At 34.2% G+C, this 57,671-nt stretch carries 53 protein-coding genes (1 of these 53 running past the window's edge); 23 read left to right on the top strand and 30 right to left on the bottom strand.

The features are described from left to right. Window positions 1-233, top strand: partial view of a dimethylarginine dimethylaminohydrolase family protein gene (locus IEV10_RS12955; protein ID WP_188375167.1) — the end only. It extends 679 nt beyond the left edge of the window; only the last 233 of its 912 coding nucleotides appear in the window; its start codon lies off the left edge, out of view; it ends in the stop codon at window positions 231-233. Here the strand turns inward: IEV10_RS12955 and IEV10_RS12950 are convergent. The 7 genes from IEV10_RS12950 to rsfS all read right to left on the bottom strand — a co-directional run bounded on the left by IEV10_RS12950 (window position 223) and on the right by rsfS (window position 5,402). Then, window positions 223-609, bottom strand: a complete 387-nt coding sequence (locus IEV10_RS12950; RefSeq protein WP_188375166.1) for a hypothetical protein — start codon at window positions 607-609, stop codon at window positions 223-225. The two genes, IEV10_RS12955 and IEV10_RS12950, sit on opposite strands and share 11 nt — an antisense overlap. A gap of 23 nt (window positions 610-632) precedes the next feature. After that, window positions 633-899 carry an acyl-CoA-binding protein gene (locus tag IEV10_RS12945; RefSeq protein ID WP_188375165.1) on the bottom strand — a complete coding sequence of 89 codons (267 nt, stop codon included), beginning with the start codon at window positions 897-899 and terminating at the stop codon, window positions 633-635. Beyond that, the gene (locus IEV10_RS12940) at window positions 896-1,549 is read right to left on the bottom strand and encodes a phosphatidylserine decarboxylase family protein (RefSeq protein WP_188375164.1); all 654 of its coding nucleotides are present in this window, start codon (window positions 1,547-1,549) and stop codon (window positions 896-898) included. Before IEV10_RS12940 ends, IEV10_RS12945 begins: the two co-directional genes overlap by 4 nt. After that, complete coding sequence (locus IEV10_RS12935) at window positions 1,539-2,363, bottom strand: phosphatidate cytidylyltransferase (protein WP_188375163.1); 825 nt, start codon at window positions 2,361-2,363, stop codon at window positions 1,539-1,541. Before IEV10_RS12935 ends, IEV10_RS12940 begins: the two co-directional genes overlap by 11 nt. Further along, window positions 2,364-2,972, bottom strand: a complete 609-nt coding sequence (locus IEV10_RS12930; RefSeq protein WP_188375162.1) for an LUD domain-containing protein — start codon at window positions 2,970-2,972, stop codon at window positions 2,364-2,366. A 104-nt stretch (window positions 2,973-3,076) separates the two neighbouring features. After that, on the bottom strand, window positions 3,077-5,014 hold the full coding sequence (gene ftsH, locus IEV10_RS12925; protein ID WP_188375161.1) for an ATP-dependent zinc metalloprotease FtsH: 1,938 nt from the start codon (window positions 5,012-5,014) through the stop codon (window positions 3,077-3,079). Between the two features lie 16 nt (window positions 5,015-5,030). Next, the gene (rsfS, locus tag IEV10_RS12920; protein ID WP_188375160.1) at window positions 5,031-5,402 is read right to left on the bottom strand and encodes a ribosome silencing factor; all 372 of its coding nucleotides are present in this window, start codon (window positions 5,400-5,402) and stop codon (window positions 5,031-5,033) included. A gap of 94 nt (window positions 5,403-5,496) precedes the next feature. On the opposite strand from rsfS, the gene IEV10_RS12915 reads away from it, so the two are divergent. Then, the gene (locus IEV10_RS12915; protein ID WP_188375159.1) at window positions 5,497-6,228 is read left to right on the top strand and encodes a biotin--[acetyl-CoA-carboxylase] ligase; all 732 of its coding nucleotides are present in this window, start codon (window positions 5,497-5,499) and stop codon (window positions 6,226-6,228) included. On the opposite strand, the gene IEV10_RS12910 is transcribed toward IEV10_RS12915, so the two are convergent. Both IEV10_RS12910 and pyrE read right to left on the bottom strand, forming a co-directional pair. After that, complete coding sequence (locus IEV10_RS12910) at window positions 6,225-6,620, bottom strand: SRPBCC family protein (RefSeq protein WP_188375158.1); 396 nt, start codon at window positions 6,618-6,620, stop codon at window positions 6,225-6,227. The genes IEV10_RS12915 and IEV10_RS12910 overlap by 4 nt on opposite strands. 56 nt (window positions 6,621-6,676) lie before the next feature. Further along, on the bottom strand, window positions 6,677-7,321 hold the full coding sequence (pyrE, locus tag IEV10_RS12905) for an orotate phosphoribosyltransferase (protein WP_188375157.1): 645 nt from the start codon (window positions 7,319-7,321) through the stop codon (window positions 6,677-6,679). A 118-nt stretch (window positions 7,322-7,439) separates the two neighbouring features. Here pyrE and IEV10_RS12900 point away from each other — a divergent pair, with 118 nt between their 5' ends. After that, window positions 7,440-8,021, top strand: a complete 582-nt coding sequence (locus IEV10_RS12900; RefSeq protein WP_188375156.1) for an NUDIX hydrolase — start codon at window positions 7,440-7,442, stop codon at window positions 8,019-8,021. A gap of 9 nt (window positions 8,022-8,030) precedes the next feature. Here IEV10_RS12900 and IEV10_RS12895 read toward each other — a convergent pair whose 3' ends face one another. After that, window positions 8,031-9,767 carry a M14 family metallopeptidase gene (locus IEV10_RS12895; RefSeq protein WP_188375155.1) on the bottom strand — a complete coding sequence of 579 codons (1,737 nt, stop codon included), beginning with the start codon at window positions 9,765-9,767 and terminating at the stop codon, window positions 8,031-8,033. Between the two features lie 112 nt (window positions 9,768-9,879). Between IEV10_RS12895 and ctlX the strand changes: the two genes are divergently transcribed. Beyond that, window positions 9,880-10,812, top strand: a complete 933-nt coding sequence (gene ctlX / locus IEV10_RS12890) for a citrulline utilization hydrolase CtlX (protein WP_188375154.1) — start codon at window positions 9,880-9,882, stop codon at window positions 10,810-10,812. Here the strand turns inward: ctlX and IEV10_RS12885 are convergent. Next, window positions 10,809-11,450: a chromophore lyase CpcT/CpeT gene (locus IEV10_RS12885; RefSeq protein ID WP_188375153.1), complete on the bottom strand. Its 642-nt coding sequence runs from the start codon at window positions 11,448-11,450 to the stop codon at window positions 10,809-10,811. The two genes, ctlX and IEV10_RS12885, sit on opposite strands and share 4 nt — an antisense overlap. A 40-nt stretch (window positions 11,451-11,490) precedes the next feature. Beyond that, window positions 11,491-13,533 carry an ATP-binding protein gene (locus IEV10_RS12880; protein WP_188375152.1) on the bottom strand — a complete coding sequence of 681 codons (2,043 nt, stop codon included), beginning with the start codon at window positions 13,531-13,533 and terminating at the stop codon, window positions 11,491-11,493. Between the two features lie 458 nt (window positions 13,534-13,991). Here IEV10_RS12880 and argS point away from each other — a divergent pair, with 458 nt between their 5' ends. After that, a complete protein-coding gene (gene argS, locus IEV10_RS12875) occupies window positions 13,992-15,764 on the top strand; it encodes an arginine--tRNA ligase (protein ID WP_188375151.1) in 1,773 nt (590 codons plus the stop codon). Window positions 15,765-15,768: 4 nt separating this feature from the next. Here the strand turns inward: argS and IEV10_RS12870 are convergent, their stop codons facing one another. The 4 genes from IEV10_RS12870 to IEV10_RS12855 form a co-directional block, all read right to left on the bottom strand. Continuing rightward, window positions 15,769-16,311, bottom strand: a complete 543-nt coding sequence (locus IEV10_RS12870) for a YfiT family bacillithiol transferase (RefSeq protein WP_188375150.1) — start codon at window positions 16,309-16,311, stop codon at window positions 15,769-15,771. Between the two features lie 159 nt (window positions 16,312-16,470). Continuing rightward, a complete protein-coding gene (locus IEV10_RS12865; protein WP_229719718.1) occupies window positions 16,471-18,771 on the bottom strand; it encodes a TonB-dependent receptor plug domain-containing protein in 2,301 nt (766 codons plus the stop codon). Then, window positions 18,764-19,651 (bottom strand): FecR family protein, encoded by an 888-nt coding sequence (locus tag IEV10_RS12860; RefSeq protein WP_188375148.1) that lies wholly within the window; start codon window positions 19,649-19,651, stop codon window positions 18,764-18,766. Before IEV10_RS12860 ends, IEV10_RS12865 begins: the two co-directional genes overlap by 8 nt. A 51-nt stretch (window positions 19,652-19,702) precedes the next feature. Then, complete coding sequence (locus IEV10_RS12855; protein ID WP_188375147.1) at window positions 19,703-20,218, bottom strand: RNA polymerase sigma factor; 516 nt, start codon at window positions 20,216-20,218, stop codon at window positions 19,703-19,705. A gap of 98 nt (window positions 20,219-20,316) precedes the next feature. Between IEV10_RS12855 and IEV10_RS12850 the strand changes: the two genes are divergently transcribed. From IEV10_RS12850 to IEV10_RS12835, 4 genes are all read left to right on the top strand, one after another. Continuing rightward, a complete protein-coding gene (locus tag IEV10_RS12850) occupies window positions 20,317-22,593 on the top strand; it encodes an FIDD domain-containing protein (RefSeq protein ID WP_188375146.1) in 2,277 nt (758 codons plus the stop codon). 210 nt (window positions 22,594-22,803) lie between these two features. Further along, window positions 22,804-24,135, top strand: a complete 1,332-nt coding sequence (ffh, locus tag IEV10_RS12845; RefSeq protein WP_188375145.1) for a signal recognition particle protein — start codon at window positions 22,804-22,806, stop codon at window positions 24,133-24,135. Between the two features lie 26 nt (window positions 24,136-24,161). Then, a complete protein-coding gene (locus IEV10_RS12840) occupies window positions 24,162-25,037 on the top strand; it encodes a bifunctional 5,10-methylenetetrahydrofolate dehydrogenase/5,10-methenyltetrahydrofolate cyclohydrolase (protein ID WP_188375144.1) in 876 nt (291 codons plus the stop codon). A gap of 5 nt (window positions 25,038-25,042) precedes the next feature. After that, a complete protein-coding gene (locus IEV10_RS12835; RefSeq protein ID WP_188375143.1) occupies window positions 25,043-25,465 on the top strand; it encodes a hypothetical protein in 423 nt (140 codons plus the stop codon). Between the two features lie 10 nt (window positions 25,466-25,475). On the opposite strand, the gene IEV10_RS12830 is transcribed toward IEV10_RS12835, so the two are convergent. The 8 genes from IEV10_RS12830 to IEV10_RS12795 form a co-directional block, all read right to left on the bottom strand. Then, window positions 25,476-25,898 (bottom strand): VOC family protein, encoded by a 423-nt coding sequence (locus IEV10_RS12830; protein WP_188375142.1) that lies wholly within the window; start codon window positions 25,896-25,898, stop codon window positions 25,476-25,478. An 82-nt stretch (window positions 25,899-25,980) separates the two neighbouring features. Then, complete coding sequence (locus tag IEV10_RS12825; protein WP_188375141.1) at window positions 25,981-26,556, bottom strand: hypothetical protein; 576 nt, start codon at window positions 26,554-26,556, stop codon at window positions 25,981-25,983. A 104-nt stretch (window positions 26,557-26,660) separates the two neighbouring features. Continuing rightward, window positions 26,661-27,539, bottom strand: coding sequence for a LytR/AlgR family response regulator transcription factor (locus IEV10_RS12820; protein ID WP_188375140.1), 879 nt, complete (start codon window positions 27,537-27,539; stop codon window positions 26,661-26,663). A 2-nt stretch (window positions 27,540-27,541) separates the two neighbouring features. Further along, window positions 27,542-28,309: a 23S rRNA pseudouridine(2604) synthase RluF gene (gene rluF, locus IEV10_RS12815; protein ID WP_188375139.1), complete on the bottom strand. Its 768-nt coding sequence runs from the start codon at window positions 28,307-28,309 to the stop codon at window positions 27,542-27,544. A 21-nt stretch (window positions 28,310-28,330) separates the two neighbouring features. Further along, complete coding sequence (locus tag IEV10_RS12810; RefSeq protein WP_188375138.1) at window positions 28,331-29,158, bottom strand: alpha/beta fold hydrolase; 828 nt, start codon at window positions 29,156-29,158, stop codon at window positions 28,331-28,333. 1 nt (window position 29,159) lies between these two features. After that, window positions 29,160-29,528: a cupin domain-containing protein gene (locus IEV10_RS12805; RefSeq protein ID WP_188375137.1), complete on the bottom strand. Its 369-nt coding sequence runs from the start codon at window positions 29,526-29,528 to the stop codon at window positions 29,160-29,162. Between the two features lie 10 nt (window positions 29,529-29,538). Then, window positions 29,539-30,096, bottom strand: coding sequence for a hypothetical protein (locus IEV10_RS12800; RefSeq protein ID WP_188375136.1), 558 nt, complete (start codon window positions 30,094-30,096; stop codon window positions 29,539-29,541). Window positions 30,097-30,122: 26 nt separating this feature from the next. Continuing rightward, window positions 30,123-31,658: a helicase HerA-like domain-containing protein gene (locus tag IEV10_RS12795; protein ID WP_188375135.1), complete on the bottom strand. Its 1,536-nt coding sequence runs from the start codon at window positions 31,656-31,658 to the stop codon at window positions 30,123-30,125. Between the two features lie 57 nt (window positions 31,659-31,715). Between IEV10_RS12795 and IEV10_RS12790 the strand changes: the two genes are divergently transcribed. Beyond that, on the top strand, window positions 31,716-32,162 hold the full coding sequence (locus IEV10_RS12790; protein WP_188375134.1) for a Rid family detoxifying hydrolase: 447 nt from the start codon (window positions 31,716-31,718) through the stop codon (window positions 32,160-32,162). Between the two features lie 50 nt (window positions 32,163-32,212). Then, window positions 32,213-32,845 carry a 7-carboxy-7-deazaguanine synthase QueE gene (locus tag IEV10_RS12785; protein ID WP_188375133.1) on the top strand — a complete coding sequence of 211 codons (633 nt, stop codon included), beginning with the start codon at window positions 32,213-32,215 and terminating at the stop codon, window positions 32,843-32,845. Window positions 32,846-32,897: 52 nt separating this feature from the next. Here the strand turns inward: IEV10_RS12785 and IEV10_RS12780 are convergent, their stop codons facing one another. Beyond that, window positions 32,898-33,437: a DUF2911 domain-containing protein gene (locus IEV10_RS12780; RefSeq protein WP_188375132.1), complete on the bottom strand. Its 540-nt coding sequence runs from the start codon at window positions 33,435-33,437 to the stop codon at window positions 32,898-32,900. Window positions 33,438-33,675: 238 nt separating this feature from the next. On the opposite strand from IEV10_RS12780, the gene asnB reads away from it, so the two are divergent. The 9 genes from asnB (at window position 33,676) to secDF (ending at window position 46,342) form a co-directional block, all read left to right on the top strand. Beyond that, window positions 33,676-35,337, top strand: a complete 1,662-nt coding sequence (gene asnB, locus IEV10_RS12775) for an asparagine synthase B (protein WP_188375131.1) — start codon at window positions 33,676-33,678, stop codon at window positions 35,335-35,337. A gap of 159 nt (window positions 35,338-35,496) precedes the next feature. Next, a complete protein-coding gene (locus tag IEV10_RS12770) occupies window positions 35,497-36,909 on the top strand; it encodes an amidohydrolase family protein (protein WP_188375130.1) in 1,413 nt (470 codons plus the stop codon). Window positions 36,910-37,025: 116 nt separating this feature from the next. Then, complete coding sequence (locus IEV10_RS12765) at window positions 37,026-37,592, top strand: helix-turn-helix domain-containing protein (protein ID WP_188375129.1); 567 nt, start codon at window positions 37,026-37,028, stop codon at window positions 37,590-37,592. 69 nt (window positions 37,593-37,661) lie between these two features. Next, window positions 37,662-38,489 (top strand): CPBP family intramembrane glutamic endopeptidase, encoded by an 828-nt coding sequence (locus IEV10_RS12760; protein ID WP_188375128.1) that lies wholly within the window; start codon window positions 37,662-37,664, stop codon window positions 38,487-38,489. A gap of 293 nt (window positions 38,490-38,782) precedes the next feature. Beyond that, window positions 38,783-40,720: a DNA topoisomerase (ATP-hydrolyzing) subunit B gene (gene gyrB / locus IEV10_RS12755; RefSeq protein ID WP_188375127.1), complete on the top strand. Its 1,938-nt coding sequence runs from the start codon at window positions 38,783-38,785 to the stop codon at window positions 40,718-40,720. Between the two features lie 135 nt (window positions 40,721-40,855). Then, window positions 40,856-41,782: a malate dehydrogenase gene (locus IEV10_RS12750; RefSeq protein ID WP_188375126.1), complete on the top strand. Its 927-nt coding sequence runs from the start codon at window positions 40,856-40,858 to the stop codon at window positions 41,780-41,782. A 73-nt stretch (window positions 41,783-41,855) separates the two neighbouring features. Next, window positions 41,856-42,506 carry a hypothetical protein gene (locus tag IEV10_RS12745; protein WP_188375125.1) on the top strand — a complete coding sequence of 217 codons (651 nt, stop codon included), beginning with the start codon at window positions 41,856-41,858 and terminating at the stop codon, window positions 42,504-42,506. 69 nt (window positions 42,507-42,575) lie between these two features. Next, a complete protein-coding gene (locus IEV10_RS12740) occupies window positions 42,576-43,172 on the top strand; it encodes a hypothetical protein (protein WP_188375124.1) in 597 nt (198 codons plus the stop codon). 152 nt (window positions 43,173-43,324) lie between these two features. Further along, window positions 43,325-46,342: a protein translocase subunit SecDF gene (gene secDF / locus IEV10_RS12735; RefSeq protein WP_188375123.1), complete on the top strand. Its 3,018-nt coding sequence runs from the start codon at window positions 43,325-43,327 to the stop codon at window positions 46,340-46,342. A 67-nt stretch (window positions 46,343-46,409) separates the two neighbouring features. On the opposite strand, the gene IEV10_RS12730 is transcribed toward secDF, so the two are convergent. From IEV10_RS12730 to folE, 5 genes are all read right to left on the bottom strand, one after another. Next, window positions 46,410-46,895: a DUF192 domain-containing protein gene (locus tag IEV10_RS12730; RefSeq protein ID WP_188375122.1), complete on the bottom strand. Its 486-nt coding sequence runs from the start codon at window positions 46,893-46,895 to the stop codon at window positions 46,410-46,412. Next, a complete protein-coding gene (gene lgt / locus IEV10_RS12725) occupies window positions 46,895-47,719 on the bottom strand; it encodes a prolipoprotein diacylglyceryl transferase (protein WP_188375121.1) in 825 nt (274 codons plus the stop codon). The genes IEV10_RS12730 and lgt overlap by 1 nt, the downstream gene beginning before the upstream one ends. Window positions 47,720-47,787: 68 nt before the next feature. After that, window positions 47,788-48,021, bottom strand: coding sequence for a membrane protein insertion efficiency factor YidD (gene yidD / locus IEV10_RS12720; protein ID WP_188375264.1), 234 nt, complete (start codon window positions 48,019-48,021; stop codon window positions 47,788-47,790). Window positions 48,022-48,027: 6 nt separating this feature from the next. Next, complete coding sequence (gene cysS, locus IEV10_RS12715) at window positions 48,028-49,509, bottom strand: cysteine--tRNA ligase (protein WP_188375120.1); 1,482 nt, start codon at window positions 49,507-49,509, stop codon at window positions 48,028-48,030. Window positions 49,510-49,547: 38 nt separating this feature from the next. Next, on the bottom strand, window positions 49,548-50,222 hold the full coding sequence (gene folE, locus IEV10_RS12710; RefSeq protein WP_188375119.1) for a GTP cyclohydrolase I FolE: 675 nt from the start codon (window positions 50,220-50,222) through the stop codon (window positions 49,548-49,550). 182 nt (window positions 50,223-50,404) lie between these two features. Between folE and IEV10_RS12705 the strand changes: the two genes are divergently transcribed. The 3 genes from IEV10_RS12705 to IEV10_RS12695 form a co-directional block, all read left to right on the top strand. After that, window positions 50,405-54,748, top strand: coding sequence for an FIDD domain-containing protein (locus IEV10_RS12705; protein WP_188375118.1), 4,344 nt, complete (start codon window positions 50,405-50,407; stop codon window positions 54,746-54,748). A 193-nt stretch (window positions 54,749-54,941) separates the two neighbouring features. After that, window positions 54,942-55,394, top strand: coding sequence for a hypothetical protein (locus IEV10_RS12700; protein WP_188375117.1), 453 nt, complete (start codon window positions 54,942-54,944; stop codon window positions 55,392-55,394). A gap of 13 nt (window positions 55,395-55,407) precedes the next feature. Next, window positions 55,408-57,671, top strand: a 2,264-nt coding sequence (locus IEV10_RS12695; RefSeq protein ID WP_188375116.1) for an NIDO-like domain-containing protein, incomplete at its 3' end; no start/stop codon positions are given.

Below are 57,671 nucleotides of genomic sequence, written 5' to 3'. Positions count from 1 at the left end.
TCGATTATTTTGGTAAGGACAATGTGTTTGAAATTACCAAAGACGAGATGTATGATATGAACAGTAATATCTTCTCCATTTCTGAAGAGGTGATTATCTCTGAGCAAAACTTTACGCGTTTAAATACCTGGTTACGTGAGCAAGGGTTTACCGTTGAAGAAGTCCCTTATGCCGAAATTGCCAAACAAGAAGGCTTGCTACGTTGTAGCACCATGCCTTTGATTAGGGAGTAGTTTTTTTAAAGTTTTTCAATAACGAATCTCGGATTAAATATTCATCTTTTAAAAATCGTGTATTAAAACGATACATTTGTATAGTATCCATATTTTTATTGAAAATGTAAATTGTTTCGGATTCCTTATAATATTTCCATTTAGCAATTTTTCTTTTAGGAATGTCTGTTACTCCAGGTACGGAATAACTAAAATTCCCATCATTGTAGAAGTAAACTTTTCGGCTGTACCAACCCTGTTCTTGCTCTTTTCTTTCTGAATTGCATGGGCTATAAACTATGCTTTTTTCAAAATTATGTTCGGCATTCACTATTACTTTCCAACATCCGTAAATTTGTTCTTCATTTTGAGAAAAACTATTTAGACAGTAAAACAATAAGACTATCGATATTATAATTCTCATTTCCCGTACAAAAAGTAGTGATTTACCAAATCTATATAATGTTGTTTGGCTTCCTCTTCTGAGATGTCCTGCACTTGAAAGAGCGCATTGGTTTTAAATGCGTTGATGATTTGCTTTCGGCTGCTTGGTCTGCCGTAATCGTTAGTGGCTTTTTTGTAGTAAGCGTAGAGGCGTAATAAAAAATCTGCAGGAAATGGGTCCGTATGGTCGTTAACCCGTTTTACGGCGGTTTCAAATTCTATATCTAACTCGCTTTGGCTCATTTCATTTCTGCAATCACAGACTCACCACCTTTTACTTTTTGGTTGAGGGCTACTTTAATATCTGCATCTAAAGGTAAAAATAAATCAACTCTTGAGCCAAATTTTATAAACCCAGAATCAGCACCTTGCTGTGCGGTATCATCGACCTTAGCATAGTTGACAATACGTTTTGCCAATGCACCTGCAATTTGTCTGTATAATACTTTTCCGAAGCTTTCATTTTCTACAACAACCGTCGTACGCTCGTTTTCTTCACTGGCTTTTGGATGCCAAGCCACTAAATATTTACCAGGATGGTATTTGCTAAAACTCACCTTACCAGCTATAGGGTAACGCGTGACATGTACATTAAGCGGTGACATAAATACAGAGACTTGTATGCGCTTGTCGTTAAAGACTTCTTTTTCAAACACTTCTTCTATCACGACCACTTTACCATCTACAGGAGACAAGGCCTGTTTCTCGTTAGCGTGTGTGTGACGCTTAGGATTTCTAAAAAATTGCAGTATCAATACAAAAAATACCAAAACCACTAGCATTAAGACTTTGCGTAACCATTCTATAGAGACAAAGGCATCAATTGCAAATATGGCTGCAACCACTATAAATAGGGTAATGAGTATAATTTTATGACCTTCTTTATGAAACATAACTTAAAATTCTTAAGAATAAATATATAAATGGTGCTGCAAAGATAATACTATCTAAGCGGTCTAGCAGTCCGCCATGACCAGGCATGATAACACCACTATCTTTTACTTCGGCCTGACGTTTAAATTTAGATTCTATTAAATCACCCAAAGTACCAAACACACTCACAATGATAGCTAAAATTAACCAGCTTGTAAAACCTAATGTTCCGGTATAGGTTGCAATAAAATAACTAGACACACAGGCAAAGAAGAGGCCGCCTAAAAAGCCTTCAACCGTTTTCTTTGGAGACACACTTGGAAATAATTTTTGACGCCCAAAATTTTTACCAACCAAATAGGCAAAGCTATCATTCACCCAAACCAGAATAAAACTACCTAATAATAAAAAAGGTGTAAACGAATTTAAATAATTGGCAATAAGCAGCATAAAAACAAAACCACTAGAGAGATAGAAGGTCGTCGCGATATAGCGCTTGGACTCAAACAAGGGCATCTTCTTTTCGGTAAATAAGTCTTTGATTAAAAATAGATTTACAAAACTGGTAATGACCAAAAGTATCTGTATGGCTTCGTTAGTCCCTGTTGATGAGGTGTGTATCATGCACCAGTACCAAAATCCAAAGTATAAAACGGTAAAGATGGACGCTGTGATTAAAAAGGCATTGAGCTTTATCAGTTTGTTAAACTCGGCGAGAGAGACCAAACCAAAAATATAAAGTACAGCGAGTAAGGCGTTTTCCCAATACATGGAGCCAATAAGTAAAGCGACATAGAGAAGTCCAGAAATGGCACGCGTTAAAAGTTCCTTCATTTATAAGTCTTCTAAGAGCAGTAGGTATAGGTTTTTAGCACTGCTTCCATAGCTTAAGAAGTTTTTGTCTTCTGTGGTTTTAAAGTGCTTTATCGTGGTAATATTTGTTGGGATCTTGGATTGGTTTTTGTTTTTAATGCCTTTAAGCCCTTCGCCTATATTTTCGACCAATTGACTCGTTGTGGCATATACCACAAAATTTGTAGGCAATTCTTTAAGCTTTTTTTCTGCAATTTGATTTGATGAAATCAGCAACGAGCCATCATCAGAAATTAAATACTCACAGGTCGTGAAAAAATAAGTGCTTTCAGAAGTCTTTTTAGTGCCATCCAATTCAAAGCCTTTGAATAAGTCTTGTAGCCTGTCGTCTAACAAAAATACTTTTTTGTCACTCCAATTGTTTTCTGATATAATGTTTTCTAAGCTATTGTAGACTTCTTCAATATTTTCGCAGTATAAGAATTTACCGCCATTAGCCTTAAAATTTATTGTAAAACGCTCATCTACAGGGAGTTTAATATCGGGCATGTATTTGCTGCGTTCTTCATTAGGAACTTTTTCTTCGGAACCAGGGGATTTTCCTCCAAAAATTTTTCTGAATAAACTCATTTAGAGATCTCGATTAAGGCGCTTTTTTAGTCAATTACCCAAATATAAAAAAACTTAAACTAACTCTGGGTTAATTTAAGTTTTTTCGTCAAGTGGAGCCCTTTTTATTCCTCTTCTTCAGAGATTACTTCATCTTTGTCATAAGGACGTTTACCAAAAATCTTTTCGAGATTATCTTTAAAGATGACTTCTTTTTCTAAAAGTACATCCGCAAGCTCCGTTAATTTATCCTTATTATCTTCTAAGATTTTAATAGCACGTTGGTACTGTTCTTCTATGATTGTAGAGATTTCTTTATCAATTAATACTGCTGTTTCTTCACTATATGGCTTCGTAAAACCACTTTGTTGACCAGAAGAGTCGTAATAGGTTAAATTACCAACCTTATCACTTAAGCCATAAACAGTAACCATACCTCTAGCTTGCTTTGTTACTTTTTCTAAGTCACTTAAAGCACCAGTAGATATTTTATTGAAAATCACTTTCTCAGCAGCACGACCACCCATGGTTGCACACATCTCGTCCAACATTTGTTCTGGTCTTACGATTAGTCGTTCCTCTGGTAAATACCAAGCCGCACCTAGAGATTGCCCTCTAGGAACAATAGTCACTTTTACCAATGGCGCTGCATGCTCAAGCATCCAACTCACGGTTGCATGACCAGCTTCGTGAATAGCAATCGCTTTCTTTTCTTCTGGTGTTATGATTTTGTTTTTCTTCTCTAGACCACCAACGATACGGTCAACGGCATCTAAAAAGTCTTGTTTGTTTACTGCTTTTTTGCCTTTACGTGCTGCAATAAGTGCAGATTCATTGCATACATTGGCAATATCTGCACCAGAGAAACCTGGTGTTTGCTTGGCCAAGAAATCGATATCTAAGGTCTCTTCTTTTTTTAGAGGACGCAAGTGGACTTCAAAAATTTCTTTACGCTCACGAACGTCTGGTAAGTCTACATAAATCTGTCTGTCAAAACGTCCAGCACGCATTAATGCGCTATCTAAAACATCTGCACGGTTGGTAGCAGCTAATACAATAACGTTTGTATTTGTACCAAAACCATCCATTTCAGTCAATAACTGATTTAGCGTATTCTCACGCTCGTCATTAGAACCAGAGAAGTTGTTTTTTCCTCTTGCACGTCCAATAGCATCAATCTCATCAATAAATATAATTGAAGGCGATTTTTCTTTAGCTTGTTTAAATAGGTCTCTTACACGAGATGCACCAACACCTACAAACATCTCCACAAAATCAGAACCTGATAATGAGAAGAATGGCACTTTGGCTTCACCCGCAACAGCTTTGGCTAATAAGGTTTTACCAGTACCTGGAGGTCCTACAAGTAAAGCACCTTTTGGTATTTTACCACCAAGAGAGGTGTATTTTTCAGGGAACTTTAAAAAGTCTACAATTTCTTGTACTTCTTCTTTGGCACCTTCAAGACCAGCCACATCTTTAAATGATGTTTTGGTATCTGTTTTTTCGTCAAAAAGCTTGGCTTTGGATTTTCCGATATTAAATATCTGACCACCAGCACCGCCACCGCCACCAGCAGACATACGTCTCATGATAAAAATCCAAACACCAATAATTAAAATAAAAGGCAATAAGGAGATTAAGAAATCTCCAAAGGCATTACTTTCTATATCTGCATTTCTTGATGTGGGAAGATTATTCTTAGTGATAATATCGTCTATACGATCTTCAAAATTTCCAAGATCTCCAAATTTTAAAGTATAATTTGGGACATTGCCCGTTGGCATAAAGCCTTTAGAACGTGCTTTTTCGTGTACGCTCTTTTTTAGGGCATCTTCAGTCAGAAAAACTTTAGCTGTTTTTGTGTTACTTATGATTACAACCTCTTTAACATCACCATCTTCCAGATATTTGATAAACTCAGACGTTTTTATCTCTTTAGAATTCTGAAAAGCGCTACCGCCAAACAACTGTAACCCTAGAAAAACTGCAATAATAATTCCGTAAATCCAATACGGGCTTACTTTAGGTTTTTTGTTTAAATTTTTATTTTCTTTTGCCATTCTTAGCTTTTCTTTTTTAAATACTTGTTTCTATTTGCGTAGTTACTGCATCGCCCCATAAGCTCTCAATATCATAATATTCTCTGATGTGCTTTTGGAAAACATGCACAACAACATTAACATAGTCCATTAACACCCACTCGGCATTTTCAGAACCTTCAACGTGCCAAGGCTTGTCTTTAGTGTTTTTACTAACTTGTTTTTGTATGGAATTTACAATGGCGTTGACTTGGGTGTTTGAAGTACCTTCGCAAATGATAAAGTAATCGCAAACTGTATTTTCTATTTCTCTTAAATCTAAAAGTGTAATCTCTTTTCCTTTAACCTCTTCGATTCCGCTTATTATCGTAGTAATGAGTTGGTCGGCATTGCTATTTCTTTCCGTCATTAAAATGTTTTAAATTTATACAAAGTTATTATTTTTTTAGTTCTTGATAACCCAAATTGTCATAAGAAATCTATAAAATAACCTGCTAGTTACAATGTATATAATCAAACTTGATGCCATCGACTCTACCAACACGTATCTAAAGACCTTAAGTCTTAAAAAGATGCCTAAGGATTTTACAGTTGTCATTGCTGATGAGCAGACCAATGGACGAGGTCAAATGGGTACCACATGGCAAGGTGAAGCCTCAAAAAACCTTACGTTTAGTGTCTTTAAAGACGTTTCGTTTTTAAAAGTATCAGAACAGTTTTATATAAGTATGGCGGTTGCTTTGGGTATCACTAAAGCATTAAATGAATTGCGAGTGCCTAAAATAAAGATCAAATGGCCTAACGACATTTTGTCAGAGAATAAGAAAATTGCAGGAATACTGATAGAAAATGTCATAAAAAACAACAAAATAGAAGGCTCTATAATTGGAGTTGGCTTAAATGTAAATCAGAAATTTTTTGATAACCTACCTCATGCATCATCCTTACATTTACTCACTGGAATAGTATATAGTAAAGACGAAATTTTTCACCGTTTGTTAAAACATATAGAACGTCAGCTTGAACTTTTAGAAACAGGGGATTTGGATGCACTTAAAAAGGAATACGAAGCCATATTATTTCGCATAAAAAAACCATCAACTTTTAAAACTCCTGATAACCAGACGTTTTCTGGTTTTATTGAAGGTGTAACAGATGATGGTAAATTAAAATTACTTCTAGAAGATAATATACGCGAAGCCTACGACCTTAAAGAAGTGCAATTGCTATACTAAAAAGCAGATGACATATTTGTAGATAAAGTTTCAATAAACTTACTTATTGGGCCTTTAATCATCATGGCCATCATAGCGTTAAATTCGCCAGCAAATGTTAGTTTTACATCACTTTTTGTAGCGTCTACTTCTGTGATATCTGCTGTAAGAGAAAAATCTAATTTTCCGCCCGCTGCACCAAGTACAATTTTACTATTTGGTATAGCTTCTTTCTTTTTTAATACAATTTCTGGCATGCCTTTTAAAGCAAACAAAAATTTATCAGCATCTAAAACTTCAAATTTGCTAATGTTTTCTGGCATTAGTTTTTCAAAATTCTTTACATCAGATAAAAAATTAAAAGTGTCTTCTGCAGATTTATCTAGAGTTACTTTTGGAGATTCTAAGTTCATTTTTATTGTTTTGAGTATTCTTTATTGAATAACATTATAATTTGTTATTGAATATATCAATTAGCGTTCCAATTGCTCGGATTAGCATTCCAGAGTGCTAAAATGTCTTGTTGTTCTTTAGTTATGTATTTTGTTTCTAGGGCTTGTTCTAGTAAGTTTTCATAGTTGCCTAGTGTATGCAATTCTATGTTAGCTTCAGAGAAGTTTTGAGTTGCAATATCAAAGTCATAAGAAAAAATAGCAACCATACCTTTGACCTTCACTTCAGCAGCATTTAGGGCTTTCACTGCATTAAGGCTACTTTTTCCTGTGCTTATTAAATCTTCTACAACGACTACGGTTTGCCCTTTTTCTATATAGCCTTCAACTTGGTTTTGCCTGCCGTGTTTTTTTGCTTCAGGTCTTACGTACACAAAAGGAAGGTTTAGGTATTCTGCAACTAAGGCACCAATGCCAATAGCTCCGGTAGCTACACCAGCTATAACATCTGGCTTACCATAAAGCGCTTCGATTTGGTTAGCCATAGTTTCTCTAATATAATTTCTAATCGGAGGAAAAGATAGCACAATACGATTGTCACAATAAATCGGAGATTTCCATCCAGAAGCCCATGTAAAAGGGTCATTAGGCTGCAATTTTATAGCATTAATTTGAAGTAATACTTCTGCAGTTTTTTTGGCGATGTCTTTGTTAAAAATCATGTCGCAAAATTAATGAATTTTGATACGATGAAAATTTTAAATTAAAATAATTTTTAATTCAAATTCTGTATTGTAAAAAAGAATACATTTACGAAACAAAATATAAGTTATCTGATTGATGCATACTATTTATGTAGGTGACAAACCCATTTACTTAACCACAAAGGTTGATAAGGAAACGGACTTTAAAGTTTTTTTACTCAAGTCAGTAGATTTAGCGAAAGTCATAAGAATGCTAAATCGTACAAATTTACAAGCGGTCTACCTTGTTGGTAAAAAGGAAGAAAAATTACTAAAACAGTTTTTAAAGAAATTACCTAACGTTATTGCTGGCGGTGGTAAAGTCTATAATGATGAGGGTAAAGTCTTATTTATTTACAGGAATGATAAATGGGATTTACCAAAAGGAAAAGTAGAAGGTAAGGAGTCTATCGAAGAAACATCAATCCGTGAAGTTGAAGAAGAAACTGGTGTTGATGGGTTGAAAATTACCAAAGCATTACAAACCACATATCATATATTTAAACGCCGTGGTCGCTATAGAATAAAAATTACCTATTGGTTTGAGATGAAGACTAACTACTCTGGAGAATTAATTCCGCAAGAAAAAGAAGGCATCACAAAAGTAAAGTGGTTAGGTAAGAAAAAGATAAAAAAAGCCATGACAAATAGCTATGCCAATATTAAGCTGTTGGTTTAGATTTAAAGATTATCGTAATCGATAAATTGGGTATTGCATATGTGCTTTTTCGTAATGCTCAGATTGCTTGTGCAGCCAGTCTAATTGTGCGAACCAGTTATTAGCAAATCCTGTGATATCTTTTTTTCTATGTTCAAATTGTAATTTTAATACACTGTCGTTCTCAAGTATTTTTTGTGCTTTATCTTCCCATACGTATGGTGAGAAGCCTTCTTTTTGTTGTAAAATAGTATCGAAGAAATTCCAGTTAAAAAATGAGTCAGGTGCTTCTGGCTCAAGTGTTTCTAATACATAACGCATGCCTTTTTGATTGGTCTCTACCAAATAATCTCCGGCAGTAAAACTCAACGCTTCTTCAGTAGCACTAATAGTAGTGTTGTAATGTAAATAATGACCTTCATAAGGTGATTGACGTGTTTTGTAATCCTTAATTTTATAGGATTGAACTTTGATTATAGTATCTTTTGTTAGCTGAGTCATCTCAATATTGTTAAGTTTTAATCGCTCAATAATTGGGTGCATGCCTTGAGGGATAATATAGGCTTTTGGGATACTAATTTCCTTAGTAGGCTTAAAATAGTTCTGATATTTTACATCTTTAGTAAATGGCTTTGAAGCATCATATTTTAAGCGTTTAGCACCAGTTAGTTGGCTTTCAATTCTATGGCCTTCAAACCCTTTAAATTGTAGTGTAGAAAACTTAGACGTATCAATCTGCCAAGCAATTGGATATTGGTCTCCAGTAGACCAAGTTTTGTCTTGAGCATTCCGTAATTCTGAAATTTTATGCCCATCATTTTCTGTAATTTCAATCATGCTTTTCATAAGTTCGTAGGTGCCTTCTACACGTTGTTTGTATGGTTTAAGCATATGGGTTTCTACCATCATACCTAATGTATTGAATAAGGTTGTGTAACCCGTTGAATATCTTGGTGAGTCTTTAAATTGTGAAAAACCAGACTCTGGTGTACGGTTAAACACATTGACATAAGGTGTGATATCCCAATCTTTGGCTTCTAGTTTTTCTTCAAGTTGTGGCATCATTTCAGTATGTAAATAGCTGCCTAATTCTCCACCTAGTTTGTTGTGTTGCGTAAATAAGTGAGTCAGTGTATATTGGTAATCAGCACCATTACTCACATGATTGTCTATAAAAACATCTGGCTGAACTCTATGAAAGATTTGAGCAAATGTTTTTGCATTTTTAGTATCTGTTTTTATGAAATCACGATTCAAATCATAGTTTCTAGCATTACCTCTAAACCCATAAGCTTTTGGACCATTCTGATTTGTTCTAGTTCCAGTATTTCTATTAAGGCTTCCTCCAACATTATAAATAGGAATAGTAACTAAAACCGTATTTTTTGGAGCCTCTATCTTGCCATTGACCAAATCTCTAAAGAGCATCATGGTGGCATCAATACCATCAGATTCTCCAGGATGGATGCCATTGTTTATAAGAATAATTCTGTTTTCTTTTCTAAGTGTTTCATAATCACTTCCCGAAGCATTTGGGTTAAGCGTAACCATATGTAATGGTTTGCCTGAGTCAGTTTGTCCAATAGCTTCAATCGAAATTTCAGAATATGTGTTAGCTAATTCTGTGTAATAGGCAATAGTTTCCTGATATGTTGCCGTTTCAAGGCCTTCACTTTTTTCAAAAACTGTAGTAAAATCAAAGTCCGATGTATTAGAATTCTCTTTACAAGAGACGATTATAAGTAGAAGAAGTAGAAGTTTTTTCATAGTGTAAATTATTGACAGTCAAACTTAGGCATTTTAATGCAGAAAAATAGTTCTGCTACTAAATATCAGATTATAAAAATGACTAATTTTGCATCACTTTATACATCTAGATATGCAGCAAACTACAGATACTATAGTAATGATTCGTCCAGTAAATTTTAGGATGAATGAGCAAACAGCCGTGAACAATTACTTTCAGGAAGAATTAGACATAAAAAACACTGAAATTAATAGCAAAGCGCAGCAAGAGTTTGATGTATTTGTAGAAAAGTTGAGAGCTGTTGGTATTCATGTTATTGTTATTGATGATATCGTTTCACAAGATACACCAGACTCAATATTTCCTAATAATTGGGTGAGTTTTCATAAAAGTGGCGATGTAGCGCTATACCCAATGTTTGCTGAAAATAGAAGACGAGAACGACGAGAAGATGTTCTTTTAAGGTTAGAAGAAGAGGGTTTTAATATTGAAAACATTGTTGATTATACATCTGCAGAAGACGAAGGTATATTTTTAGAAGGCACTGGAAGTTTGCTATTAGATAGAGTAAATAGTAAAGCCTATTGCGCACTATCTCCTCGTGCAGATGAAGACTTGTTTATAGAGTTTTGTGAAGATTTTGAATACACACCAGTTGTATTTACCGCCAACCAAACGGTTGATGGTAAGCGCTTAGAAATATACCATACCAATGTGATGATGTGTTTGGCAGAAAATTTTGCTGTCATTTGTTTAGATAGTATCGATGACAAAAAAGAGCGAAAAAATGTCGTGAAACATCTCAAGCAAGATGGTAAAGAAATTATTTCTATATCTGAAGCACAGATGCATCAATTTGCTGGAAATATGCTTCAGTTAAGAGGTCGTAATAATCAACGTTATTTGATTATGAGTCAAGCCGCTTACGATAGTCTTACTCCGCAACAGATAAAAGCCATAGAAAAGTATTGCCCAATTATATCAAGTTCTCTAGAAACTATTGAAACTTGTGGTGGTGGCAGTGCACGTTGTATGATGGCTGAGGTGTTTTTGCCTAAAGCTTAATCTAGCTTATTAAAAATATAACCCGCTTTTTCGGCACCCCAGACATAGTTTCCCTCAGCATCAAAACCGCGATCCCAAGAGATAATTTTATCCTCTAAAACCTCTACTTCACTTCGGGCAAATGATGCACCTCGCATTGTGCTTACACAAGTTGTATCACCAGTTTTTCCTTGATAATGATTTTTAGCTAGACGTTTTAAAACCACCTCACAGCCAGATTTTAAGCTAATATCTTCTGGCGATATCGCATCAAATGCTTTTGGGGTCTTCCATTTGCCAATCCATAGAGAGTCCGCAGTTGGTAAGGTGTAAATTTCTGAAGTATAGGTGCTATCTGTTAGTTTATTTAGTTTATAAATGCGTTGTCTGTACGGCTTGTTTTGCATACTATTTAGTGCTTGCTCTACATAGAGATAATGGCCTTTGCCTTCCCAAATTGGGTACATGTGTAATGAAATGTTATAGTATGTTGAGTCTACTTGCGCTTGTACTTCAGAATTATAAGAACCTTGCATTACAGCATATAATTCATCCAAATGATTTTCTGTAGTTACAGTAGTTTCAGTATGTGATTCGGACTTGTCTTTACAAGAGAAGTACAATGCAAAGACGCCTAAAAGTATGGTGATTTTTTTCATTTTAAGACTTAAGATAATTGGCCTTAAATATATAGAAAAATTATTCAGAAAGTGCGGCCTTTGGTAATTCGATAAAGAATTTGCTACCAATGTTTGGTGTACTCTCAACCCAAATACGACCGTTATTCAGCTCTACTAAATCTTTGCAAATGGTAAGGCCAAGACCAGTACCTTTCTCGTTTTCAGTGCCAATAGTGGTAAAGTTCTTTTTGGCATTAAATAGTTTTTTCTGATTTTCTTCAGAAATACCAATACCTGTATCTTCAACACAGATTAAAACTTTACCGTTATAATCCTGGTTAGATACTGTAATGACATCGCCTTTACCGGTAAACTTAACAGCATTGGTGATTAAGTTCTGGATAACAATTTCTAGCATGCTACGATCTGCATAAACAAACTCACGTCTAGATTCATCAATAAGAATGATGCCTTTATCATTTACCTTTTTCTCAATTAAAGACATCTTAATCTGAAAAACCTCCTGAATATTAAATAATTCTGGCTTAGGTTGGAGGTTTTGCATCTGTGATTTAGACCAATTCAGTAAATTGAATAAAAGTGAAGAGGCATTATTTGCATTTTCACTAAGCTCGGGAATGAGGTCATTAAACTCATCTTTACTAATCCCACCATCTTTGAGTAAATCTAAAAAGGCTTTAATGGAAGAGATGGAATCTTTTAAATCATGTGATACAATTGAAAACAGTTTGTCTTTAACTTGATTAACTTCTTCTAGTTGAAGGTTTTTAAGTGATAACTCTTTATTGCTTTTTGTAAGTGTTTTTGCGGCTTTGCTATCTTTTGAGCCTTTTAAATAACTAAAAATAAGTAATGCCGTAATAAAAACCAGACCAGCAATTAGACCATATACTAGAAGGATATCTTGCTTTTTCTCACTTGTTATAACTGCTTTTTCTGGCTCTTCAGTTTTAGTACTTTCAATAAGCGGAGGTGTTTCTATTTGTGCTTCCTCTGTAGAATTATCTGGTACAGGAATCGCAGCAAGCTTTTCTTTATCAAGCTTCTCTTTTAATTCGTAATACTGGTTTTGCCAGTTAAAAGCATCTTCATAAAAACCTCTTCTAGAATCTAAATCTCTATTAAGCTTAAGATTGTAAAGTAGCTCTTCATCGTTACCCAATCTTCTTGCAATTTTAAGCGCTTCGAGTAATTGGTTTTCGGCAAGTTTTAGGTTTCGATTTTTTGTGTTTAACTCACCAAAAGCATTTAGAGATTTTAAAATACCTAAATCATCTTTTTGCCTTCTGCTGTATCGCAAACCTTCTCTTAAATAGTCAGCAGCTTTGTCTGTGTCTTCAATAGCTAAGTAAGACTTTCCTAGACTTGGCATTATTTCGCCACGAATGTCTTGGTCTTCTTGAGGGTCGAGAAGCGTTAACATTCTTTCGTAATTGTCTATAGAGCGTCTGTAATCATTTTTTAGCGCATAAAGTAAGCCTAGATTTTTTAAGGAATATTTCATGCCTTCCAAATCATCTAGTTCTTCTCTGACACTGAGCGCTTTTTTGTTGTATTGTAAGGCTTTGTCTAATTTATTTGTGTTGTAATACGCTTCAGCTAGATTATTGTAGGCTTTGCTTAAGTCGTCTTTTAAGTCTTTTTCTTCAAAAATGGATATGGCCGATAGTGAATTTTGTAATCCCTTTTTGTAATTGCCTCTTTGTATTTCTATAACACCAAGATTGTTATTCACTTTTGCAATACCGAGGGTATCCTTAATTGCCATAAAATAGCTGCGTGCACTTTCAAAATTTGCAACAGCATTGTTTTGGTCATTTTGGTTATTAAAAATAAGTGCTTTTATATAATTAGTTTCTGCTAGGCCTTTTTCATAGTTAAGCGTTTTTGAAAGCTCAGAAGTCTGGTCTATAAATAGTAATGCTTTCGTATAATCTTCGATAGCATATAGTTCATTGATAAGCAACAACGAAGTCTCCACTTTTGTAGAGTCTTGATTTTGATACGCTAAACGCACAGTAAGGCTATCTATCTTTGCATTCTGAGCAAAGCTAGTAAAGGCACACAGGCAGATGGCGAATGTCATCAATAATTGCTTCATAAAGCATTAACTTTAGGGCACAGTTTTATATTGTGGTTTGCCAACTTTCTGAGAGGGATAGGAAAGATGTGTTATCACGCATTTTGCAATGCTTCTAACAATTCAATTAATAGCAGCCCAAAAATGGTCAAATGCAATTGGATTTGCTAATTTTTAAGTTTTACGACCAAAAAATCAGACAAAGTGAACGTTGAAATTTTCAAAAAAACAGACCAATCGATTAAAGGTAAAATTCTTGGTAGAACTACACTTTTATCGATGAAATGCACTTTTAATATAAATTACTGATTACCAAAATGTTAATTTAATAATTTGAAATTTGCAATCCTACTTCATTACTAAATTTAATTGCATTTCATTGGTTGTTTAAGTATAAAAATTAAACCGCACTTTGATTTATTATAAAATAATAAAAAGGTCTACCTTTGCTGGCGTTTAAAGAAGTAAAAAGCCATTTTATGAATCTTCAAGATACATTAGAATTAAATGTAAAAGCTGCTGTAAAATCTTTATTTGAAGCTGATTTGCAATCTGTTGAATTTCAAGCAACAAGGAAAGAGTTTGCTGGAGATATTACTGTTGTGGTTTTTCCGATGTTACGTGTCGTAAAAGGAAATCCTGCAATTATTGGTGAGCAAATAGGACAGTATTTAGTAGATAATGTGTCTTTAGTTAAAGCTTTTAATGTTGTAAAAGGATTTTTGAACATTGAAATTGAAGATGCCTATTATCTAGAATTCTTTAATTCTATAAAGCATAATGGTGATTATGGCATTTCTGAAGTCAAAGATGATAAAGCAGTGATGGTAGAGTATTCTTCACCAAACACAAACAAACCTTTGCATTTAGGTCATGTGCGTAACGTGCTTTTAGGTTATAGTGTTGCTGAGATTTTAAAAGCTTCAGGTAAAAAGGTTTATAAAACCCAAATTATCAACGATAGAGGCATACACATTTGCAAAAGTATGTTGGCTTGGCAACGTTTTGGTAATAATGAAACTCCCGAATCTACTGGTCTAAAAGGTGATAAGTTGGTGGGTAATTATTATGTGAAGTTTGATAAAGCCTATAAAGAAGACATAAAGACATTAATTGCAAGCGGTCAATCTGAAGAAGATGCTAAGAAGAATGCGCCTATTTTACTTGAAGCACAAGAGATGCTGCGTAAATGGGAAGCAGGAGATGAAGATGTTGTTGCACTTTGGAAGAAAATGAATGGATGGGTTTATGAAGGTTTTGATGCCACTTATAAAAACATAGGTGTAGACTTTGATAAGTATTATTATGAAAGTCAGACCTACTTATTAGGAAAAGAGTTTATTGCAGAAGGCTTAAAATCTGGTGTTTTTGAAAAGGATGAAGATGGTTCGGTTTGGTGTGACTTAACTGAAGATGGTTTGGATAGAAAGATTGTACTTCGTGCTGATGGCACAGCGGTTTACATGACGCAAGATATAGGAACGGCTATACAGCGTATCAAGGATTATCCAGATGTAGGTGGTATGGTGTATACTGTTGGTAATGAGCAAGATTATCATTTTAAAGTATTGTTTTTAATACTGAAAAAGCTTGGTTTTGATTGGGCCAAAAACCTATTTCATCTAAGCTACGGTATGGTAGATCTACCAAGTGGTAAAATGAAAAGTAGAGAAGGCACCGTTGTAGATGCCGATGATTTAATTGAAGAAATGGCAAACACAGCCGAGGAGATTTCTAAAGAATTAGGAAAGTTAGATGACTATTCTGAAGATGAAAAGAAATCGCTTTATAAAACCATTGGATTAGGAGCATTAAAATATTACATATTAAAGGTCGATCCTAAAAAGAGAATATTGTTTGATCCAAAAGAGTCTATCGATTTTCAAGGAAATACAGGGCCGTTTATACAATATACCTATGCTAGAATTCAGTCTATTTTAAGAAAATCCTCATCTGAAGATTTTAAAATATCAGATATATCTCTTCATGAAAAAGAAAAGCAGTTGTTAAAACAGTTGGAACAATTTCCTGAAGTCATTCAAAATGCTGCAGCACATCATAGCCCTGCTTTAATTGCAAATTATACTTACGATTTGGTGAAAGATTTTAATTCTTTCTATCAGAATGTATCTATACTTGGCGCTGATTCTGATAATGAAAAATCGTTTAGAGTGGCCTTATCTAGAAAAGTAGGAGAGACGATTAAGAGTGCATTTAATGTGCTTGGTATTGAAGTTCCTAATCGTATGTAAGGTATTAGAATTCTCCCTTGTATTTTAAGGCTTGTTTTATGTGTGCCAAATGATGGTTGCTATGCCATGCATACGTTCCAATGGTTTCTTCTAGAGTAAAACTTTTGCCATGTTCTGGATGAATAAATTTTAGTTTTAGGTCTTCATCAGACAAGCCTCTGAGCAATATACCTAACTTAGCGTGTATGCCCTTTAAAATGGATAATGCTGTTTTAATATCATGCTCGTAATCTACAAGTTCAGCCCAGTGATTTTCAAAATAGGGTCTTATGGTTGGTGTATCTTCTGTTAATGCTAATTTGAACCTTATAATGCTATTTATATGGCTGTCAGCACAATGATGTACCACTTGTTTAATGGTCCATCCATCTGGCCTATATCTGTAGTTTAACTCTGCATTAGATAGATTTTTGGTTGTGTCCTCTACTGAATCTGGAAAATTTTCGATATCCATTATCCATTTTTCTTTTTGACCTTTTGAGATAATTTCCGGTGGTTGAAATTTGCCAATAGGGTATTTTAATTTTTGCAATTCTGTAGGAAGCATAATAGTAGTGTTTGGATTAAAAATTCTATTATAAAAGTATGATTTTTAGTTGTAATTGTATACAAAATAAAAGACCGTCAATTGACGGTCTTTTATGACCTACTCAAAAATGAATTTTTAAAAGTTAATTATTTAAGAGAGTATTAAAAACCTCTATCATTAAAATTTTAATCTAAGGCTAAAATTAGGGGTTAACCCTAAAGCAAGTTCATTATTCTCAATAATCTGACTGTTAGAGTTTAAAGTGTAGAATCTATTGATAACATTTTCTCTGTCGAGCAAATTCAATACAGATGCACCCACTTCTCCGAACACATCATCAGCAACCTGAAAACTATAACGTGCTGAGACATCTGCTCTTAAATAGCTGGGTAAACGTTCAGCATTTGGGGTGTCGAATGCTATGGTATCTTTATTTGGTTGACTCATGGATGGCACCGTATAAGGCCTACCAGAATGCCAATTTACACCTGCCGAGAGTTTTAAATTTTCAATTTCGTATGTGGTAGAGAAATTAAGAATATGAGTTATGTCTAGATTATTAGGGAAGGCTTGGTTATTATTTAAAAATTCAAACTCGTAATCATTTTTACTATAGGAATAGCTTAGCCAAGCTCCAAAGTTTTTAAACTGTTTGTTAAATAAGATATCTATACCTTTTATACTATAATCTCCAATAGCTCTTGCCAATTGAAATTGATTTTGAAAACCCTGAGAGCGCGTACTTACACCATCAACATTTTTAATATAACCTTCAGCGCTAATCAACCAGCCTTTCTTTTTGTAATTTAATCCAACAGAAAATTGATTACTTTTTAAAATAGGAACATCACTGGTATTAGCTAATTGCCATCTACGTTTTTCAATACCGAAAAAATCTTGCTGTAAATCTATAATTTGATTGATAGATTGATTTTTTACTTCGCCTAGGAGCTCTAGTCTAAAATAATTCAAGAATTTTTGTGAGAAAACAAACCTAGGCTCAAATAAAACAGTACTAAACTTATCAAGATAATTACCTCTTAATCCAATTCTTCCATAAGTATTTTTTGAATTAGAAGTAAATTCTGCCTCAGTATATATGCCTTGAGTTCTTATGACTTCTTTTACAAAACTTCTAAAACGAGGATTGGAAACATCCTCGAGATTAGATACACCAACTTCATTAAACTGGTAACCAAAATTAAGATTAAGATTTTTATCAACGACACTTAAAAAATCTACGCGTGCGCCTACATCAACAACTTCATTTTCTTGGGTCAACTCTTGAGTTGTTAAAGCGTTTTCACCAAATAAACGGTAGTTAGAATAGCTTAATTGGGCAGACATATTTGTAGACTCTGACCACTTATAATTATAATTTATGTTACCGGCATAACTTCTTTGACTTAGCTGGCTTTCAGTTGTTACTAAACTATCATTAGGGGAAATAATGTCGTAGTCTAGACGATTAAAAATAGTGAGTAGGTTTGCTCTTATTGATGAGTTTTTATTAATATCATATAAAAATTTAAGACTTGCATCGTAAAAAAAGAAACGCTCATTTTGTTGTAAATCAGAACCTGGAGTTGCGTATAGATTCTCTAATTGAGTAGTATTAAAAATACGTTCTAAATACGTGTCATAAGTTGGTGTTAATAGGGCATCAGTATATGAGCGTCGAGCAGATAACTGCAATTCAGTTTTTTTTGATAGTTGAAATTTAGAGAAACCATCAACACTTAATAAGTTAAATCCAGCGCCGGATTCAGATTTATCTCCAATTTCGTTAGAGTTCTCTATGCTAATAGCACTTGACACCCCAGATCCGTATTTGGCTCTTGTGCCATTAATGGTGACATCAACCTTTTCGGTGAGATAAGGATTAAATGCCGAAATAAGGCCAAAAAAATGACCAGTCTGATACATTCTGATCCCTTCGTATAGGATAAGGTTTTGGTCGTTAGTGCCACCTCTAATATTAATATTAGATATGCGCTCATCAACGCTAATAATTCCTGGAAGCGTTTGTATAGTTTGTAGGATATCTGGCTCACTTAAGCCAGGAAGTATCCCAAATTTTTGCGGCGTGATTTCAATCTTACCATTAATAGTCTTTGCTAAACCTTTAGTAAGATAGTTTTGTATAAAGACTTCGTCGAGCTGCTGCAAATTGTTATGACTCGAATTGTAATTTGGCTTTCGCTGTTCTACAGAAATAAATCGACTATTTAGTCTATTGAATGTTAAGTCTGTTTTTTCTTCTAGGTATAGTAATGCCTCCTCTAAACTTAAATCATCATTAAACGATAGATTAATTGTCTTTACAGTTTCATCAGCATAAGAAAATCTGATGTCAAATTTGGCTTCAAGTTGTTTTAATATTTCTGAAAGGGGTTTCTTCTGGTTATCTGTTTGGGCATAACCATGCAAAGAGACTCCAAATAGAAGGATGAGTAAAAAACTTTTGAAATTATTCACCATTTAAAACAATAACAGAATTACTTTTAGTGTAAGTTATACCTAAAGGTAAGGTTATTGATTTTAATGCCAAATCTAAGTTATCATGAGTAAAGCTACCAGAAAACAACTGTTGGCCATCTAATTTACTTGCATCTACAGAAATATCATATTGTCTTTCTAATTCATCCAATACATATTTTAAAGGTGCACTTGCAAATGAAGTTTCATTAGATAACCAACTAGGTTGCGTTCTATTTTCTTTTTCATTTTTAATAATACCGTCAATAACTACAAAGCGATTTCCGGGGTTAAGCTTTAGCGATTTTGATTTGTAGTTAACAGCAACTAAACCTTCAAAGCATGTCACTTCAAAATAGTTTAGACGCTGTATAACATTAAATTGAGTACCTAAAACACTAATTTTTCCATCAGATGTAATAACATCAAATTTTGAACCTTCGGCGACACTAAAGAAGGCTTCCCCATCAAGAGAGACTTCACGTTTATCTGTCCATGAATTTTTATTATATACTATAGTAGATTGGGCATTGAGGTTAACGGTAGAAGCATCTGGTAAACTAATTGTTATATCTTCTGCTACGAGTGTTTTTACCTCGGTATCTAGAGTAGAGTTGTAATAGAAGATACTAAAGCTAATAAGCAATACTGCTGCAATTTTAAGTAATGGTCGTACCCAATTGTTAGAAGCCTTAGGTTTTAAGCGAGATTTAACATTGTCGTACTCATAATCTATACTATAATCAGGCGATTTAAAATCTTCTAGTGATTTAGAAAGCTTAAGTAAATCGGCATAATCATCTAACTCTTCAAAGGCTTTCTGTTCCTCAGAGTTAAGATTATGGTCAAGCCATTTTTTTATGAGTTCTTCTCTTTCCATTTTATCTTTTCTACTTATATAACATGCAAGTTTTAAAAATCCCTACCTACATTATAATTCTTTTATATCTTCTCTAAGTTTTTTTAGTGCACCATAAATTCGTTTTTCAACAGCTTTTACAGATATGTCTAGCAGTTCTGCAATTTCTTTAAAGCGTTTACCTTCAACACGATTCATCATAAAAGCCACGCGTTGAGCTTCAGTTAATTTTTCTAATGCATTTTGTAGTTTTTCGCTGTATTGCTTTTCTTCTAATACAAATTCTGGCGATTCGTTAGTACTACTTTTTTGAGGCTTTTGATGATGTTTTAGCACAACTTTTTGGTGTGCAACAGCATTAAGCATCAAATTGTTTGCTGTAGTAAATAAAAAACTCTTGGCCTTTTCTGGAGGGACTTTTGCACAATTATCCCATAATTTTATAAAGGCATCTTGCACTTTATCTTTAGGATTTAGATAAGAACCAAATTTGTAATATAAGAAGTCATGTAAATTTTTTGAGTGCTTTTTAAAGAGCGCAGAATAAATATGTTCTTCACAACTATTTTGGTGTAATGGTTTAGACATAGGGTTTTCTATTGCAGTAAATTTAAAAAAATTAAAACTTAAGGTAGGAATAAATAAGATTGACTTGTTTTATAAGAAATCATAAAAACCAATTTATCATGAAATCCTACTTTAAATCCTACGTTTTATTGTTCTTGATAGCACTCTTTTTTGCCTCATGTCAAGATGAATCTGTAGAAATAATTAATCCAGATGAACAAGAAGCTATAATACCAAATTCTACCTTGTCTAATCTTATGCTCAGAACTTCAGCAAATGCAGTTTCTGATGATAATGTTTTAGATAATTCAAGCTGTTTTTCGGTGGAATTGCCTGTTACAGTTATTGTTGGCAATATTACCATTACTATACAGAACGAAGAAGGGTTAGATGAATTAGAAGACTTGTTAGAAGAGCTAGAAGGCGAAATTCCTGAATTTGTTTTTCCTATAACAATTATTTCTGCAGATTATACTGAAACAGTCATCGAAAATCAAGATCAACTTGAAGCTTTATTAGAAGATTGTATTGAGGATAATGACGCTATAGAATGTGTGGATTTTGTTTATCCAATATCATTTTCTGTACTTAACTCAGATTTTGTTATTATTGATACAGTAACTATAGAAAGTAATGAAGCGCTTCATGACTTTTTAGAAGGCTTAGATGATGACCAAGCTAATCTTGTAGCCCTGAATTTCCCTGTCACGTTAGAGTATGCTGATGGCAATACGATTACTGTAAACACTAACGAAGAATTGTCTAACGCTATAGAAGCAGTTGGAGACGATTGCGATGATGACGATTATGAAAACTGTGATGTTGATGAAATTAAAGCTTCATTAAAAGAATGTAAATGGGTAATAGAAGCCTATTCTAGTTTTCCTGAGTTCGAAGATTTTGAGTTTGTGTTTAACGAGGATTTCACTTTCGATATCATCATAGATGATAATCAGGTGTCTTCTGAAGGCAATACTTGGGAAGTTGTTGAAGAAGGAGAGGAAGTTTATTTAGTATTAGCAACAGAGTTTGAAGATTTTGGAGGAGATTGGAAAATTGTAGAATGCGATAATGACGAGTTGTATCTTACAAAGAACGACCAAACTATGTTGATTGAGCAGTACTGCGAGACAGATTTAAACTGTTCAGCTGATGATTTATCTCAGGACTTAATAGAATGTTACTGGTTTGCAGGAAGTAATCTTGTCAATGACTTGGCTAATAAGTTTGTATTTACTGAAGACGGAACCGTAAAAGTTTATGTAAACAATGAGTTTGTTGAGGTTGGAACTTGGAATGTAGGTGTAGATTCTGATACATTGACTTTAGTGTTAAATCTCACAGGAAATTATGATGTGCTTTCTGGAGTATGGGAAGTTATCGAGTGTCATGAAGGGTTTTATGGTCTCTCTAATGGCGATAATATTCTTCATTTAGAACAAGAATGTTTTAATGACAATCCTTTTGAATGTTATCCAGAAGAAGGTGTAGAATTAGTAAAATGCGATGATGATAATGATGGATATGCGCAATTTAATATCTATGAAGCTGTACCAGCTTGTGATAATCCAGGAGCGTCAGTTGCAATTACATTCCATACCACTTTTGAAGGTGCAGAAAATAATTCAGATTTCTTAGAAGGCGCTACAGCATATACCAATGTCTCAAACCCTCAAACCGTATACGTAAAAGTGGCATTAGTAAACAATCCTGAACAAAAATTAATTTATCCGGTAGAGTTAATTGTCGAAGACTGTAATGCGCCAAATCCGTTTGAATGTTTTGCAAGTTTCGATGCTGTAATTGAGCTTTGTGATGAAGGTAATGATGGTTACGAAACCTTTGACTTAACCATTGCATATTCAAATTGTACACCATTTGTAGATGTCGTAACCTATCATACGTCATTAGCTGATGCCGATGCAGATACAAATCCTATTGCAGACCCAGAGTATTTTGTAAACACGAGTGCACCTCAAACAATTTATGTTAGAGTTGAGGTTGGAGATACTTATGAAGTTTTTGAATTGCAATTAAAGTTAGAAGATTGTACTAATCCTGGAGATTGTACAGAAGGTGATGTAGATGGTATCTTAATGAACTGTGAGTGGAAAGTCACAGAATTAAATGGAGATGATAATTTAATAGATTATAGATTAACGTTTTTAGATGCTCAAGAATTGTTGATTACAAATGTAACAACAAACGAAACGGTTACTGGAACTTGGTTAACTGAAACAAATAATAGTGGAGGAGTAGATGTTACTTTCGATGGGATTTCTGCACCAGATATTCAAGCTATTTCAGGTGTGTGGACTGTTGTTGAATGTACAGGAGAACAATTGATTTTCCATATGGGAGATAACCAAATGACATTAGATAAAATATGTGATTAAACTGATAAACATCCGCTTACGGTTTATTTAGTTAGTAGTTGAAAAGAGTCACTTTAAAAGTGACTCTTTTCTAGTTTTGATATCTTCTAGTTTTACCGTGTTATATATGATTTTTTTACTTTTTTTAAGTTGAAAAATTGTATCAGTAACAACTTCATTTATCGCTTGTAAATTCTTAAATTTGCCACTTGTTAAATACCAATAAAGATTATGTTCAATAATTTAAGTGATAAGTTAGATAAAGCGCTACATGTATTAAAAGGTCATGGTAGCATTACAGAAGTAAATGTTGCTGAGACGCTTAAAGAAGTAAGACGTGCGCTTTTAGATGCCGATGTTAACTTTAAAATAGCTAAACAATTCACCAATACTGTTAAGGAAAAAGCCTTAGGTCAAAATGTATTGACAACGCTTCAGCCAGGGCAATTAATGGTTAAAATTGTTAAGGACGAGCTAACTGAACTTATGGGTGGTGATGCAGAAGGTCTTAATCTTTCTGGTACTCCAAGCGTTATTTTAATGTCAGGACTACAAGGTTCTGGTAAGACCACCTTTTCCGGTAAACTTGCTAATTATCTAAAAAACAAAAAAACTAAGAAACCTTTATTAGTCGCTTGTGATGTTTATCGTCCTGCAGCGATTGACCAGTTGCATGTAGTTGGTGAGCAAATTGGTGTTGAGGTATACAGTGATAGAGATAATAATGATCCAGTAGCCATTTCTCAGGCTGGTATTGCTCATGCAAAGGCTAATGGACATAATGTGGTTATTATAGATACCGCAGGTCGTTTGGCTGTTGATGAAGCTATGATGACTGAGATATCTAATATTCATAAAGCAATTACTCCACAAGAAACATTGTTTGTAGTAGATTCGATGACAGGTCAAGATGCTGTAAATACAGCAAAAGCCTTTAATGATATCTTAAATTTTGATGGTGTTATTCTTACTAAGCTTGATGGTGATACTCGAGGTGGTGCTGCAATTTCTATTAAATCTGTAGTCAATAAACCGATTAAATTTATTGGTACTGGCGAGAAGATGGAAGCTATCGATGTCTTCTATCCATCACGTATGGCAGATCGTATTTTAGGAATGGGAGATGTTGTTTCTCTTGTTGAACGTGCTCAAGAGCAGTTTGATGAGCAAGAGGCAAGAAAACTTCAGAAGAAGATTGCCAAAAACCAATTTGGATTTGATGATTTCTTAAAGCAGATTCAGCAAATCAAGAAAATGGGTAACATGAAAGATTTAATAGGTATGATACCGGGTGCAGGAAAAATGATGAAAGACGTAGATATTGATGATGATGCTTTTAAAGGTATTGAAGCTATTATTCATTCTATGACACCAACAGAACGTTCCAACCCAGGATTAATGAATGCAAGCCGTAAAAAACGAATTGCAAAAGGTTCAGGTACCTCTGTACAAGAAGTCAACCAGTTGCTAAAGCAGTTTACGCAAATGAGCAAAATGATGAAGATGATGCAAGGCGGCGGCGGAAAACGTATGATGCAAATGATGAAAAATATGCCACGTTAATATAACTCTAACAACCACACAACAACATGACAATCTTAGACGGTAGAAAAACCAGTAACGACATAAAAAACGAAATCAAGGCAGAAGTTGATAAAATGAAAGCCGATGGTGAAAAAGTACCACACTTAGCAGCAGTAATTGTTGGTAATGATGGTGCGAGTTTAACTTATGTTGGTAGTAAAGTTAGAGCTTGTGAGCGTGTTGGTTTTGAGTCTACCATGGTACGCATGTCTAATACCACTAGCGAGATAGAACTTTTAGATAAAATTGAAGAGTTAAATCAAGACGATGATATTGATGGTTTTATCATTCAATTGCCATTACCGCCACAAATTAATACTCAGAAAATATTAATGGCTGTAAATCCTGATAAAGATGTAGATGGTTTTCATCCAACTAATTTTGGGAAAATGGCATTAGATATGTCAACATTTATCCCAGCAACACCTTTTGGTATTTTAGAATTATTAGACCGTTATGGCGTTGAGACAAAAGGAAAGCATACCGTAGTTATTGGACGTTCTCATATTGTTGGTCGCCCAATGAGTATTCTTATGGGACGTAAAGGGTTTCCGGGGAACTCAACAGTAACCTTAACTCATAGCCATACCAAAAATATCACTCAAATTACATCTCAAGCAGATATTATTATTTCGGCATTAGGAGTCCCTAATTTTTTGAAAGCAGAAATGGTTAAAGATGATGCCATAATTATCGATGTCGGAATTACAAGGGTAGCCGACGATTCTGAAAAAGGGTATTATATTACAGGTGATGTAGATTTTGAAAACGTAAGCAAAAAGGCAAGTTATATTACACCAGTTCCGGGAGGTGTTGGTCCTATGACCATAGCTATGCTACTAAAAAATACCTTATTAGCTAGAGAGCAGCATAGAAAGTAAGCTTTATGAATATCTACATGCTTGGCTTTTCTATTGCATTGACAGTTTCAACTGTTTTTATTTATGGAAGAAAGAAAGCGTGGTTGAATTCAACGATTAAATGGGGTTTAGCTTCGGTAGTTTTCATTGTAGGTTTAATAGGGCTTTTGTATTTCAATAAGTTAGATAAAATGAAACTTATCTTTAGCTATCATCTAACAATTCCTTTTTTAACTTTAATAATAGATGAGATTTTTAAAAGATTTAGTTATTATATTCATGGAAGAGACTTCTACTTATACTTAACACACTCTGACGAAATTGATAATTCAATTTTTGGCAAGAATCCACATATCAAGTTTTCTGATATTGCCTTTTCTTTTGCTTTATTTCTGTTTGCTTGGTTTTCTACTATATTTGGTTATGAATTCTTTTTTGGTTCTATATAGTGCTTAATATTTACTTTGCAAACAACTGGCTTATGTCTTTAAATGCTTTAAACTCTAATGCATTTCCTGAAGGGTCTTTAAAAAACATAGTGGCCTGCTCGCCAACCAAACCTTCAAAACGAATGTAAGGCTCTATGATAAACTCTATGCTTTTAGATTTTATGAGCTCAGCAAATTCATGGAAAGTATCCCAAGGTAAAACTACGCCAAAATGAGGCACTGGAACATCTTTACCATCTACAGCATTGGTTGGAGCCTCTTTGATTTTTTTATTGTTAAGATGAATGACCAATTGATGTCCAAAAAAGTTATAATCTACCCAATGGTCACTACTTCTGCCTTCTTCAAAATTTAAACTGTTGGTGTAAAAATTGCGACAAAGTTCTAAATCATGAACAGGAATAGCTAAGTGAAAAGGAGAAATTTTGGACATATTAGTTATAATTTATACATCCAAAATTAGTGTTTATTTCATCAAATGAATAAAGAAATATTAAACATGAAGTTTAACCATTCTATTCTTCTTCTTTTCTGCATTCTATTTTCCAAGTAGGGTAAATTATTTTTTCAGTTTTATCAACCCATTCGCCTATCCATTTGTAGCTATCATTTTTTATATCATAGAATGTAAGCCTGTAAAATCCTTCCATGCCATTAGGTGCCACTTGGTCTCGGTATAATACAATTTTATCTGCTTTGGTTTTATTACCAACCCAGGTAGAAAGCGTCGTTGTTGGTCCTTTTGAGGAATAGTAGTGCACATACCATTTGCTACTATCTGCTATAAATTGTCTAATACTTCCAGAATGACCACCATCAGATTTTAAGGTTTCATCTTGCACAGCTTTACCATTCATTATGTATTTAAAAACCCAATTCATGTCTATAGTTTCATTCCAACTACCATCTTGTTTTCTTGAAGTAGATTTGCATTTGCTTTTTCCTATTAGAGGCTGAAAATCTTTAATTTGCTCAGGTGAATCAGGGTGTGGCTTTCCATAAGGAAACTCTTGTGAGGCTTCATTTTCATATTGAGCAAATACAAAACTAGTTGAGGTTATTAATGCAAAAAGGAGTATGATTTTTTTCATGATATAAAATTTAGTTCACACCAAATCAACATGAAAAGAATTAAAGCGCATAGAGTTTTGCAGAGAAACAGTTGTTATTTGCAGTAAAGCGAGTTAAAAAACTCTTAATGATCCGATAAAAAATCTTTGACTGTTTTTAAATGACTTTTAGAAACAGGAATTTCGGTATTGTCATTTAAGATGAGATTAGGCGTATTAGACATGCTTAGCTCTTTAATCATGGTCATATTCGCTATCGCTTTTCTATGTACACGCAAAAAATTGGTATCTAACTTTGGTAATAAAGCTTTAAGACTACTTCTCATGGTATAACAATTTTTATCGACAGTATGCACCTTAACACAATAATCATCTGCTTCTATCCATAATACCTCATTTACAGGGATTATCTTTCGCTTATTCCCAATTTTAATATTTAATACAGAAGTACGATCGTCTACTCTGTCTTTTAATTGAGTATATAAACGTGCATTTGTTAGCTTAAGCTCTGATAAATCTTGGACTTTAATCTGAAGCTGCTCATTAGCAAAATACAAATGCATTATTATGGTAATCGCAATATAACCTAGCGTATACATGGGTGCCTTTTGAAACATAAAAAAAGGCAGATACTCATTGGTTAAATTGCTTATGGTAAATGTATCGTCATAGGTAAGCATTTGGTTAATAGAAATGATAACTACATTTAGTATGACCAAGCCTAATATTAAACTAGCGTATTTTAAGACATGCGTAAACGTTAAGTCTTTTTTAATTTTTGTAGATTGAATGTAATAGAAAATCACAGCTGATAATACAACCCAAACAAACCATCTAAACGCTTGATTTTTTAATAAAATGAAGAATGTAGCATCACCACCCAAATTAAACCTCTTAATGTAATACAGTTGCTGAGACGTTTCAAAAGTTATCGTTAGTAATAATACAGAAACTATAAGTATTAAGATGCGTTTATGAGTCTTTATGTAATTAAGAAGATACATTCTTAGCGTCTGCTTTTTCTTTGATAACTTTGTTTGGCTTCAAAAGTTTTTTTAGAATCACTAATTAAATCACTTAGAGTTTTAAATTCTTCTTTCGTGAGTTCTCGATATTTTCCTAATGGTGTATCTAGTTCTATATTCATAATACGGACACGCTTCAAAGTTTCCACATCATAGTTTAAATAATCACACATTCGGCGTATCTGTCTATTTAAGCCTTGAGTAAGAATAATACTAAAGGTGAATTTATCTATCCGTTTAACTTTGCATTTTTTGGTGCGTTTACCTAGCTCTTCTATATAGATGCCTCCTGCCATGCGTTCAATGAAGGTTTGCGAAATAGGTTTATCAACTGTAACGATATATTCTTTTTCATGATTATTGCTAGCGCGAAGAATCTTATTGACGATATCGCCATCATCCGTTAAAAGAATAAGACCTTCACTAGGTTTATCTAATCTGCCTATAGGAAAAATACGTTTGTGGTAGCCAATAAAATCAATAATATTATCTTTTTCTACACGTGTGTCTGTTGTGCAGACAATACCAACAGGTTTATTAAATGCCAGATAAACAAACTCTTTTTTACGCTCACCAATAATTTCTCCATCTACTTTTACAGTATCTCCCGGTGCAACTTTGGTGCCCATTTCTGGAACAACATCGTTTATGGTTACACGACCAGCATCTATTAAGCGGTCCGCTTCACGACGTGAACAGTAACCAGCTTCACTCAAAAATTTGTTAAGTCTTTTTAAATCCTCTAACATGGGACAAAAATACGATAAAGATTACCCATTTATAAACTCAATAATCTTTGGAGTAATAGATTTGTCTTTTAGGCCGTGACCAAAACCTTCAGTCGTTATCAATTCGGCATTTTTATAACGGTTGGCAAATAGTAAAGCATCCTCATAAGGTATAATTTTATCTTTCTTGTCATGAATGATCAGACCTTTTGCACTAAAGTCTTTTGTAAAATTAGCAGCTGAGAAATAATCTACAGTTTTTCCAAATCGTTCTAAAACAATACTGTCCAAACCATTAGATATTCTTCTGTTATAACCCATCATCTGTTTATACCTATGAAAAACACCAGTAAAATGCGCTGGAGCTCCCAAAATAATGAGCTTTTTCACGCTTTGTACCTCGTGATTATGCAAACAAAAAACACTAGCCATACCACCAACTGAATGTCCAATAAGTACTTCTGGTTGAAATGCTTCAGTCACAACATTTATAAATTCTGAATATAATATTGCGTTGAATAGCTTGCTACCAGATTTGCCATGTGCAGGAGCGTCTAACGCAATAATATTATAATCTTTTGCTTTTAGATTGTCTAGAATGTAACTCCATCGAGATGCATTGCTTTCCCAACCATGGGATAGTAATATTGTTTGTCCTTTACCTTTCCAATTATAAACTGCAATATCTTGATTGTTATATGAGAGAACATGCTTTTCTGCTGAAGAGACTATTTGAGATTGTTCATCATTATAACGGCCTTTTCTAGGAGTAGCAAAGAGTTTAAGTGCTTTATCAGAAGCGTATTTGGAGGAAATATAGCTAGCCGTGTTTAGAGCGTTTCCGATAGATTTTATAACAAAACTACTCATACTATTCAGCTTCTCTATTTACAGCATCTATCGAAAAAGCTGGTAAGCAAATGGCAATATATTCACAAGCTTCTGAAAACGGATTAGAGTATTGTAATCTTGTATTCTTTTCCACTTTAATAGATTGTCCCGCTTCTAAAACTAAAGTTTCACCTTCGATAATAAATTGCTTTTTACCTTTTATAATAAAGGTATACTCATCAAATTCTGGGGTTTGAAAAGGCTCTGACCAACCTGGAGGCGCCACCATATGTGCAATGCTTATTTCAGAATTACCATCTGTGGCATTTCCAAAATGTTCTTTTATAATTTTGCCATCAGTCGTTGGGACAACAAAAGGGGAATTCTGGATTTTATATTTTTTACTCATCAATTATAGACTAAAAATGAACGATGAAAAACTTCACCTTAGCGTCATCAGGAATTTGGATAGGGTCAATTTTCATAGCCATATCAAAACGCATATTTGTTGGTAACTCCTTTTTATCAATAGTAAAAGTAGCATCAAGTTCATTAACCTTAACAACAACAGAGTTAATGAGGTTTGAGATTTTAGAAATCTTATAATTATCGTTAATGTCTTTAAAAGTACTAATACTAGATATGTTTTTATCTGTAATGTATCTTGGGTCTAGAAGTCTAATTGAACTAATTGTCGCTGTGGAATCTAATGCTTCTGTAGGTGAAATACTTAATAATTGATTGCCACCTTTTTCATAAATATCAATAGTATTTATGCCGCCAGCAAAACTGTCATCTTCTTTAAAATTGACAATAGAATCGTTGGCAAAAAGTACCTTTATGTCTTTTACTTGAGTAGAATCATTTAAAAAACCTACTTGATGCTTAGACACAGCAAACGGATTGATTTTGTCTTCTTTTTTACAGCTTGATACAAGAACAAGTAAGATTAAAATTGGAGCAATGTAATTTTTCATTTAATGTATAATTGATGGTAATAAAATTAGCGAATCATTTTAGTCAAAATACCAAGCACGCTTCGGATTACTGTTGGACTCGTAAGAACCTTTAATAATGGATTTTGTCTAGAGCTTCTTCGTCTGGTAGATGTTTTACGTTTTGATTCTGCTTTTTTGAGTTTTTCTTTTTCTTCCGCAGCCTTTGCTTTTGCTTCTTCAGCTTCGGCTTGCTTAATTTTTTCATTAAGCATCTCATAAGCACTTTCGCGGTCAATTTCTTTATTATATTTTTTTGCTAACTGAGAATCAGATAATAATTTACTAAGCTCAGACTTCGTTAAAATATCCATACGACTCATAGGTGCACGCATCATAGTGGCTGCTAATGGCGTAGGTTTTCCTTTTTCATCTAGTGCAGAAACTAAGGCTTCACCAATACCCAAAGAGGTTAATACCTCTGCAGTATCATAATAGGCCGTGTCTGGATAGTTTTGTGCGGTGAGTTTTATAGCTTTTCTATCTTTTGCAGTAAACGCTCTTAATGCATGCTGAACTTTGAGTCCAAGCTGACCAAGAACTTCTTCTGGAACATCTGTAGGGTTTTGAGTTACAAAATATAAGCCAACACCTTTACTACGAATTAGTTTTACAATGCTTTCTATTTGACTTAGAAGTGCATCAGAAGCTTCATTAAAAATGAGATGCGCCTCATCAATAAATAGAATTAACTCTGGTCTTCCACTATCGCCTTGTTCTGGAAATGTCGAATATATTTCGGCCAATAAACTCAACATAAAAGTTGAAAATAATTTTGGCTTGTCTTGTATGTCCGTTAATCTAATGATATTGATGTATCCTCTACCATTCTCATCTATGCGTAACAAATCCTGAGTCTCAAAAGAGGTTTCGCCAAAGAACAAATCGCCACCTTGTTGCTCAATTTCAATTAACTTTCTTAAAATAGCACCAGTAGACGCAGTAGAAATTCGACCGTAGGCTTCTTCAAATTCTTTTTTACCATCTCCTGTAGCATAATGAAGTATTTTTTTAAAATCCTTAATATCTAAAAGTGGTAATTGATTGTCATCACAATATTTAAAGATTACAGAAATAATACCCGCTTGCGTTTCGGTAACATCTAAAATTCTCGAGATAAGTACAGGGCCAAATTCACTAATAGTAGCTCTTAATCGAACACCATCCTGCTCAGATAGCGTCATGATTTCTACTGGAAACGCTTTGGCATCAAATGGCAGACCTATTTTTTGGTGACGTTCATCAATTTTAGGATGTCCAGGACTAGGCTGGGCTAATCCACTTAAATCACCTTTGATATCCATCAGTAAAACTGGTATGCCTTTTTCAGATAAATTTTCTGCTAAAACTTGTAGTGTTTTTGTTTTTCCTGTACCAGTAGCACCAGCAATTAAACCATGTCGGTTCATTGTCTTTAAAGGTACTTTAACGTAAGCATCTGTAATGGTTTTGCCTTCTAACATTGCGGCTCCAAGGGTTATAGAATCGCCTTTAAAAGTGTTTCCTTCTGTTATATGTTTAAAGAAAGCCTCTTTATTCTTCATCTCATCAAAATTTGTATAAAAATAGTGTAATTTTAGTCAAGAATAAAAATCAATATTATGACAAAGTATCTTTTAATTTTCTGTCTTTTTTTAAGTTTTGCATTTCTGTCTTGTACTAATTCTACCTCAGAAATTAAATTTCATAAATCGCATGAACCTAGTCGAGCCAATGTGCCTTTTAGTGATGCAGTAGAAACTGATAATTTGTTGTTTTTAACGGGGCAAATAGGTAAAGATCATAAAGCTGGAAATTTAGTTGAAGGCGGTATTGAAGCTGAAACTAGACAAGTAATAAAAAATATTGAAGATGTTTTAAAGCATCATAATTTATCATTAGATAATGTGGTGAAATGCACTGTTATTTTGCGCGATATTAATGACTTTAAAGCCTTCAACTCGGTTTATACGCAATACTTTACAAAAAAACCAGCCCGAACAACTTTTGCTGCTGCAGGATTAGCTGGTGGTGCAAGTATAGAGATTGATGTCATTGCGGCGAAGTAACTTATTAAGTTGAGCTGTAACTTCCAACTTTTAAATTATCTTTGCCAGCTATGACAAGACGAGAACGACAAGAATTGATAGATAAAGGACTGCTTTTGCCTTTAATGGAAGAGTTTTATACGATTCAGGGTGAAGGTTATCATAAGGGAACTGCTGCGTATTTTGTGCGTATTGGAGGCTGTGATGTTGGCTGTCATTGGTGTGATGTAAAAGAAAGCTGGTTAGCAGAATTGCATCCGCCAACAGAAACCGAAAAGATTGTTGAGAATGCGGTAAAGTATAGTAACACTATTGTTGTTACTGGTGGAGAACCATTGATGTGGGACATGAATCCTTTAACGTCACAATTAAAAGCCAAAGGTGTACAGACACATATCGAAACTTCAGGTGCTTATAAATTAAGTGGTGAATGGGATTGGATTTGTTTATCACCTAAGAAAAATAAATTACCGACAGAAGAAGTTTTTGCCAAGGCCCATGAGCTAAAATGTATCATCCATAATAAAGATGATTTTAGATTCGCGGAGGAACAAGCTGTCCAAGTCAATAAAGATTGTATTTTGTACTTACAGCCAGAATGGTCTAAACGAGATAAAATGATGCCTCAAATTGTAGATTATGTAATGGCAAATCCGAAGTGGAAAGTCAGCTTACAGACCCATAAATATTTGAATATACCTTAAATAAAAAAGCCTTGAGAAATCAAGGCTTTTTTATTTAATAAGTAAGCGATTCTTATTTTGTAAAAGGTACAGCAACTCTTACCTTATCCCAGCCCATATGTAGATGTACGCCATCATCAGATGGTGCAAATGCCATAGAAAATGCTTCTAAAGATTCGTCTCCCATAGTTACAGGTACTTTAATACTAGCAACTGTATTATCTTTCCTATAACCAGAAGCACCCCAATTATTAAGGTCAGAACTGACAATAACTTCCCATTCTTTTTCACCTGGAATAGTAAATAAAGAGTATGTCCCCGCTTTAATCTTTGTTCCGTTTAGATTCATGTCAACATTCAATATTAGTTGAGTAGCTTCGTTTGCTCCAGTTCTCCAAACTTTTCCATGTGGTGCTAAGTCTTTACCAACAGTTCTTCCTTTAAGTTGAGGTCTACTGTAATAAACTTTAGCTAATTGTTTGTTTCCACGTCCTATTGATGCTGCGTCCATAGGGCTTTTGTCTAAGCCTCTAAATTTTTGAGCTTCAGCATTAAATGATACTAACATCAAAAAAGCAAAAGCAACAGTTGTAAGTAGTCTAAAATTTTTCATAAGTGAATTATTGAGTTTTATGGTTTAAAATTAGTTAGTAATTGAAGGCTTCTGTCGTAAAGAATTATTAAAATTTACAGATTGATAGCAAATAGTGTGAAATCGATTAAGTTAAGTTTTAAATTTATTGAATTAATTAATTAAAAATTACATATTGAAATCAATAATTGTTTTAATGTTTAATAATTGAAAGTTTAATTTCATATTTGCTTCATAATAATATAAAAAAGTAAACATTATGTGCGGTATTGTATGTGCGTTTGATATAAAGCAAAAATCAGAAACTCTAAGACCACAAGTTTTAGAAATGTCTAAAAATATAAGGCATCGTGGTCCAGATTGGAGCGGTATTTATAGTGATGATAAAGTAATTATGGCGCATGAGCGTTTAGCGATTGTTGATCCAGCTTCAGGAAAACAACCCTTATTTAGTGCTGATAAAAAGTTGATTTTAGCTGCAAATGGTGAAATCTACAACCATAGAGAGTTGCGTTCTAAATTTCCTGATTACGACTTTCAGACTGAAAGTGATTGCGAAGTTATTTTAGCATTATATCAAGAGAAAGGTCATGATTTTGTTGATGATATGAATGGTATTTTTGGCTTTGCCATTTATGATGCAGAAAAAGACGAATACTTTATAGCACGTGACCATATGGGTATTATTCCACTATATATGGGCTGGGATAAAGAAGGGACATTTTACGTGGCATCAGAGCTAAAAGCTTTAGAAGGCGTTTGCTCTAAAATTGAGTTGTTTCCTCCAGGTCATTACATGAGTAGTAAAGATGGTAAATTGGTGGAATGGTACAAGCGCGATTGGGAAGCGTATGAAGCTGTAAAAGATAATGAAACAAGTATTGCAGAAGTGCGCCAAGCCCTTGAAGACGCTGTGCATAGACAATTAATGAGTGATGTGCCTTATGGTGTTTTATTATCGGGAGGATTAGATTCTTCAGTAACCTCTGCTATTGCAAAAAAATACTCTGAAAGACGTATCGAAGCAGATGATAAGGAAAAAGCATGGTGGCCACAACTACACAGTTTTTCTGTAGGATTAGAAGGTTCACCAGATTTAGCTGCAGCACAAAAAGTAGCAGATCATATCGGTACAGTACACCACGAAATTAAGTTTACGATTCAAGAAGGATTAGATGCAATTAAGGATGTAATTTATAATATAGAAACTTATGATATTACAACAATTCGTTCGTCGACACCGATGTATTTAATGGCTCGTGTTATTAAGTCTATGGGTATTAAAATGGTGTTGTCTGGTGAAGGTGCAGATGAAATTTTTGGAGGCTATTTGTATTTCCACAAAGCACCAAGTGCCCAAGAGTTTCATGAAGAAACAGTGCGTAAATTAGATAAGTTACACATGTACGATTGTTTACGTGCAAATAAGAGTTTAATGGCTTGGGGTATTGAAGGTCGTGTTCCATTTTTAGACAAAGAATTTATTGATGTTGCGATGCGTATCAATCCAAAGGATAAAATGATTAACGGTGAGCGTATGGAGAAGTGGGTTATTCGTAAAGCCTTTGAAGATATGTTACCAGAGAGCGTAGCTTGGAGACAGAAAGAACAATTTAGTGATGGTGTGGGATATAGTTGGATAGATACACTAAAAGACATTGTTGAAAAAGAAGTGACAGATGAGCAATTAGCAAATGCTAAGTTTAGATTTCCAATCAATACACCTCTAAACAAAGAAGAATTTTATTATCGCTCAATTTTTGAAGAGCACTTTCCAAGTGATACTGCAGCGCATAGCGTGCCTCAAGAGGCAAGTGTAGCTTGTAGTACAGCAACTGCTTTAGAGTGGGATGAAGCTTTTAAAAACATGAACGAGCCTTCTGGAAGAGCTATTGCCAGTGTCCATGATGATTCTTACTAGAATAGTTAAGTAAGCTCTCAAATATTGAAAAGAATATCGATAGAATTTTTCTATATATATTAATTAATGTAAATTCAAAATCTCGCTTCTGCGGGATTTTGTCTTTTCTAAAGATTAGGATTAACATAAGCGTTTTTTTAGACTAAACCATAATTAAAAATGAAGAAAAAAATATCCATAGCTATTATTGTCTTATTCGTTTTTAAAATCTATGCCCAAGAATTCTCATCTCAGGTGAAACGATTTATAACTGTTGATGATACTGAATATGCTATTACTGATGTGACTGTCATTGATGGTACAGGGAGTGCTTCAAAGACAAACCAAACTATAATAATTTCCAATGGAAAAATTAAAGCCATTGGAAATGATTTAGAAATCCCTAATGGTACTACCACCATAGATGGAACAGGGAAAACTATAATTCCGGGATTGGTAATGTTACATGAGCATATGTTTTATACAAAACCTTTCGAAAATTGGTTTAGTGTTGGTCAAATGACATTTACTTTTCCAAGATTGTATTTAGCTGGTGGTGTTACATCTATGAGAACGGGAGGAAGTATTCAGCCTCAAACAGATTTAAATGTCAAAAAATGGATTAACGAAGGCAGAATGACAGGACCTAAAATGCATGTAACTGGACCTTTTATAGAGCGCGAAGGGCCAAAAGTGCCAGAATTAGGATTTATAGATAGCCCTGGAGAAGTCTCAAAAATTGTCAATTATTGGGCAGATAAAGGCGTGACCTCATTTAAAGTATATAATAACATTACTAAAGAAGATTTAAAGATATGCGTAGAAGAAGCCCATAAAAGAGGTCTTAAAGTTACAGGGCATTTATGTTCCTTAACTTATGAGGAAGCTTCAAATATTGGTATTGACAATTTAGAGCATGGTTTTATGGCTGCAAGTGATTTTGTAAAGAATAAGGAAGAAAATATATGTGATCCATTTGAGGCTAGACAAGGTCTTACGAATGAGCCTGTGGATGGTGAGACTATAAATAATCTCATTGATTTACTTATTAAAAACAAAACAGTAATTACAACAACACCAAATGTTTTTGAACCTTATACAGATAGAGAAATTGTTCCTGGCAATGGTTTAGATGCATTGGCACCTCAGATTCAAGAACGTATAAAAGAGGACTATAAAAGAGCTCAAGGACGAGATGCAGCAAGTTTAGCTAGATTCAATAAAAATTTAACTTGGGTTAAGCGTTTTTATGACAAAGGTGGTTTTTTAGTAGCGGGAACTGACCCAACAGGAGCAGGACGCACCGTTGCTGGTTATGCAAATCAGCGTACAGTAGAGATTTTAGTAGAAGCAGGATTTACCGTAGAAGAAGCTATTAAAATTTGCACGCTTAATGGTGCAATATTCTTAGAGCAAGAAAAGCTTTTAGGAACCTTAGAAGTTGGTAAACAAGCTGATATAATTCTAATCAATGGAGACTTAAATTTCGATATTAAAAATATTAGAAATATGGAGATAGTTTTTAAAGACGGAGTGGGCTTTGACTCTAAAAGACTCTTTGATTCTGTAAAAGGTCAAGTAGGGTTAAATTAACTACTATGATTGTAGAACTACCTGTATTACTTATACATGACAGATAGGTGACACATAAATGGCGTGAGAAAAACAGAAATAGCATCATAGATTTGTATTGACAAAATGATGTAGTAATGAAACAGCAAACATTAAAAGATAATTTAGTATACCAGCGTAAACTTAAAGGGCTTACTCAAGAAGAGCTTGCAGATAAAACAACTGTAGGTGTACGTACAATTCAACGTATAGAGAAAGGTGAGGTACAACCACATTTGCAAACCATAAAGTTATTAGCAGTTGGTTTAGATGTAGAAGTAGACGATCTCATTGTATTAGATAATCCAAAAGAAGAAACTATAAAACGTAAGTGGATGTTATTGATACATGGTTCGCCTTTCTTTGGTTTAATAATTCCTTTTGCAAATGTGCTGTTCCCACTATTTATATGGATAAGTAAAGCTGAGGATAATAAAATTTACGATTCGCATGGTAGAGCTGTGATTAATTTTCATTGCACTATTAATCTCTTGTTAATTATATCGCTGTTGTTATTTTTTCCGTTTCCGGGGTTTAACTTTTTTGGTACAGCAGCAGTAGCACTTTTTGGTATCATTTTTAGCGTTAAAAATTTGATGTTAGCTTTGAGTTCAGGAGTTTGTAATTATCCACTATCTATACCATTTCTAAAGACGAAGTCTTAATCGTTATTTTTTCTAATCTTTTTTTATAGCCAATTAAATAGTGGCTAAAATGACTAATACCTAAATAGTATGAAAACACTAATATCAAAATATCCTATTATTTGCCGATTTATAGTAATAATTGTTCTCTATGGGTTAGCGCTTTTTGTTAGTGGCTTGATTGAAACACCTTTCTTAAAACGTTATTTTCCGTTTACATCTGTAATATTGCTAATTGTAGTAACTTGGTTTCTATTCAAAATAGATAAAAAGTCATTAAAACATATTGGGTTAAATGTATCGTTTCGTAACCTCTCTTTTTTGCCCATAGGAATAATTATTGGAGCTGTTGCTTTTTTATTGGCTAAATACTTTAGAGGATTATATACAGGTGCGACATTTGAAATCACAACTTCGGATATAAACTATAGTGTCATTCTATATGGATTTTATAGTATTCTGCCACAAGTAGCTATAGAAGAATTATTATTTAGAGGCTATGCTTTTAAAAAAACAATTGAAGTAAGTAATGTCGTCAAAGCAAATCTCATTTTTGGAACATTATTTATGCTAGTTCATATTTTAGATAGAGAAGTAATTCAAAATAAAGCAATGGTTCTTTTTCTAGCGATTACAATTCCTATAGGTCATCTATTATTTGCGACAGCATTATTAAAATCAAAAACGTTGTTTTTTCCTATTGGTATACATTTAGGAAATAATTGGGCAACACGTCATTTGCTTACTAACTATAATAATGGAGATAGTGTTTTTTATATTCCAGAACACATCACTTTCGAAACGTGGACACCATTTATTATAGTTATTGTTATATGGAATGTATTTTATTTGTTACTTACATACGTAATTTGGAAATGGAATGACTTTCCATTTATGAAGAAGCGTAAATCAACATGATTTTATTCAAATTCTAACCAAACCAAAATTTCAGAATTTGACGTCTAAGCCATTTTTATTAAATTAAATTCTTAAGTGATAATAAAAATCGCCAAAATCTAATTTAAGACACTTTTTAAGCGATTTAAGACACTTTCAGGTAATTAACAAATGTTGATAATTATTGCGTAAAACTTACAAAAAGCTTTAAAATAGGCTTGTTATTTCTTATCTTTGATGGTACTCAAAAGAGACGCAAAAAGCGTCTTTTTTTATGTGTATAAATTAGAACTAAATCTTATTTTCAAAATAATATGAGCGAAGAAAACAAAAAGCAATATGGCGCGGATAGTATTCAGGCCCTTGAGGGAATGGAACACGTACGTATGCGTCCATCAATGTACATCGGTGATGTTGGTGTAAGAGGATTACACCACTTAGTATATGAGGTTGTAGATAACTCTATCGATGAGGCATTAGCTGGACATTGTGATAATATAACTGTAACTATTAATGAGGACAATTCTATTACAACAGAGGATGATGGTCGTGGTATTCCTGTTGGTCTTCATAAAAAAGAAGGTGTTTCTGCACTTGAAGTAGTAATGACCAAGATTGGTGCTGGTGGTAAGTTCGATAAAGACTCTTACAAAGTGTCTGGAGGTCTTCACGGAGTTGGTGTTTCGTGTGTTAACGCACTTTCGGAGCATCTTAAAGCTACAGTTTATAGAGATGGTAAAATTTGGGAGCAAGAATACGAAAGAGGTAAAACCTTATATCCAGTAAAAACTGTTGGCGACACGGATAAGAGAGGTACTACAGTTACCTTTAAGCCAGACCCAACTATTTTTACACAAACCTTAGAGTACAATTACGATACACTTGCTAGCCGTATGCGTGAGTTAGCATACCTTAATAAAGGTATTACTGTTCATTTAGTAGATAAGCGTAATAAAAAAGAAGACGGTTCTTTTGAAGGAGAAACATTTCATTCAAAAGAAGGTTTAAAAGAATTTATTCAGTTTCTTGATGCTACTCGTGAGCCATTAATGAAAAATGTTATTGCTTTTGAGGGTGAAAAAAATGGTGTGCCAGTAGAGGTAGCCATGATTTACAATACGTCTTATGCAGAAAATTTACATTCGTATGTAAATAATATCAATACCCATGAAGGTGGTACTCACTTATCAGGTTTCCGTCGTGGTTTAACACATACATTAAAAAAGTATGCTGATGGTTCAGGAATGCTAGATAAGTTAAAGTTTGATATTTCTGGAGATGATTTCCGAGAGGGATTAACTGCGATTGTGTCCGTAAAAGTAGCTGAACCTCAATTTGAAGGTCAGACAAAAACTAAATTAGGTAATCGTGAAGTTTCGGCATCGGTATCTCAAGCTGTTTCTGAGATGTTGACAGATTATTTAGAAGAAAATCCAGATGATGCTAAAACGATTGTTCAAAAGGTAATTTTAGCAGCACAAGCACGTCATGCAGCTCAAAAAGCCCGTGAAATGGTTCAGCGTAAAACGGTGATGAGTATTGGAGGCTTGCCTGGAAAATTATCGGATTGTTCTGAGCAAGACCCAGCAAAATGTGAAGTGTTTTTAGTTGAGGGAGATTCAGCAGGTGGAACAGCAAAACAAGGGCGTGATAGAGCATTCCAAGCGATTCTGCCATTAAGAGGTAAGATTCTTAATGTTGAAAAAGCAATGCAGCACAAGGTTTTTGAGAACGAAGAGATTAAAAATATATTTACAGCACTTGGTGTTACAATTGGAACAGAAGAAGATCCTAGAGCATTAAATCTTTCAAAATTGAGATACCATAAAATTGTGATTATGTGTGATGCCGATATTGATGGTAGTCATATTGCAACACTAATTCTAACGTTCTTTTTTAGATATATGAAAGAACTGGTTGAGAATGGTCATATATATATTGCAACACCACCTTTATATTTAGTAAAGAAAGGTGCTAAGAAACAGTATGCATGGTCTGATAAAGAACGCGATGAAATTGTATCTGGATTTGGAGATGGTTCAAAAATTCAACGCTACAAAGGTCTTGGAGAGATGAATGCAGAGCAACTTTGGGATACAACTATGAATCCTGAGTTTAGAACCATGCGTTTAGTACAGATAGATAATGGTGTGGAAGCAGACCGTATTTTCTCAATGCTAATGGGTGATGAAGTTCCACCTCGTAGAGCATTTATAGAGAAAAATGCTATTTATGCGAATATTGATGCATAAACTAAAAGAGTTTAAAAAGAGCTGCAGAAACGCAGCTCTTTTTTTTGTTAATACTATGATATTATTCATGGAATTTAAGGTGTAAAGCCTTAATTTTGCAATCACATTTTAATAACACTAATAAATACCATAAATATGAAAGTAACAGTAGTTGGAGCAGGAGCAGTAGGTGCAAGTTGTGCAGAATATATTGCGATTAAAAACTTTGCTTCAGAAGTTGTTTTGTTAGACATCAAAGAAGGCTATGCTGAAGGAAAAGCAATGGACTTAATGCAAACAGCATCTCTTAACGGTTTTGATACTAAAATCACAGGAAGTACAAGTGATTACTCTAAAACTGCAAATAGCGATATTTGTGTAATTACTTCTGGTATTCCTCGTAAACCTGGAATGACTCGTGAAGAGCTTATCGGTATCAATGCTGGTATTGTAAAGACAGTTTCTGCAAGTTTGGTAGAGCATTCTCCTAATACAATTTTAATTGTAGTAAGTAATCCAATGGACACGATGACATATTTGGTACACAAAATTACAGACTTACCAAAGCATAGAATTATTGGTATGGGTGGTGCATTAGATTCTGCACGTTTTAAGTATCGATTAGCAGAAGCTTTAGAAGCTCCAATTAGTGATGTAGATGGTATGGTAATTGGCGGACATAGTGATAAAGGTATGGTGCCATTAACATCACATGCAACAAGAAATAGTATAAAGGTTTCTGAGTTTTTATCTGAAGAAAGACTGAACCAAGTTGCTGCTGATACCAAAGTAGGTGGTGCTACTTTAACAGGATTATTAGGAACTTCTGCGTGGTATGCACCTGGAGCTGCTGTATCTGGATTAGTGCAAGCTATTGCTTGTGACCAAAAGAAAGTTTATCCATGCTCTACATTATTAGATGGCGAATATGGTTTAAGTGACCTATGTATCGGTGTACCAGTGGTACTAGGTAGAAATGGAATCGAAAGAATTGTTGATGTGTCTTTAAGTGATGCTGAAAAAGAGCATATGAAAGCAAGTGCTGAAGGTGTAAAAAAGACGAATGGTCTTTTAGAACTTTAGTTCACAATAAATTAAATAACTATTAACAAAGCCTTATTAGTTATCACTAATGAGGCTTTATATTTTAAAAATTATGAAAAATATTTTATTATTTCTCCTAGCTGTGGGGATTTCATTTTCTGCAATAGCTCAGGAAAAATTTACTGAAGGTGTTATTACCATGAAACAAAACATGACATCTCCAAATGAACAAGTCAACGCAAGCTTATCTGCAATAGGTGAAATGATAACAACAACTTATGTAGATGGTGCTAAGTCTAGGACTGAATCTTCAAATCCAATGTCAGGAGATGTAACTATCATTATTGATGCTGAATCAAATGAGTTATTGCAGCTTATGGATATGCCGGGATTAGGAAAAAAATATGCATCTCAAAAGGTTGAGGTTACTGAAGAAATGTTAAAAAACATAACTGTAACTGAAGGGACCGAAACTAAGAATGTCCTTGGTTATGATTTAAAACAATATATAATAAGCATTAACCAAAATGGTGCAGAAATGACTATGGAAATGTTTATTACTGATAAAATTCAGGGAGTAAAAACACAGCAAACAGCTATGTTAGGTGACAAGGTAAATGGTTATCCTTTGTATATGGTGATTAAAATGAATCAGATGGGATCAGAAATTATTATTAAATCTGAGGTGACTAAGATGGAAGCTAAACCTGTTGATGACAATAAATTTAATTTAACGCCTCCTGAAGGATATACAAAAATGTAAATTAGAGGACTTATATAATTCTATGGTAAAGACTGCAAAAAAGCAGTCTTTATTTTTTATATTTGGCGCATGAAAATAAAATGGTACTTATTTAGCTTTGTATTAAGCCTAACATTGTTAGGTGTAGTGCAGCAGTACCAGAAACCTTCTGCCAATCAAGAAATTGTAATTCACTTTGCAGATGAGCAGCTTACAGATTCGCAGGCAGAAGATTCTTTAGTACAAATTTCAAATGCACTTGAGCTAATTGGAGCAGATAGTATTGAAATTACGTCAAGTGATAATGGATTTGTTCGTATTTCTTATCATAGCGATAAAGCTGTCAGTAATGTAAAACAGATGCTTTCTGAAGAAGCAGAAATTACTTTTGATAGCGAATCAAAACTGCCGATACAAAAAGAAGCTAAAGACTACATTCTTGATATTTTTCAAATTGAAATAGGGGATAATACACCATGGGACTTTGAAGGTCAGCAAGTTTATACCTTTAATTTAAAGAGTGACCGCTCTTTTAATCCTGATGTGCTTAGGTTTCCTGTTTTAGTTGAGACTTCCAAAACCTATTTTAATTTAAAAGTTGCTTACAATGCTAACCAGTTGGTAGTATTTGTATCAGATAATACATCTCATAACATACCAGAAGTTAGAGCAGGACCATTAGCTTAACCAAAATTTATTCAGTAAATACTGCTGAGTACTAATTGAGAATATCTATTCTCATTCAATTTCAACTCAATTTTTATAACAAATTAATTGTCGGATAGATAGGCGAAAATTATATTTGCTCATTTGTAAAATTCGACATAAAACCAAAAACAATGCAAAACAAAGGATTAGTAAAGCTGTTTGCCGTACTATTTGGATTGGTAAGTATCTACCAGTTATCATTTACGTTTAAAGCCAATCAGCTTGAAAAAGAAGCAAAGCAATTTGCACAATCTAAGTATACAGAGAACAACGATATCAGTACTGCAGAGTTACGTTACTTAGATTCATTAAATAACCAAGAAGTCTATAACTTAGGTATAAGTAAGTATACCTACAGCGATGTGAAAGATAATGCCATGAACTTAGGTCTTGACCTTAAAGGTGGTATTAATGCTATTATAGAAATTTCTGTAAAAGATATTTTAAAAGGACTTGCCAATAATAGTAAAGACCCAATTTTTAATCAAGCACTTTTAGATGCTGATGAGTTACAGAAAGACTCTCAGGATTCTTACTTAGAATCATTTTACACGGCGTTTGATGCTATTAAAGGCGATACCAAACTTGCGTCTCCAGATATTTTTGCTAACCGTACATTGAGCGATGATATTACGTTTAATATGACTGATGGAGAGGTACAAAGTATTATTTCAAGAAAGGTTGATGAATCTATTGTTTCTGCTTTCGAGGTATTACGTAATCGTATCGATGGGTTTGGTGTAACATCTCCAAATATTCAACGATTAGGTAATGGTGGTCGTATATTAATAGAATTACCAGGAGCTAAAGATAAGAAACGTGTAGTAGATATTATTACTAAAACAGCCCAGTTACAATTCTGGGAAACTTATACAACTCAAGATTTAGCGGGTTACTTATTACAAGTTAACCAGCGTTTACTTGAGGCTCAAAAAGCAGCTACTGAAACTACAGAAGATACAACTGAACAAACTGAAGCTACTGAAGATGTAGATTCTACATCAAGCGTTATTGATGACTTAACAGGTCAGATAGAAAACGATTCTACTGCTGTACAGGAAAATACAAACCCATTAGGAATTCAGAATTTAGGTTCTGGAGGTCCAGTGATAGGTATTTTCTTAGCTAAGGATAAGGATGATGTTCTTAAGAAGCTTAATGCTAACCGTGATTTATTACCTGTAGAGCAACGTTATGCACGTTTTGCATGGGGTAAACCTGCAGATAAAGACTCAGAATTTGTAGAGCTATATGGTCTAAAGAGTAACAGAGATGATGAGCCTCAGCTAAGTGGTGCTGTTATTACAGATGCAAGACAAGATTATGACCAAGTTAACCGCCCGGCAGTTAGCATGCAGATGAATGCAAAAGGTGCTAAGATTTGGGAGGATATGACCAAAGTTGCTTATGAAACAAGAGGTAATATTGCTATAGTCTTAGATAATATTGTGTATTCTGCACCTGGAGTAAGTACTGGGCCAATTGCTGGAGGTAATTCTCAGATTTCAGGAACATTTACTGTAGAAGAGGCTACAGATTTAGCGAATGTTTTAAGAGCTGGTAAATTACCAGCATCTGCTGAGATTGTCCAGGCTGATGAGGTTGGGCCATCTTTAGGTCAAGAAGCTATTGATTCTGGTATAATTTCTTTTGGTTTAGCATTAATATTTGTTTTACTATGGATGATTTTTTATTATGGTAAAGCAGGTGGATTTGCAGATATTGCTTTATTATTTAACATCCTTTTAATCTTCGGCGTATTGTCTGGATTAGGGGCAGTATTAACATTACCTGGTATCGCTGGTATCGTATTAACTATTGGTATTTCGGTTGATGCTAACGTACTTATCTTTGAGCGTATCCGTGAAGAATTAGCTAAAGGAAAAGATCAGAAAATGGCCATTAAAGATGGTTTTGCGAATGCATTATCTTCAATCTTAGATGCCAATATAACCACAGGTCTAACAGCATTAATCTTATTTATTTTTGGAACAGGACCAATTAAAGGTTTTGCGACAACATTAATCATTGGTATTTTAACATCATTATTTACAGCAATTTTTATTACAAGATTACTTATTGACTGGTATGTAAATCGTGGTGGAAAATTAGATTTCTCTACAGCTATAACTAAAGGTTTCCTAAAGAATGTAAATATTAATTTCTTAGGAAAACGTAAGATTGCATATGTAATTTCTGGATTATTAATTACTGCAGGTGTAGCGTCTTTATTTACAAACAATTTGGATCAAGGTATAGACTTTGTTGGTGGTAGAACATATCAAGTACGTTTTGCACAATCCTTAAGTACAGAAGAAGTCTCTAAGACATTAAATGATCCGGCTGTTTTTGGTAGTGCAGAGGTAAAGACTATTGGTGCCGATAACCAATTAAAAATTTCAACAAAATACTTAGTTGAAGATAACTCTACTGATGCCGATGAAGAAGTACAGTCTAAATTATTTGAAGCTTTAAAAACATACTTACCGGACGGAATCACTTATGATGAATTTTTAGAGGGTTCTGGAGATAAGAAGATTGGTAAAATGCTATCTAGTAAAGTAAGTCCAACAATTGCCGATGATATTAAAAAATCATCTTTCTGGGCAATACTCGGTTCTTTAGTAGTTGTATTCCTTTATATCTTAATTCGTTTTAAGAAATGGCAATTCTCACTTGGAGCTGTTGCAGCGGTTTTCCATGATGTATTAATTGTATTAGGTATATTCTCAATCGCATGGAAATGGATGCCTTTTAGTATGGAAATTGACCAAGCATTTATTGCGGCAATTTTGACCGTAATTGGATACTCGCTTAATGATACCGTGGTTGTATTCGATAGAATTAGAGAATATCTTAATGAACATTCGGGCTGGAGCTTAGGAAAAACGATTAATGCTTCTGTAAATAGTACATTGAGTAGAACATTAAATACATCTTTAACAACCTTAGTCGTACTATTAGCGATGTTCTTCTTAGGAGCAGATTCGTTAAGAGGATTCTTATTTGCTTTAATAGTGGGTGTATTAGTTGGTACATATTCATCGGTATTTATTGCAACTCCAATAATGTACGATACAGCTAAGAAAGGTGATGCAGCAGAGTCTTTAAAGAAAAAGGTAAAAGAAAATGAGGAAGAAGAAGCCTAATCTCTAATCTTATAATAATAAAAAAGACTGCCAATTGGCAGTCTTTTTTATTATTAGTAAAATTTAATTAAAACTTAATCTTGTCTCCTATTTCAATATTCCATGCATCAGAAAGTCCTGCGTTAATTTCTAAGACATATTTAGCTGGTGCATTTGATGGCAATGACGTTTCATCAAATGGCTTAGCATTTTTTTGAAAACTTACAATTGTACTATCTGCAGAGATATATATGATATCTAGCGGAATACGTGTATTCTTCATATAGAAACTACGAGATATTTCATTAGGAAATATAAATAACATGCCTTGAGACTCTTTCATACTATTGCGATACATCAATCCCGTTTGGGTCTGGTATTCGTCATCAGCAATCTCGATATCTAAAGTTTTTATAACCGAATCGTTCGACGCTTTTTTTAGTTGAAGTGTTCCTTCTTTTGTAAAGGTAATTTCAGAAGATTTAGAGATGTTCTTTTTAGAATTGTTACAAGCTGTAAAACTAAAAGCAACTATATATATACAAAACAGTAACCTAAACTTACGATTAATCATTATGCTTCTTTAGTCTTAGGCTTGTATATAAACATAAAGTATAAGCCTATAAGTATAAATGGTATACTTAATAATTGTCCAGTGTTTAATAACCAATCTGCACGTTCTTCAACTTGAGCTTCTTTTGAGAATTCAACGAAGAATCTAACAGTCCATAAGAGAACTAAAAATAAACCAAATAAAAAGCCTTGCTGTTGAGATTTTTTAGTTCTCCAATAGGTGAAAAATAAAATCAAAAACACAAAAACATAAAAGAAGGCTTCATATAATTGAGAAGGATGTCGCGGAGCGGTTTCTCCTAATTGCTTGAATACTACACCAAAATCTGTTCCCGTGTATTTTCCTATAATTTCTGAATTTATAAAATTTCCAATTCTAACAAATACAGCACCTAAGGCAACAGCAACAACTACACGGTCTAAAATCCACAATACAGTTTTCTTGAGTACTTTTTTGTTGTATAGGTACATAGAGATTATCATCGCTATGGCTGCGCCATGACTAGCCAAACCTTGGAATCCAGTAAATTCAAAACCTCCTTTAAATTTAAATGGAAGAAATATGCTGAAAAAATCTTCAGTAATTAATTCTGGTTGATAAAAAATAACATGTCCAAGGCGTGCTCCTAGCATAATCCCTATAACCGAGTAGATAAATATTGAGTCTAAAGATTCATCCGACTGATTTTCGTTTCTGTATATGCGTTTTGTGACATAAAATCCTAGAATAAAAGCAACTATCCACATGACACTATAAAAGTGAAGTTTAAAAAAACCTAAATCCAAAAATTTAATTGGGTCCCAAACTATTTCTAAAGCGTGCATAAATTGATTATTGTTTAAGTGGTAAATATAGTATTTTCAATAGTAACGGAAATAGTATTAACGCAATATTAATCTTCTTTAGGAGGCACTGGGTCGTAACCTTTTCCACCCCAAGGATGACAACTAAAAATTCGTTTTATAGCCAATCGTCCACCTTTAAAAAAACCGTGTGTTTCTAAAGCTTCTTTTGTGTACTGAGAACACGTGGGTTGGTATCTACAACTGGCCGGTGTAAATGGAGATATTAACGTCTGGTATATCTTAATTAAAAACAAAAACGGATATGTCAGAAGTTTTCTAATAATCAATTATTTAATGGAGAACGTAGTGCCTTCTCGACCATCCTTTAATTCGATTCCCGCTTCAGCTAATTCATCTCTAATTTGGTCAGACAGCGCAAAGTCTTTATTTATGCGTGCTTCTTTTCTGAGCTTTATTAATAACTCAATAGCTGCATGTAACTTTTCGGTTCCGCTATCTGAGGATTGGCTATCAACTAATCCTAAAATATCAAATATAAATATATGCAGCACTGTTTTTAAAGTTGCCAAGTCTTCAGTAGAAACTGATGCAGAACTATCATTAACCTGATTTATAAATTTTGCAGCTTCAAATAAATGAGCAATTAAAATAGGTGTATTAAAATCGTCATTCATGGCATCATAGCACTTCTGTTGCCATTCGGAAATATTAAAAGATGATGAACTACTCGTTTTCAAATTATCAAGATTGCTAAGAGCTTCTAGTAACCTATTAAATCCTTTTTCAGCAGCTAGTAATCCATCATTAGTTAAGTCCAAAACACTTCTGTAAGACGCTTGCATCATAAAAAAACGAATGACACCAGGAGAAAATCCTTTAGACATTTTATCGTTTTTACCAGAAAATAATTCCGCAGGATTAATATAATTTCCAGAGGATTTACTCATACGTGCACCATTAAGCTCTAACATATTTGCATGCATCCAATACTTTACTGGAGCTTGACCTTTAGCGGCTTGGTTTTGTGCAATCTCACACTCATGATGTGGGAATTTAAGGTCCATTCCTCCACCATGGATATCAAAAAACTCACCTAAATATTTTGTACTCATAGCAGTACATTCTAAATGCCAACCAGGAAAACCATCACTCCATGGTGAAGGCCAACGCATAATGTGTGTAGGCTCGGCTTTTTTCCAAAGCGCAAAATCTTGTGGGTTTTTTTTATCACTTTGTCCGTCTAAAGTTCTAGTATTATGTATAAGGTCTTCGAGTTTTCGTTTACTTAAAATACCGTATTCGTTAGATTCATTGTATTTATGTACATCAAAATACACGGAACCATTAACCACATAAGCAAAGCCATTATCTATTATAGTTTGAATAAGCTCTATCTGTTCTATAATATGGCCTGTTGCAGTAGGTTCTATACTTGGCGGTAAAAAGTTTAGTGTTTGTAAAACATTATGAAAGTCTACGGTGTAGCGTTGCACCACTTCCATAGGTTCAATTTCTTCAACACGTGCTTTTTTTGTGATTTTGTCTTCTCCTAAATCAGCATCATTTTCTAAATGCCCAGCATCAGTAATATTACGAACATAACGTACTTTATAACCTAAATGCTTTAAGTACCTAAAAATCATGTCAAAAGACATAAAGGTTCTTACATTACCTAAGTGTACATTACTGTAAACTGTTGGGCCACAAACATACATGCCTACATAACCTTGGTTAATAGGCGTAAAAGTTTCTTTTTCGCCCGAAAGAGAATTGTAAATCTTTATATGTTGATTTTCGTATAGCGGCATTATACTAATGTTATGCGGTTTGTAAAATAGAATGTGAACTAAAATTCAGTATCTAATTTAATATAATCTAGGAATTCTCGACGAGTTTCTTTGGTTTTGAATTTTCCACCAAATTCAGAAGTCACTGTACTACTAGCAACATCTTTGATGCCTCTTGAGTTTACGCAAAGGTGTTTAGCGTCAATAACGCAAGCGACATCTTCTGTGCCCAGAGCTTTTTGTAGCTCTCTTACAATTTGCATGGTTAAACGCTCTTGTACTTGAGGACGTTTTGCATAGTAATCGACGATGCGATTCATCTTGGATAAACCAATAACAGTGCCGTTAGAAATATATGCTACATGTGCTTTGCCTACAATAGGTAAGAGATGATGCTCGCAGGTAGAGTATACAGTAATGTTTTTCTCAACAAGCATTTCATTGTACTTGTACTTATTTTCAAATGTAGAAGCCTTAGGTTTTTTATCAGGGTGTAAGCCGCCAAATATCTCGTTAACAAACATTTTTGCAACACGTTTTGGAGTACCTTTAAGACTGTCATCTGTAAGGTCAAGACCCAAAGTTTCCATAATATGTTTCACATCTGCTTTTATGCTTTCAATCTTTTCAGAATTACTTAATGTAAAAGCATCGTCTCTAAGAGGTGTTACGCTCGAAGAACTTATGTGATCATCGCCAATGGCATCGATATCAAAATCGTTTTCTATTTTCATTTATATGGTGTGTAAAATGAGATTGCAAAGATAACTAAATAAAATAGTATAAATAGGTTAGGGATTTCTTAAATATACTTGTTATATAGATATATGCGTTTTTATAACGACATCTTATATTAATTCGTGAGTTGTTCATTAAGAATTTATTAATTTTCGTGACTTAAATTTTGAAAGAAATTATGCTTAAAAAATACACGTTCTGCTTACTATTTATAGCTATATCAATGGCATCTTATTCTCAAATTAATTCACCTGGAGGAGTAACATGTGGTGATGCGGGACCTATTTGTGCAGATAATACAGGTAGCTTTATTTTTCAGAATAATAATGATGCCTCGACAAACATTAATACTTCAATTGCGTGTTTACAAGATGGTCCTAGACCAGCTTGGTTCTTTTTAAGGGTAGATCAAACAGGGGATTTAGCATTTCAAATTATCCAAGAAAGTACTACTGGAGTTGGTTTAGATGTTGATTTTGTGTTGTGGGGGCCATTCTCTTCTGATATAGGTAACTGTGGAAGTATAGATACAGTTTGCGATCCACAGTTTCCTAATAGCCCAGCTAATGGTTGCCCAAATAACACAGTTAATCCTGGTGCTTATCCAAATACAAATACAAACATTGTAGACTGTAGTTATTCCGGTCAGTCAATTGAAAACATGAATATTCCTAATGCCGTTTCTGGTGAGTTTTATTTACTTCTAGTCACTAACTTTGATGGCGGTGATGGTACTATTGAAATTGTACAGACAAATTTTGGAATACCAGGTGGCGGTTCTACAGATTGCTCTATTATAAATGTTGATGGAATATTAGGGCCTGATCAGAATATTTGTGAAATGACATCAACTACTCTAGATGCAAACCCTGGTAACGACCCTACTTTTGTAGACTATGCTTGGGAATTTAATGATGGTACTGGTTTTGCACCAATTCCTGGAACAGATGGAATGTCAATGATTTCTGTTTCTAATGCAGGAGAGTATCAAGTTACAATTACTGATAACGTAGGAGGGTCTGATAGTGATATTGTAGAGGTGATAGTTACGGTTATACCTACAGTCAACCCTGTTGCTACACAATTTAGATGTGATGATAATAATGATGGTATATGGGATTTTGATTTAGCTAGTTTGCGGCCAATTGTTTTGGGTACACAAGACCCAATGCAATTTGAAGTGTCTTTTCATCTGGACGAGATGGACGCAATGACTAGTTCAACGACTAATCCATTACCAGACACGTTTACTAATCTTGTTGCTTATGAAGAAGATACCATATGGATTAGAATAGAGAGTACAATCAATACAGATTGCGCTAGTACTGGAAGTTTTGAAATTGATGTATTTGATTCTCCTGTGGCTAATGCGATTCCTCCACAATTGATTTGCGATGATAACAACGATGGTTTTTGGGATTTTGATTTAGATGCCTTGAGGTCTATTGCATTAGGGACACAAGACCCAATGCAATTTGAAGTGTCATTTCATTTAGAGCAATCAGATGCAATAATGAGTTCAACTACAAATCCATTGCCAAATACGTTTACTAATCTTGTGGCCTATGATGAGGATACTATATGGGTTAGAGTAGAGAATATAGATAATCGAGATGATTGTTTTGAAATAATTAGTTTTAATATTGATGTGTTCGATGACCCAACTGCTAACACTGTTTTACCACAATTGATTTGTGATGATAATAATGATGGCTTCTGGGATTTTGATTTAGCTAGTTTGCGACCAATTGCTTTGGGTACGCAAGACCCAATGCAATTTGAAGTATCTTTTCATTTGGACGAGATGGACGCAATGACCAGTTCAACAACTAATCCATTACCAGACACGTTTACTAATCTTGTTGCTTATGAAGAAGATACCATATGGATTAGAATAGAAAATGTAGATAATACGGATTGTTTTGCTACTTCAAGTTTTATAATAGATGTGTTTGATGACCCAACACCTTTACCTTATGTATATGAATTGTGTGACGACGCTACTGATGGAGACGACACCAATGGTTTTGTGGATTTTCCGTTAACACCAGCTGATATAGATAGTTTTATATTAAATGGTCAAGACCCAATGCAGTTTACAGTAAGTTATCATTTAAACCAATTAGATGCCGATAATGGTGCTGCGGCCATTGCCAATCTATATACAGATGATACACAAATTATCGCTAGAGTTGAGAATAATGATAGAATCGAATGTTATGAAACTGTAATTGTAGATTTGCAAGTTAACGCACTTCCTGTAATTACTGATATGGTAGAGTTATTACAATGTGATAATGATACAGATGGCATATCAGACTTTAATTTGACAGAGTCCGAAGTTTTAATTTCTACAAATTTTGCCAATGAAACATTTACGTATCATATGAATGCTACAGATGCAGCAAATGGAGCAAGTGCAATTATAAATCCAACAGTTTATACAAATACAGATCCGTCTTCTAATCCTGATATTTTATTTGTACGAGTAGAGAATGATGATTTTTGTTTTAGAGTAGCCCAATTAGATTTATTTGTATCTGCAACTCAAATACCAGCAAATGTTGAAATTTTATATGAAGAGTGTGATGTAGTGGACGGTATAGATGCAGATATTACAAATGGGATTACTACCTTTGACTTTAGCGATGCTGAAGCTCAAATTAGAGCTCAAGCTGCATTACCAGTTGGGCAGAACTTAACATTTACATATTACGAAACTGAAGCTGATGCATTGGCTGAAGTTAATGCTATTCCAGATATTTCAAATCATAGGAATGATGCATCTCCTTTTGAACAGGAGATATATGTTAGAGTAGATAGTGATGTTGATAACGCCTGTGTTGGACTTGGTGTTCATGTGCGTTTGAGAACAATTAATCCAACACCAAATTTAAATCCTGACCCAATAGTTCTTTGTGATGATATTACTGTTGGCGATTTATCAGAAGAGTTTAATCTAACAATTAGAGAAGCTTTTATTTTTAATGGAGACCCTAATGTTTCTGCAACTTATCATACCACTTTTATCGGTGCTAATGCAGGTGATAATTCTATTCCAGATCCAACAGCTTATAACAATACAAATCCATCAGAAACTATTTTCGTAAGGGTAACTAACATTTCTACAACTTGTTATGCTATTGTTGAGTTAGAAATTCTTGTAAATCCTTTACCAGATGATTCTGTAGTGGTCGCAGATTTCTTTGAGTGTGAGAACAACACAGACTTTATTTTCGATTTTGATTTAGATACTAAAATAGATGAAATACTCAATGGGCAAGACCCAATGAATTTTACAGTCTCATACCATGAGACACAACTTGATGCAGATAATTTAACAAATCCATTACCGAGTTTGTATACAAATACGAGTAATCCACAACCAATCTTTGTAGCTATAACAAATAATACCACAGGATGTTCAATCAGCACAATTTCGTTTAATATCGAAGTTAATGAGGATGTACAAGCCCTTGATGATTTCTATGAAGAGTGTGATGTCGTAGGTGATAATGATGGCTTTACTCAATTTGACTTATCATCTCGAAGTCCAATTGTTTTAGATGGTCAAGACCCAATGTCATTTAGTATCTCTTATCACTTTAGTTTTGATGATGCTTTTAATGATGTTGACCCTTTACCATTACTGTATGAAAATTTTGTTGTAAATACACAGGTTATTTATGCTAGAGTAAGTAATGTTATAAGACCTGCTGAATGTTTTGCTATATCTGAGTTGACTTTACAGGTTAATCTACTTCCAATTTTTGATTTAGATGATGAATATATTCTATGTCTAACAAGTAATAATGAAGCAGTGGTCGATGTGCCCCCAGTTCTAGATACGGGATTATCAGATACAGATTATGCATTCGAATGGCGTCTTGACGGAACAGTATTACCAGCTCAAACGAGCTCTAGTTTAATACCAACTCAAGGCGGAGTTTATGATGTTACGGTTACAGATATTTCTACATCTATGGTAACGATGTGTCAAAATTTTGATTCTGCAGTTGTAACTGAAAGTGGTATACCTGATACATTTGATGTCGAAGTTACCTCACAAGCCTTTACAGGTAATAATATGATTATCGCTACGGCAACAGGAAACAGTACCTATGAGTACAGTCTAGATAATGGGCCATGGGAATTAGTTGGCGAATTCGAAGACGTCAATGGAGGTGATCATGTTGTAGCTGCGAGAGATATATTGGGTTGTGGCATTGTATACAGAACTGTAACAGTTATTGATTATCCTAAATTCTTTACACCTAATGGTGATGGAAATAACGATACTTGGAATATTGAAGGCATTAATACACAACCATCGGCAACAATATACATTTATGACCGCTACGGGAAACTATTAAAACAATTAAGCCCTACAAGTCCTGGTTGGGATGGCACATTTAATGGTAATAGAATGCCTAGTAGTGATTATTGGTTTACTTTAGAGTATGTAGAACCTACTAATAATGAATCTCGAACCTTTAGTGCACACTTTTCTCTGAAACGTTGAGGTATTTTAAAATTGATTAATAAAAACGCCTTTGAAATAATTTCAGAGGCGTTTTTATTTTGCATGAGAGGAGGAAAAATAGTGTTAGCTTGCGAATCGCATATATAAATATGTTGTTACAACGAGAACTTATTAGAAACGGCATCTTTTAGTTAAAATTTTATTAAATTCCGAGATTATTTAAGTATTCATTATGACAAGGAGAATTTTATTACTGCTTTTTATTTGTTTAGGACTAAGTCTTTATGGACAATCCAAAAAGCACACTTTGCCTTTGGCAAAATTTGGCGAGAATTTAAGTAAACCATTATCTTCAAAAGAACGCGCTTTTATTGATGAGGTTTATGGGGCTTATGCTAATGAGTTTATTTACAACAAACCACATAGAGTAAAAACATTCAAACAGATTTTAAGAAATCGAGTAAAAATAGGTTTTTATGAAAATAAAGATTTGAGTTCTTTAAAACGTTTATCTCAAATTCCTCTTGTTAATTCAATTAATCATAACCTTCTTAGAGATTTTTCATTTGACGCTGATAATTTTAATCCTTTAAAATATGCGTTTAATTTTTTCTCTGAAAATAAAACGCAGACCTACAGAGTAGATAATACTCAGTTTGTAATAACAATATTTTCACAGCACTAATATCCACTTTAGCATGTTAAAAAAAATACTATTATTTACGTTTTTTATCTTTTCTATAAAGAGTTTTAGTCAAGACCTTTTAATGCAAGATGGCACATTTAATCAATGTATGGGTACATTCTTAGATTCCGGCGGGTCTTCTGGAAATTATTCAAGTAATGAAAATTTTACAATCACTATTTGTGCTGATAATCCAGGAGACGCTGTGAGTATAAACTTCACGTCGTTCAATACACAAGATGGGGTAGATATTTTATCTATTTTTGATGGTGCAGATAATACGGCACCACCTCTAGGGGATTTTTCTGGCACTAATAGTCCAGGATTGGTAGAGGCTAGTTCTGCTAATACTTCTGGTTGTTTAACCTTTGTTTGGGCTACCAATGGATTTGGTAATACTACTGGTTGGGCCGCAGATATAAGTTGTTTTACGCCCTGCCAAAACATTATTGCTAATCTTGATAGTACTGTACCTGGAACAACTGCGGCCAATGTTGTAGTTGCTGATGAAAATGAAGTAATTACATTTAATGGTAGCGGTACATTTTCAACAGGTGGTGCTGGTGCAGTATACCTTTGGGATTTTGGCGACGGTAATACGGCTATGGGAGAATCAGTTACTCATGCCTATACAATGGCTGGTCTATTCGAAGTAACTTTAATGATAACTGATACTGCTGGTTGCTCCAGTACAAACAATATTAATTTAACAGCACAAATAGGCTCTACAAGTCCTGGCAATCCTTCGGTGGATGCAGGAGCAGACATAGATATACCTTGTGATGAAACATGTACAACCTTAACTGCTTCTTTTTTAGATATTGGAGATACAAGTACATATAATGTTAATAGTATTCCATTTGTTCCACCCTTTCCTTTTCAAGGTTTGACTAATTCTGTTAATACAAATATTGATGACGCATGGGATGATGTAGAGGATTTACCTTTTGATTTTTGTTTTTTTAATGGCATTGAAACTCAGTTTCAGGTAGGGTCCAATGGGGTAATTAGATTTGATGTGAATGCAGCTGATACTACAAATGGTTGGAATCTACAAAACAATATGCTTCCGAATAATTCTAATCCTACTTTTGGAGAGGCTAATATATTTAGTCCTGTACACGATATTGATCCGGCTGCTTCAGTTAATGAGGAAATTGCATGGGAAATTATTGGAACAGCTCCAAATAGAGTTTTAGCGGTTAGTTTTTATAATGTTGAAATGTTTGGCTGTTCTTCAGAAATTGCAACCCATATGGCAGTTTTATATGAAACTACTAATGTCATAGATATTTATATACAAAATGCTCCATTTTGCAATGGTTTTAATGGGGTCAATGATAAAGCAGTAGGTATCCAAAATAATGCTGGCACTGAAGCGTTTGTTCCGCCAGGAAGAAATAATACTCAAGATTGGACTGCACAAGATGAAGCATGGCGTTTTACACCTGCTGGTCCAAGTATTGTAGAGTTTGTATGGCTAGACGATATGGGTAATGTGTTAAGTACTGATGCAAGTTTTGAGGTTTGTCCAACTGATCCTTCAACAACTTATACAGCTCAAGTAACATATACTAATTGCAATGGGGATGTCACGGTAGTAACCGATGATGTTACAGTTACTACAAATAGACCTTTTGATGTAGACCTTGGGCCGGATCAAGATTTGTGTGTTGGTGATCCAGATGTAATGTTAGATGCTACCGTTGCAGGTTCAGTTACATACCAATGGGCTTTAGATGGAGCAGATCTACCAGGTCAGACAAACCCAATGCTTAATATAAGTTCACCAAATTCTGGAGTTTACTCGGTTATCGTAACAGAAGATGTTACGAATTGTGTAAGTACGGATAATATAGTTATTAACTTTTTTGAGACACCAGTGTTGTCTTCAACATTAGATGCTACCGTGTGTAGTGACGACCCAACGGGTATAATATTAGATTTAGATGTAGGTGATGTTGCATCAACTACCTACAATATTACAGCCATCAATACCAATGGATTGGTAGCAAGTGCAGGTGTACCAACAGTAGGTACAGGATTTGGTGCCAATGAAATAGCAGATGATGCTTATACTAATATGGGTATTGGCCCAATAGATGTCATCTATACGATAGTTCCGGTGAGCGGTACATCTAATTGTATTGGCACTTCTGTCGACGTTACCGTAACGATTAGTCCTGAGCCAGTATTATCTACGAGTTTAGACGCTACTGTGTGTAGTGATGATGCAAGCGGTGTGGTTTTAGATGTAGAACCAGGTAGTTTTGCCGC

The sequence above is a fragment of the Winogradskyella haliclonae genome (genome assembly GCF_014635865.1).
Taxonomy (GTDB): domain Bacteria; phylum Bacteroidota; class Bacteroidia; order Flavobacteriales; family Flavobacteriaceae; genus Winogradskyella; species Winogradskyella haliclonae.
This window is presented reverse-complemented; position numbering and strand designations above follow the sequence as displayed.

Coding starts and splice junctions, on each gene's coding strand:
- IEV10_RS12895 (WP_188375155.1), bottom strand. CDS start 9,767: ATGAAAAAACTTCTACTTCTTCTACTTATAATCGTCTCTTGTAAAGAG.
- IEV10_RS12825 (WP_188375141.1), bottom strand. CDS start 26,556: ATGAAAAAAATCATACTCCTTTTTGCATTAATAACCTCAACTAGTTTT.
- ffh (WP_188375145.1), top strand. CDS start 22,804: ATGTTCAATAATTTAAGTGATAAGTTAGATAAAGCGCTACATGTATTA.
- ftsH (WP_188375161.1), bottom strand. CDS start 5,014: ATGGCAAAAGAAAATAAAAATTTAAACAAAAAACCTAAAGTAAGCCCG.
- IEV10_RS12835 (WP_188375143.1), top strand. CDS start 25,043: ATGAATATCTACATGCTTGGCTTTTCTATTGCATTGACAGTTTCAACT.
- IEV10_RS12860 (WP_188375148.1), bottom strand. CDS start 19,651: ATGGAAAGAGAAGAACTCATAAAAAAATGGCTTGACCATAATCTTAAC.
- IEV10_RS12810 (WP_188375138.1), bottom strand. CDS start 29,158: ATGAGTAGTTTTGTTATAAAATCTATCGGAAACGCTCTAAACACGGCT.
- IEV10_RS12850 (WP_188375146.1), top strand. CDS start 20,317: ATGAAATCCTACTTTAAATCCTACGTTTTATTGTTCTTGATAGCACTC.
- pyrE (WP_188375157.1), bottom strand. CDS start 7,321: ATGATTTTTAACAAAGACATCGCCAAAAAAACTGCAGAAGTATTACTT.
- IEV10_RS12855 (WP_188375147.1), bottom strand. CDS start 20,218: ATGTCTAAACCATTACACCAAAATAGTTGTGAAGAACATATTTATTCT.
- ctlX (WP_188375154.1), top strand. CDS start 9,880: ATGCAGCAAACTACAGATACTATAGTAATGATTCGTCCAGTAAATTTT.
- IEV10_RS12880 (WP_188375152.1), bottom strand. CDS start 13,533: ATGAAGCAATTATTGATGACATTCGCCATCTGCCTGTGTGCCTTTACT.
- IEV10_RS12930 (WP_188375162.1), bottom strand. CDS start 2,972: ATGAGTTTATTCAGAAAAATTTTTGGAGGAAAATCCCCTGGTTCCGAA.
- IEV10_RS12765 (WP_188375129.1), top strand. CDS start 37,026: ATGAAACAGCAAACATTAAAAGATAATTTAGTATACCAGCGTAAACTT.
- IEV10_RS12790 (WP_188375134.1), top strand. CDS start 31,716: ATGACAAAGTATCTTTTAATTTTCTGTCTTTTTTTAAGTTTTGCATTT.
- IEV10_RS12705 (WP_188375118.1), top strand. CDS start 50,405: ATGCTTAAAAAATACACGTTCTGCTTACTATTTATAGCTATATCAATG.
- IEV10_RS12760 (WP_188375128.1), top strand. CDS start 37,662: ATGAAAACACTAATATCAAAATATCCTATTATTTGCCGATTTATAGTA.
- IEV10_RS12945 (WP_188375165.1), bottom strand. CDS start 899: ATGAGCCAAAGCGAGTTAGATATAGAATTTGAAACCGCCGTAAAACGG.
- IEV10_RS12910 (WP_188375158.1), bottom strand. CDS start 6,620: ATGAACTTAGAATCTCCAAAAGTAACTCTAGATAAATCTGCAGAAGAC.
- folE (WP_188375119.1), bottom strand. CDS start 50,222: ATGAAAATAGAAAACGATTTTGATATCGATGCCATTGGCGATGATCAC.
- IEV10_RS12800 (WP_188375136.1), bottom strand. CDS start 30,096: ATGAAAAATTACATTGCTCCAATTTTAATCTTACTTGTTCTTGTATCA.
- IEV10_RS12780 (WP_188375132.1), bottom strand. CDS start 33,437: ATGAAAAATTTTAGACTACTTACAACTGTTGCTTTTGCTTTTTTGATG.
- IEV10_RS12915 (WP_188375159.1), top strand. CDS start 5,497: ATGTATATAATCAAACTTGATGCCATCGACTCTACCAACACGTATCTA.
- secDF (WP_188375123.1), top strand. CDS start 43,325: ATGCAAAACAAAGGATTAGTAAAGCTGTTTGCCGTACTATTTGGATTG.
- lgt (WP_188375121.1), bottom strand. CDS start 47,719: ATGCACGCTTTAGAAATAGTTTGGGACCCAATTAAATTTTTGGATTTA.
- rsfS (WP_188375160.1), bottom strand. CDS start 5,402: ATGACGGAAAGAAATAGCAATGCCGACCAACTCATTACTACGATAATA.
- IEV10_RS12820 (WP_188375140.1), bottom strand. CDS start 27,539: ATGTATCTTCTTAATTACATAAAGACTCATAAACGCATCTTAATACTT.
- IEV10_RS12730 (WP_188375122.1), bottom strand. CDS start 46,895: ATGATTAATCGTAAGTTTAGGTTACTGTTTTGTATATATATAGTTGCT.
- IEV10_RS12750 (WP_188375126.1), top strand. CDS start 40,856: ATGAAAGTAACAGTAGTTGGAGCAGGAGCAGTAGGTGCAAGTTGTGCA.
- IEV10_RS12700 (WP_188375117.1), top strand. CDS start 54,942: ATGACAAGGAGAATTTTATTACTGCTTTTTATTTGTTTAGGACTAAGT.
- asnB (WP_188375131.1), top strand. CDS start 33,676: ATGTGCGGTATTGTATGTGCGTTTGATATAAAGCAAAAATCAGAAACT.
- IEV10_RS12840 (WP_188375144.1), top strand. CDS start 24,162: ATGACAATCTTAGACGGTAGAAAAACCAGTAACGACATAAAAAACGAA.
- IEV10_RS12770 (WP_188375130.1), top strand. CDS start 35,497: ATGAAGAAAAAAATATCCATAGCTATTATTGTCTTATTCGTTTTTAAA.
- rluF (WP_188375139.1), bottom strand. CDS start 28,309: ATGTTAGAGGATTTAAAAAGACTTAACAAATTTTTGAGTGAAGCTGGT.
- IEV10_RS12785 (WP_188375133.1), top strand. CDS start 32,213: ATGACAAGACGAGAACGACAAGAATTGATAGATAAAGGACTGCTTTTG.
- IEV10_RS12935 (WP_188375163.1), bottom strand. CDS start 2,363: ATGAAGGAACTTTTAACGCGTGCCATTTCTGGACTTCTCTATGTCGCT.
- cysS (WP_188375120.1), bottom strand. CDS start 49,509: ATGCCGCTATACGAAAATCAACATATAAAGATTTACAATTCTCTTTCG.
- IEV10_RS12740 (WP_188375124.1), top strand. CDS start 42,576: ATGAAAATAAAATGGTACTTATTTAGCTTTGTATTAAGCCTAACATTG.
- IEV10_RS12795 (WP_188375135.1), bottom strand. CDS start 31,658: ATGAAGAATAAAGAGGCTTTCTTTAAACATATAACAGAAGGAAACACT.
- IEV10_RS12830 (WP_188375142.1), bottom strand. CDS start 25,898: ATGTCCAAAATTTCTCCTTTTCACTTAGCTATTCCTGTTCATGATTTA.
- IEV10_RS12940 (WP_188375164.1), bottom strand. CDS start 1,549: ATGTTTCATAAAGAAGGTCATAAAATTATACTCATTACCCTATTTATA.
- IEV10_RS12870 (WP_188375150.1), bottom strand. CDS start 16,311: ATGCTTCCTACAGAATTGCAAAAATTAAAATACCCTATTGGCAAATTT.
- IEV10_RS12900 (WP_188375156.1), top strand. CDS start 7,440: ATGCATACTATTTATGTAGGTGACAAACCCATTTACTTAACCACAAAG.
- gyrB (WP_188375127.1), top strand. CDS start 38,783: ATGAGCGAAGAAAACAAAAAGCAATATGGCGCGGATAGTATTCAGGCC.
- IEV10_RS12885 (WP_188375153.1), bottom strand. CDS start 11,450: ATGAAAAAAATCACCATACTTTTAGGCGTCTTTGCATTGTACTTCTCT.
- IEV10_RS12805 (WP_188375137.1), bottom strand. CDS start 29,528: ATGAGTAAAAAATATAAAATCCAGAATTCCCCTTTTGTTGTCCCAACG.
- IEV10_RS12745 (WP_188375125.1), top strand. CDS start 41,856: ATGAAAAATATTTTATTATTTCTCCTAGCTGTGGGGATTTCATTTTCT.
- argS (WP_188375151.1), top strand. CDS start 13,992: ATGAATCTTCAAGATACATTAGAATTAAATGTAAAAGCTGCTGTAAAA.